This is a genomic window from Mixta sp. Marseille-Q2659 (genome assembly GCF_940807255.1).
Classification (GTDB): Bacteria; Pseudomonadota; Gammaproteobacteria; order Enterobacterales; family Enterobacteriaceae; genus Mixta.
Window position 1 is genome coordinate 173,015 of the sequence record NZ_CALNWY010000003.1, and the last position, 42,219, is coordinate 215,233.

The window sequence follows — 42,219 nt, forward strand, 5'->3', positions numbered from 1 at the left end:
ACGCTGAAGTTAACATCAAATGAGGTTCAGTCGTTGCGCGATGCGGTAACGGCTCTGCCGGTTGCCGGCGAGCGCTATACCACCGAAGGCATGAAAGGCATTGATGCGTGAGCATGCAAAACAGAGATAATTGCAGGGATGCAGAGTAGCTGTAAAACTGAATTTTAATATGCGGTGGGGAGAAAACAGAGGGACCAGGCGAAAAAGCGCGGGCCGGATAACCGGCCCGCAGATGAGGATCAACCTTCGTTGTGCATTTCGAGGCTTTCCACCTCGTTTTGGCGCGCCAACGCTTTGGCATCGTCATTGCGCAGCGACTGCAAATACTCCAGGTATTCCAGATCGACATCTTTCGTGACGTAGACGCCGTTAAATACCGAGCATTCAAACTGGGCAATATCCGGGTTCTCTTCGCGTACCGCCTCAATCAGATCGTCGAGATCCTGGAAGATTAACGCATCTGCTTTAATCAGCTGGCGAATCTCTTCTACTTCACGTCCGTGCGCAATCAGTTCGGTCGCACTCGGCATATCAATGCCGTAGACGTTAGGGAAGCGAATTTCCGGCGCGGCCGAAGCCAGATAGACCTTTTTCGCGCCCGCTTCACGCGCCATTTCGATAATCTGTTCAGACGTGGTGCCGCGCACGATGGAATCATCCACCAGCAGCACATTCTTATCGCGAAACTCGGCACGGTTCGCATTCAGCTTACGGCGTACTGCACTACGGCGCAGCTGCTGGCCCGGCATGATAAAGGTGCGGCCAACGTAGCGGTTTTTCACAAAGCCCTGACGATAGGGCTTATCCAGGATACGGGCGATTTCCAGCGCGATATCAGTGGACGTTTCAGGAATCGGGATCACTACGTCGATATTCAGGTCTTCCCATTCGCGCGCGATTTTCTCGCCCAGCTTGGTGCCCATGCGCACACGGGCGCTGTAGACCGAAATCTTATCGAGGAAAGAGTCCGGGCGCGCGAAATAGACATATTCGAACAGGCACGGATTATTACGCGGGTTCTCAGCGCACTGGCGAGTATAAAGCTGGCCGTTGACGGTGATGTAGACCGCTTCGCCCGGCGCGACATCGCGCAGGAATTCAAAGCCCAGCGTATCCAGCGCCACGCTTTCCGAGGCCACCATATATTCGGTGCGGTCTTCAGCCAGCTCGCGCTTACCCATCACCAGCGGACGGATACCGTTCGGATCGCGGAAGGCAACCATGCCGTGGCCGATAATCATCGCGACGCAGGCGTAAGCGCCGCGTACCTGCTGATGCACCGCGCCGACGGCGGAGAAAATGTCGTCCGCTTCCAGCGGATGATGCGGGCAGCGATCCAGCTCCTGAGCAAAAATATTCAACAGGATTTCTGAATCGGAAGTGGTGTTGACATGACGACGGCCACTCTCAAACAGCTGCTTACGCAGTTCGTGCGCGTTAGTCAGATTACCGTTGTGGGCCAGGGTAATGCCGTAAGGGGAGTTGACGTAGAAAGGCTGCGCTTCAGAGGCGCTGGAGCTACCGGCGGTAGGATAACGCACGTGGCCGATGCCCATATTGCCCTGCAAACGTTGCATATGGCGGGCTTCGAACACATCGTTGACCAGACCGTTCGCCTTGCGCAGACGGAAACAGTTCAGCGCATCGATGGTACAAATGCCTGCGGCATCCTGCCCACGGTGCTGAAGCACCGTTAACGCGTCATAAATCGACTGGTTGACCGGCATAAAACCGGTGATACCGACAATACCGCACATGTTGTCATATCCTCATTGGCCGCACACCCGGCGCAATTACCGGGGTAAAAAACTCGACGTGCTTTGCAGATAGTCAAAAAACCATCTGATGATGTAACTGAACTCAGGAATCAGCTGAGACTGCTGCCAGTCCGGACTTTTGGAAAAGCCGGTAAAGGTATCGAGGAAAAACAGCATCGCTGAAACGATTAGCACGCCGCGCAACGCCCCGAAGCAGACACCCAGTACCCTGTCGGTTCCTGACAAACCCGTTTTTTCGACCAACGAGCCAATCACATAGTTCACTATCGCACCAACAATCAGGGTTGCGATAAAGAGAACGGCGATGGCAATGCCGTTGCGCACCAGCTGATCGTCAAATCCGGTGAACCAGACAGCAAGGAAGGGATAGTAATGACTGGCAACAAAGAATGCGCATCCCCAGGTGATAAGAGATAAAGCTTCCCGAACAAACCCACGGATCAGGCTGACAAGAGCAGAAAAACTAACAATCCCAATGATGACGTAATCTATCCAGACCATGAACTCTTCCAGCGACAGTGCCCCTGCATCCAGTTCGGGGCGCATTCTAACAGAAAAAGAAAACGTTTGCGTAGCGTTTTCCCCGTCCTATAACAATAAAAAATACGCTTAAAAAAAGCGTAGCGCGCGGTTGCCGTTGCGGCTAAGCACGCGGCCTGAACGTCAGGTCTGTGCCAGCCGCAACGAGAACGCTTTAACGCGCGCTGTAAGGTTTAACCACGCCGCTCAGGCCGGAAATGCCTTTTAATTCACCGACCGCCGCCTGCATTTTGGCTTTCGAGGCATCAGGGCCGACATAGATACGGGTAATCTGACCCTGTATCGGCGTCGAGGGCACGGTATAAGCGCGATAGCCGGAAAGACGCAGCTGCGCCACAATCTCATTCACCTTGGCCGCGTTTTTCAGCGCGCCCAGCTGAACCACATAGGCCTGCCCTGACGGCGCCGTTTGCTCGGTGGTTTTCGGCTGCTCTACCGGCTTCGGCTGTTCAACCGGTTTGGGCTGTTCAACCGGCTTAGGTTTCGGCTTCGGTTGCTCCACCGGTTTCGGTTTCGGCTGCTCCGCTTTTGGCTTCGGTTGCTGCGGCTGCGACTGCACAACCGGCGGCGGCGCCACGACCGACGGCGCGCTGTTATGTTGCGGAACCGCAGCGCCGTTATCCGCCGACTGCGGCGGCCGGTTTTGCCCGCCCTCAATTGCCGCGCCTGCACCTTCCGGCGGCTGTGAAGGCAGCGACTGCGTTACCGGCGGCACCATATCGCTGTCCTGCTGATCGTCCGGCTTCGGCACCAGCGGAATCGCCGCGAACTCCTCTTTATAATGCTTTTTTTTCCCGTCCAGCAGGCCCGGCAATACGATGACGCCAACCGCCACCAGAATTACTGTGCCGACTAAACGGTTCTGAAACTTACTTGCCACTGCCCTTCTCCGTTTCCATCGCTTCCATGACCTGCGCTACGGTGTGGAATGATCCACAAACCAGCACAATATCCTGCTCAGCGGCCTGCTGCATAGCGGCCCGCCAGGCTTCGGTAACAGAACTAAAAGCCAGCGCCCGATCCGTCGCCAGCGCCGCCATTAGCTCGTCGGCGCTGGCGCCGCGCGGGCCCTCCAGCGGCGCCAAATACCACTGGTCTACCTGCGGTGCCAGGCAGGCCAGGGTTCCGGCAATATCTTTATCGTGCAGCATACCGACCACCGCGCGCACTTTGCCCTGTTTCGGCAGCTGCGCCAGGCGTCCGGCCAGATAGCCTGCGGCATGAGGATTATGCGCTACGTCCAGAATCACCTGCGGCTGCTGCGCTACGGTCTGAAAACGGCCCGGCAACACTGCTTTATCAAGATGCTGACGAATAATGGCTTCGCTGACGTTGAGGCCGGAGGCACTGAGCGCGGCCAGCGCCGTCGCTGCGTTAGGAAGCGGCACCTGCGGCAGCGGCAGCTCCGTCAGCGTGATACGCTCATCGCTGAAACGCCATCCGCTTTCCAGCTGCTGCCAGCGCCAGTCGCGTCCCAGCTGTAACAGCTGCGCGCCTTTTTCCTGCGCCACCTGCGCGATACTCTGCGGCATATCGGGTTCGCCGACCACCGCCGGTTTCGCCGCCCGGAACACGCCCGCTTTTCACGGCCGATGTTTTCCCGATCCGGCCCCAGCCAGTCGGTATGGTCCAGCGCGATACTGGTGATAACCGCTACGTCCGCATCGACAATATTGGTAGCATCCAGCCGTCCGCCCAGCCCCACTTCCAGAATAACCACGTCCAGCGCCGCCTGTTTAAACAGCTGCAGCGCCGACAGCGTACTGAATTCAAAATAGGTCAACGAGGTGTCGCCGCGTCCCGCTTCAATCGCAGCAAAGCTGGCGGTATGCGCCGCTTCCGGCAGCTCATCGCCCTGAACGCGCACGCGTTCGGTATAGCGCAACAGATGCGGGGAGCTGTAGACGCCGACCCGATAACCAGCGGCCATCAGCAGCGTTTCCAGCGTGCGGCAAGTGGTGCCTTTGCCATTAGTTCCGGCAACGGTGAAAACAAAGGGGGCGGGTTTTAACAGATCGAGCGTGCGAGCGACACGTTCAACGCGCGTCAGGCCCAAATCGATGGCCTGCGTATGCAGACGCTCAAGATAATAAAGCCACGCGGCCAGAGGCGACGTGGCTTGAGGAAGGTGAAGATTTTCCATGGATCCCGTTCACAAAGTTACGGTTCATTGGTGAAAGGCGCCGTGAGCGACGCCTTTCCATCATCTGTCAGGCCTCTTGGCTTTCCGCTTTCGGTTCATCCGGCAGCTCATTGCTGTCCGGCAGCGGCGCAGGCAGATTCTGCATTTTTGCCAGCAGGCTCGCCAGTTTAAAGCGCATTTCCGGGCGACGGACAATCATATCGATCGCGCCCTTTTCAATCAGGAATTCGCTGCGCTGGAAGCCCGGCGGCAGTTTTTCACGTACCGTCTGCTCAATGACGCGCGGGCCGGCGAAGCCAATCAGCGCTTTCGGTTCCGCGACGTTCAGGTCGCCCAGCATGGCGAAACTGGCGGAAACGCCGCCCATGGTCGGGTCGGTCAGCACGGAGATATACGGCAGGCCGCGTTCGCGCATTTTTGCCAGCGCGGCGCTGGTTTTCGCCATCTGCATCAGCGACATTAGCGCTTCCTGCATACGGGCACCGCCGCTGGCGGAGAAACAGATCAGCGGGCAGTTGTCTTCCAGCGCCTGCTCAACGGCACGCACAAAACGGGCGCCAACCACGGAACCCATTGAGCCGCCCATAAAGGCAAATTCAAAAGCGGCGGTCACGACCGGCATGCCGTGTAGCGTGCCTTTCATCACGATCAGCGCATCTTTTTCATCGGTCTCTTTCTGCGCCGCAGCCAGACGATCCTTATACTTTTTGGAATCGCGGAACTTCAGAACGTCTTTCGGTTCCAGTTCGCTGCCCAACTCAACCAGCGTGCCTTGATCTAACAGGCTGTGCAGGCGCTCGCGCGCGTGCATACGCATGTGATGGTCGCATTTCGGACAAACTTCCAGATTGCGCTCCAGCTCGGCACGGTAAAGCACCTGCCCGCAGCTGTCGCATTTTGTCCAGACCCCTTCAGGAATGTTTGCTCTGCGCGACGGGGTAATTGTGCTCTTATTGAGAATTCGTTCAATCCAGCTCATTGATGACCTTTCTGTTTGAACCTGGTGAGACCAGTTTTTCTTGTTGCTGCTGAAGCCGTCTTCAGCAGACCATAAATGTCGCTCATTAAACCATAACCATTACGCGCTGTGGATAAAAATCTGGTCTTACCGGTGCGCGCCGTTGGCCTATGGCTGTTTTTGCTGGCGCGCCGCGCGACGATGACGCCACACTTCCACTACGCCCGGCAATATCGATACCACGATAATCGCCACAATCAGCAGCTTCAGGTTGTCCTGCACCATTGGCAGGGCGCCGAAGAAATAGCCCGCATAAGAGAACAGCAGCACCCACAGCAGCGCGCCGGCGACGTTAAACAGCGCGAAATGGCGATAGGACATATGTCCCATGCCCGCGACGAACGGCGCAAAGGTGCGGACGATCGGCACGAAGCGCGCCAGAATAATGGTTTTTCCGCCGTGACGCTCGTAAAAAGCGTGGGTTTTATCCAGATAGCTGCGACGGAAAATACGCGAGTTTGGATTGCTGAACAACCTTTCGCCAAACAGCCGTCCTATCGTGTAGTTAACCGCATCGCCCAAGACCGCCGCGATCACCAGCAACGTCACCATCATATGCACGTTGAGATCGTTATCCGGCAGCGCCGCCAGCGCGCCGGCAACGAACAGCAGCGAATCGCCAGGCAGAAAGGGCGTCACTACCAGCCCGGTTTCACAGAACAGAATCAGAAACAGAATGGCATACACCCAGATGCCATACTGCGCCACCAGCTCGGCCATATGAACATCGATATGCAGGATAAAATCGACAACAAAACGGATTAGATCCATAACTCTTCCTTAGTGAGCGGCAGCGCCTGAAAGTTAATCTTCGAGAAACAACGGCCCCATCGGAGGCCGGGGCAAAGCAAAATGTTCCGGGTAATCAACGGCGACCAGATACAGTCCTTCCGCCTTTGCCGTCGCCGCGGCCAGCGTGCGATCTTTGGCCGCCAGCAACTCCGCCATCCAGCCTTCGGGCTGATTGCCGCAGCCGATTTCCAGCAGGCTGCCGACAATATTGCGCACCATATGATGCACAAAGGCGTTGGCCTTAATATCCACCACCACATACGCGCCGTGGCGGCTGACATTCAAATGCATCACGTTACGCCACGGCGTACGCGACTGGCACTGCACCGCGCGAAACGAGGTAAAGTCGTTTTCACCCAGCAGGCATTGCCCGGCGCGCTGCATCTTTTCAACGTCCAGCGGCTGATGAAAATGGGTGACGCCACCGTGCAAAATCGCCGGACGCAGCCGGTGATTATAAATCACGTAGCGATAACGTCGTGCCGTGGCGCTAAAACGCGCATGGAAATCCTCCGGCACCGCCTTGACCCAGCGCACGGCAATATCGTCCGGCAGGTTGGCATTAACGCCCAGCGTCCAGGCGGCATCCTTACGCACCGAGGTGGTTTCAAAATGCACCACCTGACCGGTGCCATGAACGCCTGCATCGGTGCGTCCGGCGCAAAATACCGTCACGTCATGGTTAGCCACCTGCGACAGCGCCTGCTCCAGCCGCGCCTGCACGCTGCGGACTTCCTGCTGCCGCTGCCAGCCATAATAGCGGCTGCCATCATATTCAATCCCCAACGCCAGTTTCTGTACGTTCGGGTTAACCACCTGCGTCATCAGTACAGATACTCCTGTACCAGCCGCTCGGCGGTTTTCAGCGCCATTAGCGCGCCGCCAAAACGCACGTTATCGGCCACCGACCAGAACTGCAGCAGCTCCGGGATGCCGTAATCGTTACGCAGACAGCCGACGTTCAGGTCGGCGTTGTCAGACGCATCGGTCACCTGCGTCGGATAGTCGTTCTCTTCTGACAACAGGATATCGTCGCAGCGCGACAGCTCATCGCGCGCCTCTTCCGCCGAGAGCGGACGCAGGCTTTCCAGATGCACAATCTGCGCATTGCCATAGAACACCGGCGCCTGCACGCTGCTGACCGCAATCGGCAGCCCTTCGTCCTGAAGCACTTTACGCACCTGATCGACCAGGCGGCGTTCACTGGCGACGCTACCCTCACTATCCGGCAGCTGCGGCAGCACGTTAAATGCCAGCTGGCGGCCAAAGTGATGATCTTCGGCAGGCAGCCCGTTCAGCAGGCGCGCGCTTTCGCCCGCCAGCGAATCCACCGCCGCCTTGCCGTGCGCCGAGACCGACAGCAGATTGGTCACCTGCAGGCGACCGATACCCGCCTGATCGATCAGCGGCTTAATGGCGCTCAGCAGCTGGCTGGTCAGGCTGTCCGCTACGCTGATAATGTTGCGGTTGCGGTAGTCAGCCAGCACCTGCGGATTCACATCCGGCACCACCAGCGGCACATCCGGCTCCAGCGCAAACAGATCGCTGCTGTCGATCAGCAGACAACCGGCGCTGGCCGCTTCATCGGCGTAACGCGCCGAGGCCTCGCGACCGGCGACGAAAAAGGCCAGCTGCGCCTGCGCCCAGTCGAATTCACTGGCATCCTGCACGCGCAGCGACTGACCGGCAAAACGTACGCTTTCGCCGGCGCTGCGCTCGCTGGCCAGCAAATACATTTCACCAACCGGGAACTGGCGTTCGGCCAGCAACTCCAGTAAAGCGTTCCCTACTGCGCCTGTCGCGCCTAAAAGCGCAATATTCCAGCCGTCAGACATGTTGGTTTACTCCAGACAATGACATAAAAACAGAAGGCGGTGATATTCACCGCCCGTTGATTCAGATTATTCCCCGCCGAAAGCCGCCGGAAAAATCATAAGGGTTATGCTGGCTGATGGACCGCGTTAAAGCCCAGCTTTTGCAGCAGCACCGCCGCATCGGCGTCATCGCACGCGACCCGCAGCGATGACCATTCGCGGCGCTCCATATACTGCTTGCGCAGGCGGTCAAATTCGCCGGGCTGACCTGCGACTTTTCGTAGCGGCGCATCATCGCGGCGCACATCATACACCAGATGAGCCAGACGTTTTAGCGTTGGCTGATCGAGCGGCCCGTGCAGACTAATGCGGCCAAACTCCGGCGCGGGTAGCAACGTCTCCAGCGCAACCTGCTGCGGCTGGCCGAGAAAGCGCGTCCAGGCTTCAAAGACCTGCGTCGTACCGCGCGCCTTACCTTCCAGCGTATAGCCCGCAATGTGCGCGGTGCCGATATCCACGCGCGCCAGCAGTTCCACGTTCAGATCCGGCTCCGGCTCCCAGACATCCAGCACGACACGCAAATCCTGACGCTGCTGTAATACGCGCAGCAGCGCCTGATTATCCACCACCGGCCCGCGGCAGGCATTAATCAGAATCGTGCCAGGCTTCAGCGCCTGCAACAGCGCTTCATCAGCCAGATGCAGCGTTTGATAAAGCCCGTCTTTATAGAGCGGCGTATGGAACGTCAGTATGTCCGCTTCCGCCACCAGCTTTTCCAGCGGCTGAAAATCTTCACGATCGCCACGATCGGCGCGCGGCGGATCGCACAGCAGCGTTTTAATGCCGAGCGCCTCCAGTCGTTTTTGCAGACGACCGCCGACATTGCCGACGCCGACAATCCCCACGGTGCGATCGGTCAGCTGAAAGCCGTCACGCTCCGCCAGCATCAGCAGCGCGGAGAAAACATATTCAACCACGGCGATGGCGTTACAGCCCGGCGCGGCGGAAAAGCCGATGCCGGCACGCGCCAGAAAATCCTCATCAACGTGATCGGTGCCGGCAGTGGCGGTACCGACAAACTTTATTGGCTTGTCGCTTAACAGCGCCTCATTCACTTTGGTGACCGAGCGCACCATCAGCGCATCGGCATCCGCCAGTTCCGCGGTCGGAACCGGACGTCCGGGCACCGCGACCACCTCGCCGGTGCGGCTAAACAGCTCGCGGGCGTAAGGCATATTTTCATCTACCAGAATTTTCACTACGGCTTTCCTGCATCAGCTGAAAAATTGTCGGCTATGTTGCCATATTCAAGAGCGGAATTCATGCCGGCGGGTGCCGCGCCCGATAACGCTCCGGCGTGGTGCCTGCCTGTTGTTGAAACATCACGATTAGCGCGGAAGCGGAGCTGTAACCCAGCTCCAGTGCAATATCCTGTACCGACTTCCCCTGCTCCAACAGGGAAATAGCATGAAGAAAACGCAGGCGCTGACGCCATTCACTAAACGACATGCCAAGCTCGGCCTGGCAGCGTCGCGCCAGCGTACGTTCGGTGGTATAAACCTGCTGCGCCCACTGCGCTACGGTGCGGTTATCGCCAGGATTGCTTTCCAGCGCCTGCAATACCGGAGCCAGATATTTGTCATCGGACCGCGGCAAATAGCTCTCCTGAAACGGGGCGATTAACAGCTGGTCCAGCACCGCTTCACACAGACGCAAATCGGCCTCCGTCTGCGGCAGATAAAGTTGACGTACAGCGAAGTCGGCCATAATCGCTTTCACGATAGGCCCGGCCTGAATCAGGCAGGCGTGCTGCGGCATACCGCTACAGTATTCCGCGGCGACATTAAAGGTGAGCAGCCGGATATGCTTATGATTGTAGCTGGCATGCTGATGTTCAGGCGGGATCCAGACCGGAAACGCGGCAGGCGTTAGCAGGCGTTTGCCCTCTACCTCCATTTGCAGCACATTACCTTCGACAAAAATCAGCTGTCCCCAGCGATGACGATGCGGCAAATATTCCGTGCGGGCATTCGTTTCTTCATAACGCAGGAAAAAACGAAAATCGCTGGCGTGAACCGGTTCCTGATAAGCAAGCTGAACCACAATATCTCCGGTTTGCGTGAGTGATAATCTGTCCGGTTGGGAATTAATTTTGTCTGATTTTAACTATCTGTCTTAAAACGGACAAGCGTACACTTCCCGCTTTCTCTGTAACATTAACGAAACCGTCATGAGCTTTTTATTTCCCCTGTTTGCCGTGCTGATTTGGTCGGTTAACGCCATCGTCAGCAAACTTTCCGCTGGCGCGATCGATCCGGCGGCAATCTCCTTTTACCGCTGGCTGCTGGCGCTGCTGGCGCTAACGCCGTTTGTGCTGCCCGCCGTCTGGCGCAACCGGCGTAAAGTGCTGAAGGTCTGGTGGAAGCTGCTGGTGCTGGGCCTGCTGGGCATGGTGCTGTATCAATGCCTGACCTATTACGCAGCGCACAGTGTCACCGCGCTATTTATGGGCATCCTGAACGCGCTGATTCCGCTGCTGACCGTCCTGCTGAGCGTCTTTATCCTGCGCGTCGCGCCGACGCTGGGCATTTTGCTGGGTACCCTGCTCTCTCTTAGCGGGCTGGTATGGCTGGTCAGCCAGGGCAATCCGGCTCAGCTACTGACGCACGGCCTGGGAACAGGTGAACTGATGATGTTTGCTGCTTCAACGTCATATGCGCTGTACGGCGTCCTGACCAAACGCTGGGCCATTAGCCTGCCGGGTTGGCAGAGCCTTTACGTGCAGATCTTCTTTGGCGTGCTGCTGCTAACGCCGAACTTTCTCCATGCTCCCGACGTCACGCTTAATGCGAATAATCTGCCGCTGGTGCTGTTCGCCGGTATTCCCGCCTCCATTATCGCGCCATTCCTGTGGATTCAGGGCGTGCTGCGGATGGGCGCCAGTACCACCAGCATTTTTATGAATCTGGTGCCGATCTTTACCGCTATTATCGCCGTACTGTTTCTGCATGAAACGCTGCACAGCTACCACTTTATCGGCGGCGGCATTACGCTGTTCGGCGTGATTGTGGCCCAGCGCCTGCGTATTCCGCTGGAAAGTTCACGACGAACGGCCAAAGATCCCACCGTCTGAAACGCGGCTTTTTTACCGACGTTTGGCGCGCTGTCGCCGGGCGTCGGCCCTGACCGCCGCAATGATGAATTTATCCTTCCTGAATGCGGCTTCGCCCCTACATTTTCCTCGCCGGGATTGCTATCATAGCGCCCTTCTCTGGTTTTCCGGCGCGCCCCGGATATTGACCCGCCGTTTTAAGGATTCCACCATGCAGCCTCTTACTGGCCCCGGCGCGCCCCAGGGCGATCGCACAACTGTACCCGGCCAGCCACCTCGCGGCGGCACACCTGGCGAACAACCGCTCTCTCCGGCACAGCGCACCACGCTGGAACGGCTGATTGTGCGCATTATGTCGCTCAGTACCTTAAAAGCGCCTGAACTGTGGGCCGGACTGCGACGCGAAGTGGGCGTAAGGAATGATGCAGAGCTGCAGTCGCGCCATTTTCCCGCTGCCGAAAGCTTTCTTAATGGCAGGCTGACGCAGGTACAAAATAATCACTCCACTCGTCAACTGCTACAGCAGCTAACCGACCTGCTGCCGCAGGGCAATAATCGTCAGGCGGTGAGCGATTTTATTCGTCAGCAGTTTGGCCATACGGTTCTCAGCTCGTTGTCGCCGGATCAGCTGCGTCAGGTGCTGACGATGTTGCAGAACGGTCAGATGACCATTCCGCAGCCGCAGTTTACGCGCAACAGCGATCGCTCTCTGCTGCCGGCAGAGCATCAAACGTTGAATCAGCAGGTGGTTAAGCTGGCTGCGGCGACCGGTGAGCAATCCTCAGCGGTCTGGTCATCGGCGCTGAAGCTGGTCGGTCTGAAAAGCGGCGATCCTATCCCGTTACGCCACTTTCCGCTGCTGTCACAATATTTGCAGGTGCGCCAGACACTGAGCCAGCAACATGCGCCCACGCTGCATATGCTGGAGACGGCGCTGAAACACCCGCTGGATCGCGTTGAGCAGCAGATGCTGGAAGAGTACAGTCAGCAAAATTTCCAGGCGACGCCGCAGACGATCCTGACCGCCGCGCAGGCGCAGGATCTGCTTAACCTGTTGTTTACGCGCCGCGCTGAACGCAGCGGCGAAAGCGAGACGCTGCGCTCCGCCAGCGACCTGAACCCGCAGCCGATTTATAATCCGCTGGTTCCCTGGCTGCCCGCGCCGCTGCAGCCGCTGGCCAACCGACCGGCGCTGGCCGCACTGATTGTGCTGCTGGCGATTGGCCTGCTCTGGCTACTGTTCTGATTAACAGCCGCAGTCAGCGACGTTTTTCTGCTGCGGCCATTCGCCCGGCGCATCGCCCGTTACGACCGGATGACGATCGCGCCGCCAAAAATCGAGCCCGCCAATCAATTCCTTAACGCGTAGCCCGGCGCACGCCAGTTTCCATGCCGCTTTGGTCGAACCGTTGCAGCCAATACCATCGCAATAGGTAATATAAACCTTGCTGCGATCGAGGCGTGCCAGGCTTTCCGGCGTCATCTCCCGATGCGGAAAGCTGATCGCGCCGCAGATATGCCCCGCTTGCCAGGCCTGCACCGAACGCGCGTCGATCACCACGATTTCCGTGACGCCATTGGCTAAATCTTCAGCCACATCCCAGGCATCGGCGTAATAAGAGAGCTTGTGCGCCAGCCACTCGGCACTGGAGGCGGCATCGGGCGGGGGAAAAGCAAGAACGCTGGACATTATGGACATCATCTTTCTCCGGTGGTTTTTCTGTCATCATACCGGCACTTCGGTATGATGGCTGATACCGATTTTATCTTGCTGATAAGACCCATTATGGCATCCCTTAGCGCCCGCATTTTAATGCTCTACGCCGGGCAAACCGGCGCTACCCGCCGCGATCGTCTTTGCAGCGCCCTGCGTCAGACGATCGGCGAGGGCAGCCTGCCGCAGGGCAGCCGTCTGCCCTCTTCGCGCCTGCTGGCGGCGGAGCTGAAGCTGTCGCGCGTAACGGCAGAGGCGGCCTACAGCCAGCTGGAGAGCGAAGGCTATTTGCAGCGCCAAACCGGTAAAGGAACTTTCGTCGCGATAGCCCTGCGCCCTTCTCCCACCGGTAACGAGTGCGCATCGCTGCCCTTTATACCGTCGGCGCGCGCGGCAGCCGTGGTGGCCAGCGGCGCCTGTCAGGATCCACCGTTTCCTTATGCCTTTGCAGCAGGTTCACCGGAGTTGCGCGCTTTTCCGCACGATCTGTGGCGCAGGCTAACGGCGCGGCAGCAAAAGCTGCACGGCAGCGCGCTGATGCGTTACGGCGATCCGCAAGGCTGGCTACCGCTGCGCCAGGCCTTAAGCCTTTACCTGGCCCAGGCGCGCGGCGTGCGCTGTACGCCGGATCGGATCATCGTACTGACCAGTTCACAGCAGGCGTTACAGATGCTGTCGCTGTTATTGCTCGACAGTGGCGAGGAGGTCTGGATGGAAAATCCCGGCTATCCGGGCGCGCGACATGCGTTTCTCAGCGCCGGGGCACGCATTACCGGCGTGGCGGTTGATGAACAGGGCGCGATACCCAGGGAAGGCGCGCCGCGGTTGATCTACCTGACGCCTTCACATCATTATCCTGGCGGATCGGCGCTAAGTCTGGAGCGGCGGCTGGCCTGGCTGGCACTGGCGGAAAAGCAGCAGAGCTGGATTATTGAAGACGACTACGACAGCGAGTTCTGGTATGACGCACAGCCGATGCCAGCAATGCAGGGCCTGGCGCCGCAGCGCACGCTCTATCTTGGCACCTTTTCCAAATCGCTGTTTCCTTCGTTGCGTCTCGCCTGGATGGTGGTACCGGAGCCGCTGGTTGAACCGCTGATCCGCTTACGCAGCGTGATGGACGGGCACAGCGCGCAGCTGCCGCAGGCGGTGACCGCGGCATTTATCGAACAGGGACATTACGCGGCGCATCTGCGCTTGATGCGCCAGCTTTATCACAGCCGACGCGATTTACTGCTGGAGCGCCTTACATCACAGTTGATCGATCGGCTGCAGGTGCTGCCCTGCCGCGGCGGCCTGCAAATGACGGTTTTATTACGCGAGGGAAATGAAGCGGAGCTGACCGTGCGGGCGGCGCGCCAGCAGCTGTTGTTGCCGCGGCTGTCGCCCTGCTGGCTGGACGATAAGCCTGAACAACAGGGCTGGCTGCTCGGCTTTTCCGCGCTGGAACGCGCGGAAATAATTCACGGTGTCAATAAGCTGACGGCGCTTTTTCAGGATCGATAAACGCCGTGCGGCCTTTGCTGGGTTGGCGCGCTATCAGCAACGACAACATTCAAGCCTGGCGCGCCATCAACAGCGACAGCAGCATACCGAGCGCGGCGCAGATCGCGGCGGCAAGATAGACCGAACCGTAGCCCAGCGAGGTCGCCAGCAGACCGGTCAATGGTCCGGTAATGCCGTAAGCAATATCCTGAAAGGCGGCAAATCCGCCCAGCGCCGTACCGCGCACCTGCGGCGCCACGCGTTTCACCACCTCAACGCCGAGCGCCGGAAACACCAGCGAGCAACCGCAGCCGGTAAGCGCCGCGCCCGCCAGCGCCATCCAGCTGCTGGTGGCGAATCCCAATACCACTAAACCGGCGGCTTCAATAATCAGCGATACTACTGCGACGCGAATGCCGCCAAGGCGATCGGGCAGGCTGCCGAAAAAGATGCGCATCAGCACAAACGCGCCGCCGAAGGCGCTCAGGGTAAAGCCCGCGTTACCCCAGTGGCGCTCGGCAAACCACAGCGAGGTAAAGGTGCCGATAGTCGCAAAACCAACGCCCTGTAACGCCAGCGCGCTGCCCGGCGATAAAATTTGCCCCACTACGCGCCACAGCGAAGGACGTTCACCGTGATGCGCCGGCACTGCCCGAATCCACAGATTCAACGCCAGCGACAGCAGCGGTAAAATAAGCGCGACGATGCCCAGCCCGCTAAAGCCCCAGCGCGCATGGATCCACAATCCCAGCGGCGCACCGGCCGCCAGCGCGCCATAAATTGCCATCCCGTTCCAGGACATCACCAGGCCGGATCGCTTCGGCCCAACCAGCCCCAATCCCCAGGTCAGGTTCCCTGTAAGCAGCAGGCTTTCGCCAAACCCCAGCAGCAGGCGTCCCACCACCAGCAGCGCAAATTTTCCCGCTGTCGGCAGCGTCAGCTGCGCTGCCAGCAAATAGGCAACGCCCACCAGCGCGATCGCCAGCATGCCCTGCTGTGTAGTGATTTTCGCCCCGTGCCGATCGGCCCGTTTTCCGGCCAGCCCGCGCGTTAACAGCGTCGCTAAAAACTGGATCCCTACCGCCACGCCGACCATCACGTTGCTGTAGCCCAGCTCATGATGCACAAACAGCGGAATTACCGGCAGCGCCAGCCCAGCGGTGAGATAGGTTAAAAAGACAGCGAAAGAGGTGCAGGCAATCAGCGCCGTACCTTTGGAAGAAGAATTGATTGTCGTCTCGGACATTCGTCACGGTTCTCCTGAATATTACGGGCGCATCCACCAAACGCGCCCACGGAGCCAGCGCAGCGCGCTGGAAGGGGGCGTTGGTTAACGTAAACGCTTACGCAATATCATGACGATATTGTTAACTGATGATAAACGAGCCAGTCGCCGGTACAGCCCGACGACGGTGGGCAGTGTAATAGAGATATTCGTACTGCACCAATGGTCTGGGCGGATTTTTTGCCGCGACGGTCAGGAATGCGCACCGCCTCGCAAAAGAATCGAAAAACGGCGCTTTCAGATACAAAAAAGCCCGGCAAAAGCCGGGCTGATAATGTTAATGCGCTTACTGATATTTACGCATGGTCAGGGTGGCGTTGGTGCCACCAAAACCGAAGCTGTTGGACATCACGGTGGTCAGCTTGCGCTCGGTCGGTTCGGTAATGATATTCAATCCTTCCGCCGCCGGATCGCGCTCTTCAACATTGATGCTCGGTGCGATAAAGCCATGCTCCAGCATCAGCAGGCTGTAGATCGCTTCCTGTACGCCTGCAGCGCCCAGTGAGTGGCCGGTCATCGCTTTGGTCGCGGAAATAGCTGGCTGATCGTTACCAAACACTTCGCGAATCGCGCCCAGTTCTTTCACGTCGCCAACCGGCGTTGAGGTACCGTGCGTGTTGATGTAGTCGATCGGTGTATCCACGCCCTGCATGGCCATCTTCATGCAACGCACCGCGCCTTCGCCAGACGGAGCAACCATGTCCGCACCGTCAGAAGTCGCGCCATAGCCGACGATCTCAGCGTAGATATGCGCGCCGCGCGCCAGTGCATGCTCCAGCTCTTCCACAACCACCATGCCACCGCCGCCAGCGATAACAAAACCGTCGCGATTGGCATCATAGGTACGGGAGGCTTTTTCCGGCGTATCGTTATAGCGGGTTGACAGCGCGCCCATTGCATCGAATTCGCAAGCCATTTCCCAGCACAGCTCTTCGCCGCCACCAGCAAAAACGATGTCCTGTTTGCCCAGCTGGATCTGCTCTACCGCGTTACCGATACAGTGTGCGGAAGTGGCGCAGGCGGAGCTGATAGAGTAGTTAACGCCGTGAATCTTAAACGGCGTTGCCAGGCAGGCGGACACGCCGGAAGCCATCGCTTTGGTGACCACATACGGGCCTACCGCTTTCAGGCCGCGCGGGCTACGCATCGCGTCAGCGCCAAACACCTGGTAACGCGGAGAGCCGCCGCCAGAGCCGGCAATCAGGCCCACACGCGGATTATTCTGGTAAGTCTCGTCGCTCAGGCCCGCGTCTTTGATCGCTTCAGCCATTGAAAGGTAGGCATAAATGGACGCGTCACTCATAAAGCGCACGATTTTGCGATCGATGAGGCCGGTAGTATCGAGTTTAACGTTACCCCAGACGTGACTACGCATGCCGGAATCTTTCATCTCCTGAGAGAAGGTGATGCCGGAGCGACCTTCACGCAGAGATGCCAGGACTTCTTCCTGGTTGTTGCCAATGCTGGAAACGATCCCCAGGCCAGTAATCACTGCACGTTTCATCAAAAATACCTCTTCCATCTCATAATTAGGATTTGACACGCACTCTAGCTTACACTTGTACGCCGAACAAGTCCGATCAGCAAAATTCCTGTGTAAATTTGCGTGATGTGACCGCTCTCGCTAAAATCGCGGCACTGCCTGATAAGTGAGCCATTCCCGTTGAAAAACATCCCGATAGAACACGCAAAACTAGACTGGAACGATCAGGGTACACCTGTATCCCGAGAATTTGACGACGTCTATTTTTCTAATCAGAACGGCCTGGAAGAGACGCAATACGTCTTTTTGGGCGGCAATAATCTGCCTGCCCGCTTCGCCACGCATCCACGTCCGCTATTCGTTGCCGCCGAAACCGGCTTTGGCACTGGCCTTAATTTTCTTACGCTGTGGCGCGCTTTTGATTGCTTTCGCCAGCAGCAGCCGCAGGCAACGCTACAGCGTCTGCACTTCATCAGCATGGAGAAATTTCCCCTGACGCGGGAAGATCTTGCCGCCGCCCACGCGCGCTGGCCGGAACTGGAACCTTACGCCGCCCAGCTGCGTGCGCAGTGGCCGCTGGCGTTGCCCGGCTGTCAGCGTTTGCTGCTGGACGGCGGGCGCGTCACGCTGGATCTCTGGTTTGGCGATGTTAATACGCTTATTCATCATTTTGATGACAGTCTGGCGCGCAGCGTGGACGCCTGGTTTCTGGATGGTTTTGCGCCGTCGAAAAATCCTGAGATGTGGACGCCGGAATTGTTTAGCGCGATGGCGCGCCTGGCGCAGGCTGACGGCAGCTTTGCCACCTTTACCGCGGCGGGTTTTGTGCGGCGTGGACTCGAGCAGGCCGGTTTTGCGGTAACCAAACGCAAAGGCTTCGGCCACAAGCGCGAAATGTTGTGCGGCACGCTGGCTGAAGCACCTGCGCTACCCCACTCCGCGCCCTGGTACGCGCGCACCTCCGCCGCTGGCGATGATATTGCGCTGATCGGCGGCGGCATTGCCAGCGCATTGATGGCGCTGGCGCTGCTGCGCCGCGGTAAAACGGTCACGCTTTACTGCGCCGATGAACTGCCTGCGCAAAACGCCTCCGGCAACCGTCAGGGCGCGCTCTATCCTTTGCTCAATCAGCACGATCCGGCGCTGGCGCAGTTCTTTCCCGCCGCCTTCACCTTTGCCCGCCGACTTTATGACCAGCTGCCGGTCGATTTTGCCCATGACTGGTGCGGCGTAACGCAGCTGGCATGGGATCAAAAGAGCCACGATAAAATTCAGCAGATGTTGGCAATGGCGCTGCCGGAAGCGCTGGCACTCGGCGTTGACGTTGAGCAGGCCGAACGGCTGGCTGGCGTTGCCACCGGCTGCGGCGGTATTCACTACCCTGACGGCGGCTGGCTGGCCCCGGCGGAACTGACCGCCGCGCTGTTTGAGCTGGCGCAGCAGCAGGGTTTGCAAGTTCACTGGCAGCATCGTTTAGTCCAGCTCGAACAGGCCGCAGACGGCTGGCAGTTGCAATTTGGCGACGCCTCGACGGCGCAGCATCAGAACGTCGTGCTGGCAAACGGCCACGCTATTACCGCGCTGGTGCAGAGCGAAAAGCTGCCGGTTTATCCGGTAAGCGGACAGGTCAGCCATATTCCTTCACGCGCTGGGTTAGCCGATCTGAAACAGGTTCTCTGTTATGAAGGCTATCTGACGCCGGTCAGCCCGCAGTTTGGCACGCATTGCATCGGCGCCAGCTATCATCGCGGCGATACCTCTACCCACTATCGTGAAGAGGATCAGCAGGAAAACCGTCAGCGCCTGCTGCACTGCCTGCCCGATTGCGCATGGACGGCGGCGGTAGACGTCAGCGCTGGCGAAGCGCGTAACGGCGTGCGCTGCGCAACGCGCGATCATTTGCCGATGGCGGGCAACCTGCCGAATTACGCGGCCACGTTAGCCGAGTATGCCGACCTGCCCGCTCAGCGCAAACGCCAGGCCAACATCGCCTCCGCGCCGACCTGGCCGGGGCTGTTTGTGCTGGGCGCGTTGGGTTCGCGCGGCTTATGCAGCGGCCCGCTGGCAGCCGAAGTGCTGGCAGCTCAGCTGTGCGATGAGCCAGTGCCGTTGGATCGCGAGACGCTGGCAGCATTAAGCCCCAACCGTTACTGGGTACGTAAGTTGCTAAAGGGTAAACCGGTAGGTTAAGGCGAGAACTAACAGACGACACCTGAAACTGAGGCGGCGATCCAACAGGCGACACCTGAAGCTAAAGCGAGGGAGGCCCCGGCAAGGAGTAAAGCGTCCCGCGCCAGGGATGGCGCGGGACGAGCCTGTCATGGATGACGGATGTTGCGTCTTTACGGAAGGCCGGGGCCTCCCTCGCAGACACGCTATCCCTACAGACACGCTCTCTCTCGCAAACACATAACCTGCAGCCTCAAACAGTCCGCAGATCGCCTTTGATAACTTTTACGCGGCTGGCACGTCTGAAAATTTAGCGCGCCTGACCAAACACTCACATAAAAGTCTTTACGCCGGCTGACGCGCCTGCAAAAACAGATTGTCCCACATGCCGATAACCAACGCCTGATCGCGCGGCGAAAGTTCACCGGCGGCAATGGCATTTTGCAGGCTGTTCTGCACCTGAATCTGTAACGCTTCGGCGGTATGTTCGCCGCTCTGCTCAAGTTCCGCTACCGCCAGAGTGAGGTGACCGCGCAGGTAGCCACTGGCAAACAGCTCATCATCACTGGCATGCTCGACCATATCATCAATCAGGGCCAGAATACGCGCTTCAAATTCTGCGATCATCTCAATTCCTCATTAAGTCGCGCCTCCGTTCAGCGCAGATCTTCCGGCCAGGGAAACTGCGCCGCCGTCAGCGGGGGCGTGTGATAAAAACGCTGGAGTTCAGCGATAAAACGGGCCGGGCGGGCCGGAATGCCGTTTTCAAGATAGTGCATAACCTGAGCATGAACTTTACGCTGAAACGCAATGCGGTCCGGCTCATGATCGCCATTGAGATTGTCACAACTCACGTTGAAGGGGAAGCCCGCCGCCACGCTGAACATCCACTCCAGCGCCTGCGGTTTAATCTCAACGGATTCAAACTGGTTCTGCGTATCGGCGTCGCGTCCGTCAGGACAGTACCAGTAGCCAAAATCTACCAGCTTGCGACGTTCGGCACCGGCAATGCACCAGTGAGAAATTTCGCGCACTGGCGTAATAGCCGTGCGCAAACACCACGCGATGCCAGGGTGACGCGTCATCCGCCGGAAGATAAATCGGTTCATCATCGCCTTTAATTAGACGGGTCTGAAAATCATCCTGGAAACAGCGATCGAAAACGCTAATCAGGTCCTGGTATTGATGCGTTGTGTTCATATATTTTTGTATCAGCTGAAAAAAACGCGCAAATTGTCGCATTAAGCGCGCGCAATGACGAGCATTATCCCGCCAGATGGCTTAGCCAGTGACCGATAGCCGCGCCGTAATCCTCATACAGTAGCTTGCTGCTCATCACCACCGAAACAATCACCACCATCGGACGAATCAGTTTTTGCCCGCGTGACAGCACCATGCGCGCGCCAAGCCGTGCGCCGCAAATAGACCCCACCAGCATCACCAGTCCGACGCTCCAGACCACTTTGCCGCCGACGATAAAAAACAGCAGACTGGCAAAGTTCGAGGTGAAATTCAGCACTTTGGCATGGGCGGTTGACTTCGCCAGATTAAAACCGGCCAGCGTCACGAACGCGAGCGCATAAAACGAACCGGCGCCGGGGCCGAAAAAACCGTCGTAAAACCCGACCGTGCCGCCCGCGACCAGCGCAAACGGCAAACCATGCAGCCGCCGCTGGCGGTCTTCTTCGCCCAGGCGCGGCATCAGCAGAAAATAGAGGCCGATGCCGATAATCAGCAACGGCAATACCTGGCGCAGAAAATCGGAGCGCACATGCTGCACCAGCAACGTGCCGCACACCGCGCCGATAAAGGTCATGGCGATATTCAGCCGCTGCTCACGCAGCAATACCGCGCCGCGCCGGACAAAATAGAGGCTGGCGGAAAAAGATCCGCCAACCGCCTGCAACTTGTTGGTCGCCAAAACCTGAGCAGGTGAAAGCCCGGCGGAAAGCAGCGCGGGCACGGGAAGCAGTCCGCCGCCGCCAGCGATCGAATCGATAAACGAAGCCAGCATGGCGACAAAGAACAGCACCGCTATCATCTGCGGCGTAACGGCCAACCAGTCCATGACATTTCCTAAAGTAGATGTTTATCCAGCAGCGCCTGACAGGATGGCGGCAGCGGCGGCGGCTCACGCTTCACCGGCGATCCGCTGCCCGGTTTCTTCGGCAGGAACCAGCTTTCCAGCTCGTCGCCACAGCCGTCGCCCGGCGGCGGCGCGGCCTGATCCTGACATTCAAGGCTATCAGGCGGACAACGCAGGCGTACATGCATATGGGCGCGATGACCAAACCATGGGCGCACTTTGCGCAGCCAGTCGCGATCGCCGCCCGCATCAGCACAGAGCTGCTTTTTAATCGCGGGATTGACGAAAATGCGCGTAACCTGCTCATCTTTCGCCGCCAGCTTAATCAGACTGTCGATCTCCGACTGCCAGTGGCGCGCCACCACGCGCTTGCCGTCAGGGCTGACCAGGTCAAGCGGCTGCGGCTTCAGCAACATTTGCGGCGTCCAGCGTTTTTTCGGCAACTGCAGCCAGATATCAACGTCCAGCCCGCTCTGATGGCTGGCGTGCCCGCTGCTAAAACGTCCGCCCGCCGCCATGCCCATATCGCCAATCAGCACCTGCCCCAGCCCAAGGTTATGCACCTGAGTGGTCAGACGTTGAATAAACAGCAGCAAATCGGGATGACCAAAATAGCGGCGCTGATCCTGACGCATCACCTGATAAGCGGGATTATTCAGCGGCAGCGCCTGCGCGCCGACAATACAGCCGTTGGCGAAAGCGCCGATAGCCTGCGGCGCGCCGGGGATCGGATGGGTAATTTTCTGCCAGGGCGTCGCCGCCAGCGCCGAAGCGCTCAGCAGCAACGCGCCCAGTATGGATAGCGTTCTTTTCATGCGTTACCAGCGGGGAATGGTGGTGGAAACGTCCGCACACTGCGCGCGATGACGCAGCAGATGATCCATCAGCACGATCGCCATCATCGCTTCAGCGATCGGCACCGCGCGGATCCCAACGCAGGGATCGTGACGCCCTTTGGTGATCATCTCCACCTCTTCGCCGTGGCGGGTAATGGTTTTGCCCGGCACGGTAATGCTGGAGGTCGGCTTCATCGCCAGGTGAGCGATGACCGTCTGGCCGCTGCTGATACCACCGAGAATGCCGCCTGCGTGATTGCTCTGAAAGCCATTGGCGCGGATCTCGTCACGATGCTGGCTGCCGCGCTGATTCACTACCGCGAAGCCGTCGCCGATTTCGATACCTTTTACCGCGTTAATACTCATCAGCGCATGGGCCAGATCGGCATCCAGGCGATCAAAGACCGGCTCGCCGAGGCCGACCGGCACGTTTTCCGCCATGACCGTTACCTTCGCGCCGATGGAATCGCCCTCTTTTTTTAGCGCACGCATCAGCTCATCAAGCGCCTCTAATTTTTCGGGATCGGGGCAAAAAAACGGGTTCTGCTCTACCTGGCTCCAATCCTTCAGTTCGCAGGCAACGTCGCCGATCTGTGCCAGGTAACCGCGCACCTGCACGCCGAATTTCATCTGCAGATATTTTTTAGCGATGGCACCGGCCGCCACGCGCATTGCCGTTTCACGGGCGGAAGAGCGCCCGCCGCCGCGATAGTCGCGCAGACCATATTTTTGCTCGTAGGTGTAATCCGCATGGCCGGGACGAAACAGATCCTTGATCGCACCATAATCCTGCGAGCGCTGATCGGTATTCTCAATCAGCAACCCGATGCTGGTGCCGGTCGTGACGCCTTCAAACACGCCGGACAGAATACGCACCTGATCCGGTTCGCGGCGCTGCGTGGTATAGCGCGACGTTCCCGGACGCCGCCGGTCAAGATCGTGCTGCAAATCCGCTTCGGTTAGCGGAATGCCTGGCGGTACGCCGTCAACAATACAGCCCAGCGCGATACCATGCGACTCACCAAAGGTGGTGACGCGAAAAATCTCTCCAATCGTGTTGCCTGCCATCTCGGCTCCGTTATTGTGCGATTAATCTTTGAAGAATTTGAAATGATGCTGCGCATCGATAATCTGCTGACGGGTCAGCATAAATACGCCGTCGCCGCCGTTATCGAACTCCAGCCAGGTGAAAGGCACATCGGGATACTGCTCCATCATATGCACCATGCTGTTACCCACTTCGCAAATCAGCACGCCATCTTCCTGCAGATAGTCCGGCGCGCAGGCGAGAATGCGGCGCACCAGCTTCAGACCGTCGCTGCCCGCCGCCAGCCCCAGCTCCGGCTCATGGCGATATTCATTCGGCAGATCGTCCATATCATCCGCATCCACATAAGGCGGATTGGTGACGATCAGATCGTACTGAAGCTTAGGCAGATCGCGGAACAGATCGGAACGGATCGGCGTAACCTGATGAATCATGCCATGCTCTTCGATATTCTGCTCGGCAACCGCCAGCGCATCGAGAGAGAGATCCACCGCGTCCACTTCCGCTTCGGGGAAAGCGTAGGCGCAGGCGATAGCGATACAGGCGCTGCCGGTACACATATCGAGAATATGCTGCGGCGAGCGGTTAATTAATCCGGCGAAGCGGCTGTTAATCAGCTCGCCAATTGGTGAACGCGGCACCAGCACGCGCTCATCGACATAAAATTCGTGACCGCAGAACCAGGCTTTATTGGTGAGATAAGCGACCGGAATGCGCTCGTTCACGCGGCGGATCACACGCTCAACGATGCGATGGCGCTCGCTGGAGGTCAGACGCGCGTTACGCATCTTTTCAGGAATATCCAGCGGCAGGTAAAGGGTTGGCAACACCAGCTGAACAGCTTCGTCCCAGGGATTATCCGTGCCGTGGCCATACCAGATATTGGCGGCAGCAAAACGGCTCACCGCCCAGCGCAGCATATCCTGAATGGTATGCAGCTCATTCACTGCTTCATCGACGAAAATTTTGTCCACGTTGCCCTCCACAGGCCGTTCCGTAATTACGGCGGGTAGTTTGCCATGAAGCGAACGAGAATTCAGCGCGACGAGGTGAAAAAGCTGACTTTTGTTTACAATGCGGGTTATCGTAGCCGGCAGGCCGTGCAGCCGACCACTTTTAACCCTCAGAAATCAGGCACTATGAAGAAAAAAGAGCAGCTCAGCGACGATGATAAAGCCCTGTTTCGTCAGCTGATGACCGGCACCCGTAAGCTGAAACAGGACACGCTGGTTCATAAACCCGCGCGTAAAAAAACGGAAGTTTCCCTGAAGCGGCAGCTGTCGGAGCAGGCGGATAACAGCCACTATTTTTCCGATGAGTTTCAGCCGCTGCTGGCGGAGGAAGGACCGGTGCGCTATGTGCGCAGCGACGTCAGCCACTATGAGTTAAAAAAGCTGCGGCGCGGCGACTATTCCCCGGAAATTTTTCTCGATCTGCACGGGTTGACGCAGCAGCAGGCCAAGCAGGAGCTGGGCGCCCTGATCGCCGCCTGTCGGCGCGAACATATCTTCTGTGCCAGCGTGATGCACGGCCACGGCAAACATATTCTGAAGCAGCAGACGCCGCTCTGGCTGGCGCAGCACCCTTATGTAATGGCATTTCATCAGGCACCCAAAGCCTTCGGTGGCGATGCGGCTTTACTGGTGCTGATAGAGGTAGAGGAGTGGCAACCGCCAGAGTTACCCTGACGGCAGAGAGGCTTAGATCGCTTTTGCCAGCTTAGAGGGGCTGACCTGCCATTTTAAGACACCTTCGCTCTTGTCGGCATCAAAGTCGATGCAGGCGATAGCCGAGGTGGCAAACATCGGCGGCGGCTCCTGCGGGCAGAGTTCGGAAACCAGATAGCCCACCAGAGGAAGATGCGAAATCACCAGAACCGATTTCACCCCTTCCTTCGCCAGCGCCTGTAAATAGCAGGCCACCAGCGCCGGATCGCCGCCCGGCGTCAGCTCAGGCAAAACCTCTTGTTGCTGCGGCAGGCGCAGAGCTTCACGTACCGTTGCTAACGTCTGTTCAGCCCGCAGGTAAGGGCTTACCAGCACACGTTCAATATCCAGAGTCTGGCTGTTCAGCCAGCTCGCCATCTGGCGAGATTCGTCACAGCCGCAATGGGTCAGAGGCCGGGCCGAATCACAGGCTGCCTCGAGTGCAGCGTCGCCGTGACGCATGATAAAAACTTGCATAAAGCACCGCTGTTGTTTAACAAAATCGTCGGATCATCAGGCTGACCGACGCTTCATTCTGCGAATGAACGCTGTGTTGTAACCTAATGACTTGAGTATAGTCAACCGATTGTTTATTAAACGAGCTATTGTCGGAATCCACCGCCTGATGCAACAAAACAGCGGCCTGGCTAAGCCGCTGAATCATTATGGGTATTCGTTTCAGTCAATGAATTGTAAAAGTTTTCTCCGCGCTCGGCGCGCTGACGCAGCGCCTCGCAAGGGGCAAAACGATCGCCGTATTGATGCATCAAGTTAGCTAATGTGTTTACCACGTTGGCGGCCCCAAGACGATCCATGTAACGGTAAGGCCCGCCGAGGAAAGGCGGAAAACCGATGCCGAACACGGCACCGATATCGCCATCGCGCGGGCTACGTACGATTCCCTCATCCAGACAGCGCGCCGCCTCATTGAGCATCATCATCATGCAACGCTGCGCAATTAGCGCGCCATCCAGCCGGTGCTGCGGCTGAATATGCAGCAGCGAATAGAGGGATTTATCGGGCTGCCGTTTCTTGCTGCCGCCGTCATAGCGATAGAAACCGCGCCCGTTTTTGCGCCCTTTACGATCGTCTTTCAGCACCGCGGCGAACGCTGCGGGCGCAGCAAACCGCTCGCCATACTCCTGCTCCAGAATCGGCAGGATTTTAGTGCCGACATCAATGCCTACCTCATCCAGCAGCTGTACCGGCCCAACCGGAAAACCGAACCGCACCAGCGCATCATCGATCGTTTCAATCGGCTCGCCTTCCAGCAGGCAGCGCATTGCTTCATTTATATAGGGCGCCAGGATGCGGTTGACATAAAAGCCAGGGCGATCGGCCACCACAATCGCCGTTTTACCCTGCCGCTTCGCCAGCGCAACCGTAGTAGCGATGGTGCTGGCAGAAGTGCCCTGGTGAGGAATCACTTCCACCAGTGGCATTTTATCGACCGGACTGAAGTAGTGCAGGCCAATAATATTTTCCGGGCGCTGAGCGCGCGCGGCGATCTGCGCAATCGGCAGAGAGGAGGTATTCGAGGCGAAAATAGTATGCGGCGCGCAGTGCTGCTCGACTTCCGCCACCATCTGCTGCTTTAAAGAAAGATCTTCGAAAACCGCTTCGATAACCAGCTCGCGTTGAGCAAAGCCGCGATAGTCGGTGCTGCCGGTGATCAGCGCCATCTGCCGCTGACGTCCGGCGGCGGTCAGCTGCCGACGTTTAACCTTTTTACTCAGCAGATCCCAGCTATATTTCATTGCATGATTGATGCCTTCGACGCGAATGTCTTTTATGCGCACCGGCAGCCCTGCTTTGGCAGCGGTCACGGCAGCAATGCCGCCGCCCATTAGCCCGCCACCCAGCACGCCGATGCGCTGTAGCGGCGCTGACTCCGCCTCATACTCTTTTTTCAGCGCGGTGCTGGCAAAAAACAGCTGGCGCAGCGCCGCCGACTGCGGCGTCATAGTCAGTTCGCCAAAGGCGAGCGCCTCCGCCTCGTGACCGGCGCGTATGCCCTGCTCCAGTCCGGTTCTGACCGCTTCCAGAATGCGCCGCGTAGCCGGATAGTTGCCGTGGGTTTTCGCTTCGCTTTGACGCGCCGCCAGCCGGAACAGCACGGCGCGTCCCGCCGGGCCATTTAACAGGCGCTCACGCAGCGGCAGCGGGCGACGCTCTCTTTTCCCTTTCAGCGCCAGCTTCACCGCCACGTCCAGTAAAATAGCGTGCGGCACCGCCTCATCGACAAGCCCCATTTTCAGCGCCTGCTTCGCGCGCAGCGCTTTGCCGGTGAGGATTAAATTCAGCGCCTGCGACGCGCCAATCAGCCGCGGCAGTCGCTGTGTGCCGCCGCTGCCGGGCAACAGGCCCAGCTGCACCTCCGGCAGGCCCAGCCGGGTTTTCTCATCCAGCGTGCAGACGCGGCGATCGCAGGCCAGCGCCAGCTCCAGTCCACCGCCCAGACAGGGGCCGTGGATCGCCGCGACGACCGGCACCGGCAGCGCGGCGATTTCCGCCATAATGTGTTGTCCCTGCTCGGCCAGCTTGCGCGCGTCGTCCGCGCTGCGGCAGGCATCGATCATGCTAATGTCGGCACCGGCAATAAATGAATCGGGCTTGCCGGAGATAAAGACTAAACCGGCCAGCGTCGGATGCTGGCGCGCCTGGTTGATGACCTCGCGAATTTGCGGAATGAAAGCCGCTTTAAGGGTATTCATTTTCTCGTTGGGCACATCGATCACGATGACGCCGATATTGTCGCTACGCACGCTCAGATAAAATGCGGATTGCTGTTCCATAACCTTATTCAACCTCCAGTACCATTGCCGCACCCAGCCCGCCCGCTGCGCAGGCCGTCACCAAACCAAGGCCGCCGCCGCGTCGACGCAGCTCATTCAGCGTTTGGGTAATCATGCGCGCGCCGGTGGCGGCAAAAGGATGTCCGTAAGCGATGGAGCCGCCGAGAACGTTAAATTTTTCCTCATCGACCTCACCCAGCGCCTGAGGACGGTTAAGTACCTCGCGGGCAAAGCGCGCATCCTGAAACAGCTTCAGGTTAGCCAGCGTCTGGGCGGCAAAGGCTTCGTGCATATCGATCAGGGTCAGATCGGTGAGGCTTACGCCAGCGCGATCCAGCGCCAGTGGCGAGGCGTAGGTGGGGCCCAGCAGCATATCCTGCCAGACGTCGGTAGCGGTAAAGGCGTAGCTACGCAGATAGCCGAGCGGCGTGATGCCCAGCTCGCGTGCCCGCGATTCGGTCATCAAAACTACCGCGGCGGCACCATCGGTGAGCGGCGTGCTGTTGGCCGCCGTCACGCTGCCATGTTTACGATCGAAGGCAGGCCGCAGCCGGGCATAATCATCTACGGCGCTCTTTTCGCGCACGTTATTATCCTGCTGGAAAGCGGCGCGCCACGGTGGCACGTACGCGGTCATTACCTCATCGGCAAGCTTGCCTTCGCGCCAGGCCTGCGCCGCGCGCTGATGAGAGCGGTGCGCCAGCGCATCCTGCTGTTCGCGGCTGATCGCGTGGCTTTTCGCCATCTGCTCGGCCGTGTCGCCCATGCGCAAACCGGTGGAATATTCGGCAACCGCTGGCGGCACCGGCAGCAGATCGCGCGGACGCAGCTGGCTAAACAACTTGAGCCTTTTGCTTAGCGTGCGCGCTTTATTCAGATCGACCAGCGTTCGGCCCAGCTTTTTGCTGACGCCGATGGGCAATACCGATGAGGAATCAGCGCCGCCAGCGATACCGGCGCTGACGGTGCCCGCCAGCAGGCTTTCCGCCAGGTTCGCCACCGCCTGAAAGCTGGTAGCGCAGGCGCGGCTGACGCTATAAGCGTCGGTCTGCACATTCAGCCCGCTGCTCAATACGATTTCGCGCGCAATATTCGGCGCCTCAGGCATCTGGATAACCTGCCCGAACACCAGTTGTTCAATGACATCTGCCGGGATTTCACTGCGGGCCATCAGCTCGCTGACCACCATCCGACCCAGCTCCACCGCCGGAATGCCGTGCAGTGCCGTCGCCTGACGCGCAAAAGGGGTGCGAAGCCCGTGGGTTATGGCGATGCGATCGCCCTGACGCGTCAGCAAAGGAAGCGCTCTGCTCATTATTCTCACCTGTTAACCGCGACCGCAGCATCATTGCCAAAGAGGTCAGACCTGAGCAGTGTAATCAGTTTGTTATGGGGTGCCAGCGGCGCGGATAGAAAATGAGAGCAGCGGCACAGTTGCCGGTAAAAGAAAATAAGCGCGCGGCGACGGCGCTCAGCAAGGAAACATCAGGAAGGCGGCAAGAAAAGGAGAAAAAAACGGCGCCGTGTTTTCACCGCGCCGACTACCAGAGCTTAACGCAGGCCGAGCTGGAAGATCAGGGTTTCCGCCTGGCAGCTAAAGGTGAAATCCACATCCAGACGTACACCGTCAGGCTGTTCGGTAAAACGGGGGGTAATTTCGCACGGTTCAGATTCAACGCTGCGCGCTTTTTCGGTCAACGTAGCCAGCATCTCTTCCGCCTGCTGACGGTTTTCAAACAGCCGTGACCAGGAAGCGGTGCAGTCGCTGTTATCCATTACGGTGCCGACATCAACACAGCAGCAGGCCGCCGTTTCGTTAGCGCTACATTTATTTAAAGCATCACTCATCGTCTTCTCCCACTATTCCGTTTCAAACGGCTTCTGTTAACTGGCCGATATTTTACGCCGCCTTTCGCACAGCGCTAAATAGTGTGAACGCAATCACTAACATTATTGATCTGGCGCAGGATTAGCGCGCAATTGTGTCGGGAAAGCGTACGATTTTGTTAAGCGGATCTTATTTCTCCGATCATATTTGACATATTTAAAAAACAATATTGCAACATCTACACAGGTCAGACCTATACTGTGCGCACTGGTCTGATTTGTCCGTTGTATATCAGCCTCTAGAATCCCCGGTCCCTTGTTACGTGTAGTAACAGAAATTAATAATAATCCCATAATGAGGTTGTGGTCATGAACCATAAAAACCTGTTTGCAAAGTCATCATTGGCAGCGGCAGTGGCAATAGCTTCCTCGAACCTTTACGCAGCGGGCTTCCAGCTCAATGAATTCTCCGGCATTGGCCTTGGCCGCGCTTATTCAGGCGAAGGCGCAATGGGCGATACGGCCGCATCCGCCAGCCGTAACCCGGCAACCATGGCATTAATGGATCGCCCGATGTTTTCCATTGGCGCGGTATTTATCGATCCCGACGTTAATATTGACGGTGATAGTGGCGCCGGAAATAGTTTGAAAGCGGATAATATTGCCCCGACAGAATGGGTGCCAAATATTCATTATGTGCAGCCGATTAACGATCAATGGTGGATTGGCGCTTCCGCTACCACTAATTACGGGCTGGCCACTGAATTTAATAATGACTACGCAGCGGGTTCCTACGGCGGTAAAACCGATCTGTTGACCACCAACCTTAATCTCAGCACCGCCTGGCGCATGAATGAGCATTTCAGTTTCGGCGTCGGTTTTGATGCAGTTTATGCGCGCGCTAAAATTGAACGTTATTTGGGCGAATATGGCGGCGTGCTGCCTGCTTACGGTCTGCCTGCAGCGGCGGCGGATACACAGGTCGCGCACTTGAAAGGCGACGAATGGGGCTACGGCTGGAATGCCGGAATTCTGTATGAAGTGGATGAAAACAACCGCTTCGGCCTGACCTACCGTTCGGAAGTGAAAATTGATTTCGACGGTGATTATAAAAGCTCAATTCCTTCACAGCTAAATCCGATTACCGGTGCGATTGGCCTGCCTTACGGCACCAGCGGCAGCACGATTCCAGGTTCACTGACCCTGAATCTGCCGGAAATGTGGGAGATCTCCGGCTACCATAAAGTCGCGCCGCAGTGGGCGGTTCACTATAGTCTGGCTTATACCAGCTGGAGCCAGTTTCAGGAGCTGAAAGCCACCGGCAGCAGCGGCCAGGAGCTGTTTTATAAAGATGAAAGCTATCGCGATGCCTACCGCATTGCACTCGGTACGACCTACTTCTATGACCAGAACTGGACGTTCCGTGCCGGTATCGCCTTTGATGACAGCCCGGTTCCGGCCGATAACCGTTCTATCTCCATTCCCGATCAGGATCGTCTGTGGCTGAGCGCCGGCGCCTCTTACGCCTTTAATGAGAACGCTTCGGTAGACGTGGGCATCTCTTATATGCACGGTCAGAAAGTGACCGTACGTGAAGGTGTCGATCCGGTGGCCACCGCGCGTAACGGCGCTGTTACACCTTATGAGTTTGATTCAGAAGGGAAAGCCTGGCTGTACGGCGCCAGCTTTAACTATCGTTTCTGATAGTCTGGTTAAAGAGGCGGGGAATCGCCTCTTTAGCACTGCTGGTGCATGCGCAGGGCGTCCGGGCCGATCGTAAAGACGCAAAAAACGTCATCCCTGACCGCTCGGCCCGCGCCTTCCCTGGTGCGGGACGCTTTACTCTTCTGCCCGGACGCCCTGCACCTTGAGTTCAGTGTTGTAAAAAGGCGGGAATGCTCCCGCCTTTTTATTTACCTGCTGCTGACTTACTCCGCCGCGTCGATCTCGTCGAGATCGCCCTGAATCGCCTGCGCGTTAGGGTTCTCCTGCGGCTTCAGCTTGCCGCCGTTGGCAAGGAAATCGTGACGCTGGAAATAGGCGTTACGTACAAAGGCGTAAGGATCGCTGGTATTACGCAAAATCGCATCGGAATCAAGCAGCTGGGCGCGGGTTTCCACGCCTTCCAGTACCACTTGCCCGCCGTCATCGGCCAGCTTAGCCAGCCCAGCACCGGATAGAGCGTATCCACATAGTCACCGCCATCTTCACGTGGCGTCGCGCTGCCGTAACCGGGCAGCACCACATAAGGACCGTAGCCAACGGCCAGGTACCCAGCGTGCCGCCAAAGCGCGGCGGCTCTTCGCGCGCCAGCTTATCGTTAGCCATGCCGGCAACATCGATAAAGCCGCCGAGACCCAGCACGGTATTCAGGAAGAAACGGTTGAAGTGAACCATACCGCGATAGGGATCGCCGCGCAGGAAGGAGTTCACCATCGCCGCCGGCTCGTTCAGGTTGCCCAGGAAGTTGCTGATGCCGGTACGCGCCGGAACCGGCACGTAGTCGCGCCATGCCACCGCAGCCGGGCGCACGACATAAGGATCCAGCACGTTGTAGTTGAAATTGAACATCGTGCGGTTAAACCCTTCCAGTGGATCGGAACGCCCCTGCGGTTCATCATTCTTCGGCGAGCTGGCGCAACCTGCCAGTAATAGGCTTGCCAGCGCCAGCCCCGTCAGGCGGTAGTTCATAATCTTCTCCCTGTTTAATTGAGTGCTTACCGCTTCAGGGCAGCTGCTGATTAATTTCAACAGCAAGATGCTGATGACCGTCAAAAGGTGCCAGCGCACTTTCGCCAAACCAGTCGCCAGACCGGGGCGTTGCGCTGCCGTCGCGCGCAATACGCACGCGAACTTTAACCTGATGCAGCGCCGAAAGCAGACGTTCCGGCATCATGGCATTACTGTCATCCAGCGTCAGCGATAGCGGAAAATGACTCAGCGGCAGCTTCTTCACTGCCACCGGAACCGGTGAAACACCGTCGGAAACAGAAATATACATGACTCCGTCCGGCGGTAACATTTTTTCTGCGGCAGACGACAGCGTGACGCCTAATGCCAGCTGACTGGTTTGCAGACCAGCGGCGGTTTTTGCCTGCTGAATGCTGCGTTGAACCTGCGCGATGCGCGCATCGTCGGCGGGCAGCTGCGTCAGCATGCGCTGCCAGGCATCAATCGCCCGATCGTACTGCTGCTGTTGAAACGCGTTGAATGCTACCAGGCTTAGCAGCCGTACGTTAGCAGGATCGTGCTTTAGCATTTCATCCAGCATCCCCTGCGCTTCCCGGTTATCCTGCGGATCGCTGGAGCGGGTCAGCACTTCAGCATAGCTGAGTTTCACCTCTTCGTTATTTGGCGCCAACTGTAGCGCGCGCTGAAAAGCCTCAACGGCGGTATCGCGATTATTCAGCACCATGCCGATACGTCCGAGGATCAGCCAGTCATGCAGCTGGCCGCCATGCTGTTGCAGCGACGTACGCAGCCCTAACCCCAGCCGTGCCAGCTCTTCCAGCGATAGCGGCTTTGCCTGCGGATCGAGCAGACGGGCGCGCAGCGCTGGATAACCATCCTGCACCTGCTGCCAGGCGATCAGGCCCGGCAGGCTACCGGTTTTCAGATAACAGCCCAGGCTAATGATCACCAACAAAAAAGCGCCAGGCAGCAGCACCCAGCGGCCAAGCGGACGCGCGGGCTGCGACGAGGAGGAAGGAATATCGGTCAGCAGCGTTTGCTGCAGCTCCTGCACCATCGGCTGTCGGGCGGCAATAACGCCCTGCGCTTCATCCTGCTCCAGCTCATGCAGCCGCTGTTGATAGAAAGTTTTATTCAACGTATCGCGATCGACAGGCACCTGCCGCGCGCTGCGCCAGCCCGCCACCAGCAATAACAGCAGCGCGGCTGCCAACAGGCCGATCAGCACTATCCAGAAAAGAGTCATGGCGATTTCCTGTCATCTAACAACGCTTTAAGACGCTGCTGCTCAGCCTCGTCCAGCGTCTCATCTGCCAAAGGCTGACGGCGGCTGCGTAAGAAAATCACCAGTCCGCCCGCGATAATAAACAGCAGCGGGCCGGCCCACAGAATCAATGTGGAAGGTGTGACCGGCGGCTGGTAGGTCACGAAATGGCCGTAGCGATCGATCATATATTGCGTGATCTGCGCTTCGCTCTGGCCCTGCTTCAGCAGTTGGTAAACCTTCAGACGCATATCCGCCGCGATCATCGCGTTGGAATCGGCAATGCTGTTATTTTGGCATTTCGGGCAGCGCAGCGAAGCGGTTAGCTCGCGGTACTGCTGTTCCTGTTCGGCAGAATCAAACTGCCAGGTATCAATCGCCGCCAGCGCGCTCAGGCTGAACAACAGCCCCGCCAGCAACATTATCAGCTGCCTCATCTTGCCGCCTCCCTGCTATATTTTTGCCACAGCGGCGCCACTTCCCGCTGCCAGATCTGCGCATTGAGATCGCCCGCATGGCGATAGCGCACGATCCCCTGCCCGTCGATCAAAAAGGTTTCCGGCGCACCGTACACGCCGAGATCCAGGCCGAGCATCCCGCTGCCGTCATACAGGCTCAGCGCATAGGGATTTCCCAGCGTATTTAACCAGTTCACTGCCTTTGCGCGGTCATCTTTATAGTTCAGTCCCACCACGCGCACGCCCTGCTCCGCCAGCGTGTTCAGATACTGATGCTCGGCACGGCAGGTAGGACACCAGGTGGCCCAGACGTTCAGCAACAGCGGCTTGCCGTCTGCCAGCGCCGCCTGATCGTAAACGGTACCGGGATTGTCGAGGGATTCCAGCTTAAACAGCGGCACCGGCTTGCCAATTAACGCCGATTCCAGCCGCGTGGGATCGTCGCCGTCAGCGTTGCGCGTCAGCTGCCACATCAGCGCCAGCGCCAGCAGCAGAAACAGGATCAGCGGAATATAAAGTATCTTCTTGTTCATACCAGCTCCCGTTGCGCTTTTTTACGGCTGCGATAACGCGGATCGAGCAGACAAAGCAGACCGCCGAAGGCCATAAACAGGCCGCCGTACCATATCCAGCGCACAAAAGGTTTGTAATAAATTCGGACCGCCCAGGAGCCGTCGTCCAGCTCCTCGCCGAGCGCGGCGTAGAGATCGCGCGTCAGGCCGCCATCGATGGCCGCTTCGGTCATCATGCTACGCGCCACGCTGTAGTAACGCTTTTCCGCCCGCAGCGTCGCTTCCATTTTGCCATCGCGCGTCACGTCGATAATCGCCGCGCCGCCGCTGTAGTTCGGCCCGTTCAGCTCATGCACATCGCGGAATACAAAGTGGTAACGATGAATATCAACGCTGTCACCCGCCTTCATGCGCACGTCGCGTTCCACGCTGTAGTTCTGGCTAAAGGCGATGCCGATCACCGTCACCGCGACACCCAGATGGCCCAGCACCATGCCCCAGTGACTGCGCGACAGCTGCCGGAGGCCGCGCAGCAGGCTGTGACGATGGGTGGCGCGTTCGTGCAGCTCCATCAGTGTCAGAATAATGACCCACAACGCCATCATCAGACCGACCACCGTCATCGCTTCAATCCGATCCTGCATCAGCCACGGCAGCAATATCGACAGCAACAGCGTTGTCAGCAGCGCCAACGCCAGCCGTTTCCACAGCTTTTGCGGCTCGTCGCGTCGCCAGCGCACCAGCGGCCCGATGCCCAGCATCAGCGCGAACGGCGCCATCAGCCAGGTAAACATGGTATTGAAGAACGGTTCGCCGATAGAGATGGTGCCCAGCCCCAGCTGTTTATGCACCAGCGGCAGCAGCGTGCCCAGCAGTACTACCAGCATGCCAGCGATCAGCAGCACGTTGTTGCCCAGCAGAAAGGATTCCCTTGACCAGAAATCGTTCTGCACCCGGCTGCGTACGCGTCCGCCTTTTACTGCATACAGCAGCAGCGAGCTGCCGATAACGATCACTAAAAACGCGAGAATAAACATGCCGCGTGCCGGATCGGAGGCAAAAGCGTGTACCGAAACCAGTACGCCGGAGCGCACCAGGAAGGTGCCCAGCAGACTCAGGGAAAAGGCGGTGATCGCCAGCAGCACCGTCCAGGCTTTAAAAGTGCCGCGCTTTTCGGTAACCGCCAGCGAGTGAATCAGCGCGGTGCCAGCCAGCCAGGGCATAAAGGAGGCGTTTTCCACCGGATCCCAGAACCACCAGCCGCCCCAGCCCAGCTCGTAATAGGCCCAGGCCGAGCCCAGCACAATACCGATCGTCAGGAACAGCCAGGCCGCAATGGTCCACGGACGCGACCAGCGCGCCCAGGCGGTATCAAGCCGTCCGGCCATCAACGAGGCGATAGCGAAAGCAAAGGCGACGGAGAAGCCGACGTAGCCCATATAGAGCAGCGGCGGATGGAAAATCAGCCCGATGTCCTGCAACATTGGATTGAGATCGTGACCGTCAATCGGATAATCGGGCAGCGTGCGGGTAAAAGGGTTGGAGGTAAAAATAATAAACAGCAAAAAGCCGAAGTTAATCATGCCCATCACCGCCAGCACGCGCGCGATGGCATCCTGCGGCATGCCCCGACTAAATGCGGCAACCGCCAGCGTCCAGCCGCTGAGCATCAGTACCCACAGCAGCAGAGAACCTTCATGGGCGCCCCAAGTGGCGGCAATGCGGTAATAAAGCGGCAGCTGACTGTTGGAGTTACTGACGACGTAGGCTACGGTAAAGTCGTTGACAATAAAGGCGTGGACCAGCAGCAAGAAGCTGCCCGCGACGCAGAAAAACAGGCCAACGGCCAGCGGTCGCGCCAGGCCCATCAGGCGGCTATCCTGACGCGCCGCGCCCCATAACGGATAAACGCTCAGCAATAATGACAGCGCCAGGCCAAGGCAAAGCAGAAAATGGCCAATCTCCGGCATCATAAGCGATCACCCTGCGACAGCGTCGCAGCCGCCGTTCCTTTGTGGTTTTTCTGCATCGCATCGGCAATTTCCGGCGGCGTATATTTTTCATCGTGCTTCGCCAGCACTTCCTTCGCATTAATCAGGTTGCCCGCCTGCAGTTCGCCTTGCGCCACCACGCCCTGCCCTTCCCGGAACAGATCGGGCAGGATGCCTTCATAGCTGACGCTGACCACACCGTTGGCGTCATACAGCTTAAACGAAACGCGCAGCGTCTTTTCATCACGCTTCACGCTGCCGGGCATGACCATGCCGCCGACACGCAGGCGCTGACCCGGCTCTGGACGGGTATGCGCCTCGCCTTTGCCATAGAGAATTTCGCTGGGAGTATAAAAGAGATCGATATTGGAACGTAGCGCGTACATTACTAACGCGGTCGCCACGCCCAGGCCGACCAGAATCGCCACGACCATATAGAGGCGGTTTTTACGACGGGTATTCACATCACTCTCCTGCCGCTTCGCTGACGGCCTGTTTCATTTTGGCCGCCCGGATGCGGCGTTCACGCGCCTGATACTGCCGGACGCTTTTTAACAGCTGACGGCGCTGCCATAAGGTGTGCGTGACCAGCACGATTAGCGACAGCAGCGTAAAGCCTGTGGCCAGCCAGACATAAAAGCCGTAGCCGCCCATGGCAAAGAAGTCGTGCCAGGAAGAAAATGCAGGCGTCATGCGGAACGTCCTCCTTTGTTCACCAGCGCGGCGACCCAGGGACGATGGCGCTCGGTCAGTAAGATCAGATTGCGCAGCCGCATCAGCGTCAGGGTAATAAACAGCAGCAGATAGCCGATAATTGACCAGCGCAGCGGCGTGCGCATCGCCGGCGCAATCGCCTGCTGCAACATGCCGGACGACCCCTGATGCAACGTGTTCCACCACTGCACGGAGAAATGGATAATGGGAATATTGACCACGCCTACCAGAATGAGAATGCTGGCGGCGCGCCCGGCCAGACGCCGATCGTCAAACGCGTTATAGAGCGCGAGGACGCCCATATAGAGGAACAGTAGCACCAGTTCCGAGGTCAGGCGCGCATCCCAAATCCACCAGGTACCCCACATCGGTTTGCCCCAGGCGGAGCCGGTAATCAGCGCGATAAAAGTAAAGGTCGCTCCTATCGGCGCCATCGCAGCGGCGGCTAAATCCGCCATTTTCATCTGCCAGACCAGGCCGATAAAAGCGGCTATCGCCATTGAACTGTAGATACCCATCGACCAGATAGCGGCGGGCACATGGAGGTAGATGATGCGATAGCTTTCTCCCTGCTGATAGTCGGCGGGCGCAAAACCAAATCCCCAGGCCCAGCCCGTTAGCAGCGCGCCGATCGTCAGCAGCGCAAACCAGGGTACCAGTCGGCCGCTAAACTGATAAAGCCGCTCCGGCTTAGCCAGCTGATGTAACCATTTCCACATTGTTATTGCTCACAGTAAAAATATAAATCGATAGCCGCGCGACTAATGCAGGCTAATGCGTAACGCCGCCGCCGTAGCAAAGGGCGCCAGAGAGGCGCTGGCGGCCAGCATTGCGCCCAGGATCGCCAGATAGCCGCTTATCGGCAGGCCGGTTCCGGCGGCATCAATGGCCGCGCTGGCAAAAATCAGTACCGGCACTGCCAGCGGCAGAACCAGCAGACTAAGCAGTACGCCGCCGCGCCGCAGCCCGACGGTTAAGGCCACGCCGATGGCACCCAGCAGGCTGAGCGTCGGCGTGCCCAGCAGTAAGGTCAGCGCCAGCGCACGCCAGCTGGCAAAATCCAGCGACAGCAGCAGTGCCGCCAGCGGCGACAGCAGCAGCAGCGGCAGACCGGTGATCAGCCAGTGGGCGATAACTTTTCCCAGTACCGTTACCGGCAACGGCGTCGGCAACAGCAGCAGCTGCTCCAGCGAACCGTCGGTAAAATCGTCGCGAAACAGCCGTTCCAGCGCCAGCAGCGAAGAAAGCAAGGCGGCAACCCAAACCACGCCCGGCGCGATACGCGCCAGCAGCTGCGGTGCCGGACCAATCCCTAACGGGAACAGCGTGATAACAATCAGAAAGAACCACAGCGGGTTGATGATTTCCGCGCCGCTGCGGAAGGCGATGCGCAGTTCGCGGCCGATAATACGCCATAACATCAGGCCAGTTCTCCTGCCGTCAGGCTGATTTTGCGCAGCGGCCAGTCAGCGGCGGGCAGCGGCTGATGCGTTGTTAAAATAACCATGCCGCCCTGCTGTGCATGACGCACGAACAGCGCCATCAGCGTTGCCACGCCGTGAACATCAATGGCGGTTAAAGGCTCATCAAGGATCCAGACTGGCGCCTGGCTCAGCCATAAGCGCGCCAGCGCGACGCGGCGCTGCTGTCCGGCAGAGAGCTGAGCGGCGGCTATTTCTTCAAAGCCCACCAGGTCCACCGCTTCGAGCGCGGCGAAGCGCTGATCATCGTCACATTCAGCATGATAAAAGGTGAGATTTTCCAGCGGAGAGAGAACGCTTTTTACGCCGGGATGATGTCCCAGAAACAACAGATTGCGGTGCCAGGTTTCGCGCTGCTGCCGGAGCCGCTCGCCCTGCCACAGCACCTCGCCCTGCTCGGCGCTGCTTAGTCCGGCCAGCAGCCGTAAAAGAGAGGTTTTACCCGCGCCGTTCGGCCCTTCAATCTGCACAATATCACCGCGATTGACGGTAATGTTGAGGTTATTGAACAGCACACGTTCATCGCGTATGCAGGTCAGATTGACGGCTTGCAGCATGGGAAGAAAATATCGCGCTATTGAATCGGGCCGCGATAATACCATAAGTCACCAGGGTGCCGAAGTGCGCTCGCCCATTCAGAAGTCGCTGATATGATTAATTAACGTGCAAAAGATCACGTTTTTGTTGATAAATACATCGACATTAAAGCCTTGTTACTTTTTCTCTAAAATTAAGTCACATTTTGCTTACTTAAAAACTGGCTACGCTTAATACAGCATTCAATATCATTGGGGTAAGTATGACGTCACAACAACAGCAACATGACGAGCCGGAAGTAGAAAGCGAAGAAAAAGATCAGGGCGAAGAGATTGAGGTGGATGAGGAGCAGCTTCCTTCACGGGCGGCGGCCATCCATGAGCAGATCCGTCAGGACGGTGAGAAGGAGCTGGAGCGCGACAGCATGGCGCTGTTGTGGTCTGCCATTGCCGCCGGACTGTCAATGGGCGCTTCGCTGATGGCGAAAGGTATTTTTCAGGTACATCTGGCCGGGATTCCGGGCGCGTTTTTACTGGAGAATCTGGGTTATACCTTCGGCTTTATTATTGTGATTATGGCGCGCCAACAGCTGTTTACCGAGAACACTGTTACCGCCGTGCTGCCAATCATGCACACGCCGACCGGCAGCAATTTTCTGTTGCTGCTGCGCCTGTGGGGCATGGTGCTGTTGGGTAACTTAATCGGTACCGCTCTTGCCGCGCTGGCCTTTGCGCATATGCCGGTTTTTGATGAGGCGACGCGTCTCGCCTTTACCCATATCAGCGAGAAGGTGATGGAAAATCCACCCGCCGAGATGTTCGCCAACGCTATTATTGCCGGCTGGATTATCGCCACGATGGTGTGGATGTTTCCTTCCGCCGGCTCAGCCAGGCTGCTGGTGATCGTGATGATGACCTGGCTGGTGGCGCTGGGCGATCTGTCGCATATTGTGGTGGGCTCGGTAGAGGTATGGTATCTGGTGTTTACCGGCGCGCTGCCGTGGCAGGATTTTATCTGGCCTTTCGCGCTACCGACGCTGGCAGGGAATATTATCGGCGGCACCTTTATTTTTGCGCTAATCAGTCATGCGCAGATTCGCAATGATATGAGTAACAAGCAAAAAGCGCAGGCGGCAGCGGAGCAGAAAAAGCAGGAGCGGGAGCGCAAGGAGCAGGCGCAACAGCGTGAAAAATCGTAATACAGAAAGGAGCAAGGGGCGGAAAAGCGGCCAGGGTCTGGCCGTTTTACTGGTTGGACAATCGGGCTGCCAGCCCTGAAATAAACAGCGGTGAGCGCCGGAATTTCTTACTACCCGTTTTGAAATATACGGCTGCGTCCGCTGAAACGACTTGCTGCCCGTTTTGACATAAGCAGTTGCGTCCGCTGGAACAACTTGCTGTTCGCTTTGAAATAAGCAGCTGCGTCCGCCGGAATGCCGCTATAAAAGTGCTGAAATAAGCCAGCGGGATACTTCAAAACGTAGCAGATAAAGGTGTGAAAAACGCAGCTGCGATAGCCAGCAAAATGGCGTAAACGATTAAATTGCTGACAGAATAAGCAGTCAGGCGGGTAAGTGGTTAATCTGCGAAACAAATTGCGCTATACTGCCCGCCGCTGTCCCCTTAGTTAAATGGATATAACGAGCCCCTCCTAAGGGCTAGTTGTAGGTTCGATTCCTACAGGGGACGCCAGATTCACATTACCCGACATTTCCTCAAAGCACCAAACTCCCTTTAAACAAAGCCATAACGCATATTCGACGTTACCCAACGTTACCCCGCATCCGTTGACTACACCAACCCTTTGTGGGCTTATGGCGGGCATAGTTAAAAATACTCACCGATTTATGCCCGCATGCTTACCGTCAAACAAATTGAGGCAGCAAAGCCCAAAGAGAAACCTTATCGCCTGGCTGATGCTGGCGGTCTGTTCCTGTTCGTTCCGCCTTCAGGTAAGAAGGTTTGGCGCCTGCGTTACCGCTTTGAGGGGAAAGAGAAGACGCTGGTCATTGGCCCCTACCCTGAGATTTCATTGACGGAAGCCAGAGCGAAGCAATCTGATGCAAAGATGAAGCTGCTTAATGGTGTGGACCTAGCTGAGCAGAAGCAGGCGATAAAGAAGAAAGAAAAAGAAGCTGTCGCTGATTCATTCTCGGACATTTTCAACGAATGGCACGCGCATAAGTCCAATGTCTGGTCTCACGGTTATGCTGATGAGATGCACCGGATGTTCGATGATGACATTCTGCCAATCATCGGGCATATGAAAATGGAAGAAGTAGAGCCAATGGTTTTGCTGAAGGTTATACGCCATTTTGAAGATCGGGGCGCAATGGAACGAGCGGATAAAGCGCGGCGGCGGTGCGGAGAGGCTTTCCGGTATGCGATTATTACCGGCCGGGCTAAATATAACCCAGCGCCAGATTTAGTTGATGCTCTTAAAGGATACAGAAAAGAGAACTTCCCTTTCCTGCCCATGAATCGTATTCACGAGTTTCAGCGGGCGTTGACCGGTTACGGCGGCAGCGTTATAGCCAAGATAGCAACTCAGGTTCTTCACTATACTGTGCTGCGCACTAAGGAACTCCGGTCGATGGTATAGAAAAACGTCGACTTTGAGAACAGGTTAATAACCATTGACGCTTCTGTAATGAAGGGACGCCGCATCCATGTTGTCCCGATGTCTGACCAGGTTATTGAGCTGCTGACTGAATCGCCACGGATAATCCAGACACTTCCGAGTCGTTGATAATACTGGTTTTCGTATTCAGAAGGTGGCATCTGATTACTCGAACCATGCCGACGCCTGCTGTTATAAAACATTTCGATGTAATCAAAAATATCGCTGCTGGCTTCTTCCCGCGTTCCGTAGATCTTTTTCTTTATCCGCTCGCGTTTCAGTAGCTGGAAAAAGCTTTCTGCAACCGCGTTATCGTGGCAG

38 protein-coding genes, 1 tRNA gene and 5 pseudogenes (1 of these 44 running past the window's edge) are annotated in these 42,219 nt (G+C 57.7%); 10 read left to right on the top strand and 34 right to left on the bottom strand.

Features of this window, described 5'->3' with window-relative positions; translation table 11 throughout:
* Positions 1 to 111, top strand: the 3' portion of a protein-coding gene (locus P3C52_RS03975; protein WP_275553912.1) for an aldo/keto reductase. Its footprint begins 873 nt before the window's first position; only the last 111 of its 984 coding nucleotides appear in the window; its start codon lies off the left edge, out of view; its stop codon occupies positions 109 to 111.
* A 128-nt stretch (positions 112 to 239) separates the two neighbouring features.
* Here P3C52_RS03975 and purF read toward each other — a convergent pair whose 3' ends face one another.
* The 10 genes and pseudogenes from purF to P3C52_RS04025 all read right to left on the bottom strand — a co-directional run bounded on the left by purF (position 240) and on the right by P3C52_RS04025 (position 10,191).
* The gene (gene purF, locus P3C52_RS03980; protein ID WP_275553913.1) at positions 240 to 1,757 is read right to left on the bottom strand and encodes an amidophosphoribosyltransferase; all 1,518 of its coding nucleotides are present in this window, start codon (positions 1,755 to 1,757) and stop codon (positions 240 to 242) included.
* A gap of 36 nt (positions 1,758 to 1,793) precedes the next feature.
* Complete coding sequence (gene cvpA / locus P3C52_RS03985) at positions 1,794 to 2,279, bottom strand: colicin V production protein (protein WP_275553914.1); 486 nt, start codon at positions 2,277 to 2,279, stop codon at positions 1,794 to 1,796.
* A gap of 193 nt (positions 2,280 to 2,472) precedes the next feature.
* On the bottom strand, positions 2,473 to 3,198 hold the full coding sequence (dedD, locus tag P3C52_RS03990; protein WP_275553915.1) for a cell division protein DedD: 726 nt from the start codon (positions 3,196 to 3,198) through the stop codon (positions 2,473 to 2,475).
* Positions 3,188 to 4,461: pseudogene (folC, locus tag P3C52_RS03995) on the bottom strand (bifunctional tetrahydrofolate synthase/dihydrofolate synthase). Before folC ends, dedD begins: the two are co-directional and overlap by 11 nt.
* Before the next feature lie 67 nt (positions 4,462 to 4,528).
* A complete protein-coding gene (gene accD / locus P3C52_RS04000; RefSeq protein WP_275553916.1) occupies positions 4,529 to 5,440 on the bottom strand; it encodes an acetyl-CoA carboxylase, carboxyltransferase subunit beta in 912 nt (303 codons plus the stop codon).
* Positions 5,441 to 5,587: 147 nt separating this feature from the next.
* A complete protein-coding gene (locus P3C52_RS04005; RefSeq protein WP_275553917.1) occupies positions 5,588 to 6,250 on the bottom strand; it encodes a DedA family protein in 663 nt (220 codons plus the stop codon).
* 33 nt (positions 6,251 to 6,283) lie between these two features.
* Entirely contained in the window at positions 6,284 to 7,096 is an 813-nt protein-coding gene (truA, locus tag P3C52_RS04010) for a tRNA pseudouridine(38-40) synthase TruA (protein WP_275553918.1), read from the bottom strand.
* Positions 7,096 to 8,106 carry an aspartate-semialdehyde dehydrogenase gene (locus P3C52_RS04015; RefSeq protein ID WP_275553919.1) on the bottom strand — a complete coding sequence of 337 codons (1,011 nt, stop codon included), beginning with the start codon at positions 8,104 to 8,106 and terminating at the stop codon, positions 7,096 to 7,098. The genes truA and P3C52_RS04015 overlap by 1 nt, the downstream gene beginning before the upstream one ends.
* Positions 8,107 to 8,210: 104 nt before the next feature.
* A complete protein-coding gene (pdxB, locus tag P3C52_RS04020; protein WP_275553920.1) occupies positions 8,211 to 9,344 on the bottom strand; it encodes a 4-phosphoerythronate dehydrogenase PdxB in 1,134 nt (377 codons plus the stop codon).
* Between the two features lie 61 nt (positions 9,345 to 9,405).
* A complete protein-coding gene (locus P3C52_RS04025; protein WP_275553949.1) occupies positions 9,406 to 10,191 on the bottom strand; it encodes a helix-turn-helix transcriptional regulator in 786 nt (261 codons plus the stop codon).
* A gap of 124 nt (positions 10,192 to 10,315) precedes the next feature.
* On the opposite strand from P3C52_RS04025, the gene P3C52_RS04030 reads away from it, so the two are divergent.
* Positions 10,316 to 11,218 (top strand): DMT family transporter, encoded by a 903-nt coding sequence (locus tag P3C52_RS04030; protein ID WP_275553921.1) that lies wholly within the window; start codon positions 10,316 to 10,318, stop codon positions 11,216 to 11,218.
* A gap of 190 nt (positions 11,219 to 11,408) precedes the next feature.
* Entirely contained in the window at positions 11,409 to 12,443 is a 1,035-nt protein-coding gene (gene flk / locus P3C52_RS04035) for a flagella biosynthesis regulator Flk (RefSeq protein WP_275553922.1), read from the top strand.
* Here flk and P3C52_RS04040 read toward each other — a convergent pair whose 3' ends face one another.
* Positions 12,444 to 12,896, bottom strand: a complete 453-nt coding sequence (locus P3C52_RS04040; RefSeq protein WP_275553950.1) for a rhodanese-like domain-containing protein — start codon at positions 12,894 to 12,896, stop codon at positions 12,444 to 12,446.
* An 87-nt stretch (positions 12,897 to 12,983) separates the two neighbouring features.
* Between P3C52_RS04040 and P3C52_RS04045 the strand changes: the two genes are divergently transcribed.
* Positions 12,984 to 14,417: a PLP-dependent aminotransferase family protein gene (locus tag P3C52_RS04045; protein ID WP_275553951.1), complete on the top strand. Its 1,434-nt coding sequence runs from the start codon at positions 12,984 to 12,986 to the stop codon at positions 14,415 to 14,417.
* A gap of 49 nt (positions 14,418 to 14,466) precedes the next feature.
* Here P3C52_RS04045 and P3C52_RS04050 read toward each other — a convergent pair whose 3' ends face one another.
* Positions 14,467 to 15,642, bottom strand: a complete 1,176-nt coding sequence (locus tag P3C52_RS04050; protein ID WP_275553923.1) for an MFS transporter — start codon at positions 15,640 to 15,642, stop codon at positions 14,467 to 14,469.
* A gap of 325 nt (positions 15,643 to 15,967) precedes the next feature.
* Entirely contained in the window at positions 15,968 to 17,185 is a 1,218-nt protein-coding gene (gene fabB / locus P3C52_RS04055) for a beta-ketoacyl-ACP synthase I (RefSeq protein ID WP_275553952.1), read from the bottom strand.
* A 159-nt stretch (positions 17,186 to 17,344) separates the two neighbouring features.
* Between fabB and mnmC the strand changes: the two genes are divergently transcribed.
* The gene (mnmC, locus tag P3C52_RS04060) at positions 17,345 to 19,354 is read left to right on the top strand and encodes a bifunctional tRNA (5-methylaminomethyl-2-thiouridine)(34)-methyltransferase MnmD/FAD-dependent 5-carboxymethylaminomethyl-2-thiouridine(34) oxidoreductase MnmC (protein ID WP_275553924.1); all 2,010 of its coding nucleotides are present in this window, start codon (positions 17,345 to 17,347) and stop codon (positions 19,352 to 19,354) included.
* A gap of 324 nt (positions 19,355 to 19,678) precedes the next feature.
* On the opposite strand, the gene P3C52_RS04065 is transcribed toward mnmC, so the two are convergent.
* From P3C52_RS04065 to prmB, 6 genes and pseudogenes are all read right to left on the bottom strand, one after another.
* The gene (locus P3C52_RS04065) at positions 19,679 to 19,960 is read right to left on the bottom strand and encodes a YfcL family protein (protein WP_275553925.1); all 282 of its coding nucleotides are present in this window, start codon (positions 19,958 to 19,960) and stop codon (positions 19,679 to 19,681) included.
* Between the two features lie 29 nt (positions 19,961 to 19,989).
* Positions 19,990 to 20,533: pseudogene (locus P3C52_RS04070) on the bottom strand (elongation factor P hydroxylase).
* A gap of 64 nt (positions 20,534 to 20,597) precedes the next feature.
* Entirely contained in the window at positions 20,598 to 21,401 is an 804-nt protein-coding gene (locus tag P3C52_RS04075; RefSeq protein ID WP_275553926.1) for a sulfite exporter TauE/SafE family protein, read from the bottom strand.
* An 8-nt stretch (positions 21,402 to 21,409) separates the two neighbouring features.
* Positions 21,410 to 22,234 (bottom strand): penicillin-insensitive murein endopeptidase, encoded by an 825-nt coding sequence (mepA, locus tag P3C52_RS04080; protein WP_275553927.1) that lies wholly within the window; start codon positions 22,232 to 22,234, stop codon positions 21,410 to 21,412.
* A 3-nt stretch (positions 22,235 to 22,237) separates the two neighbouring features.
* Positions 22,238 to 23,323, bottom strand: coding sequence for a chorismate synthase (gene aroC / locus P3C52_RS04085; RefSeq protein WP_275553928.1), 1,086 nt, complete (start codon positions 23,321 to 23,323; stop codon positions 22,238 to 22,240).
* Between the two features lie 21 nt (positions 23,324 to 23,344).
* Complete coding sequence (gene prmB / locus P3C52_RS04090; RefSeq protein WP_275553929.1) at positions 23,345 to 24,277, bottom strand: 50S ribosomal protein L3 N(5)-glutamine methyltransferase; 933 nt, start codon at positions 24,275 to 24,277, stop codon at positions 23,345 to 23,347.
* A 165-nt stretch (positions 24,278 to 24,442) separates the two neighbouring features.
* Between prmB and smrB the strand changes: the two genes are divergently transcribed.
* Positions 24,443 to 24,991 (top strand): endonuclease SmrB, encoded by a 549-nt coding sequence (gene smrB / locus P3C52_RS04095; protein WP_275553953.1) that lies wholly within the window; start codon positions 24,443 to 24,445, stop codon positions 24,989 to 24,991.
* Between the two features lie 12 nt (positions 24,992 to 25,003).
* On the opposite strand, the gene sixA is transcribed toward smrB, so the two are convergent.
* From sixA to P3C52_RS04115, 4 genes are all read right to left on the bottom strand, one after another.
* On the bottom strand, positions 25,004 to 25,486 hold the full coding sequence (gene sixA, locus P3C52_RS04100) for a phosphohistidine phosphatase SixA (RefSeq protein ID WP_275553930.1): 483 nt from the start codon (positions 25,484 to 25,486) through the stop codon (positions 25,004 to 25,006).
* A gap of 170 nt (positions 25,487 to 25,656) precedes the next feature.
* Positions 25,657 to 27,804 (bottom strand): fatty acid oxidation complex subunit alpha FadJ, encoded by a 2,148-nt coding sequence (gene fadJ, locus P3C52_RS04105; protein WP_275553931.1) that lies wholly within the window; start codon positions 27,802 to 27,804, stop codon positions 25,657 to 25,659.
* A 4-nt stretch (positions 27,805 to 27,808) separates the two neighbouring features.
* Positions 27,809 to 29,119, bottom strand: a complete 1,311-nt coding sequence (gene fadI, locus P3C52_RS04110; protein ID WP_275553932.1) for an acetyl-CoA C-acyltransferase FadI — start codon at positions 29,117 to 29,119, stop codon at positions 27,809 to 27,811.
* 236 nt (positions 29,120 to 29,355) lie between these two features.
* Positions 29,356 to 29,652, bottom strand: coding sequence for a YfcZ/YiiS family protein (locus P3C52_RS04115; RefSeq protein ID WP_275553933.1), 297 nt, complete (start codon positions 29,650 to 29,652; stop codon positions 29,356 to 29,358).
* A 348-nt stretch (positions 29,653 to 30,000) separates the two neighbouring features.
* On the opposite strand from P3C52_RS04115, the gene fadL reads away from it, so the two are divergent.
* Complete coding sequence (gene fadL, locus P3C52_RS04120; RefSeq protein ID WP_275553934.1) at positions 30,001 to 31,335, top strand: long-chain fatty acid transporter FadL; 1,335 nt, start codon at positions 30,001 to 30,003, stop codon at positions 31,333 to 31,335.
* A 224-nt stretch (positions 31,336 to 31,559) separates the two neighbouring features.
* On the opposite strand, the pseudogene mlaA reads toward fadL, so the two are convergent.
* The 10 genes and pseudogenes from mlaA to ccmA form a co-directional block, all read right to left on the bottom strand.
* Positions 31,560 to 32,322, bottom strand: a pseudogene (gene mlaA, locus P3C52_RS04125) (phospholipid-binding lipoprotein MlaA).
* Between the two features lie 34 nt (positions 32,323 to 32,356).
* Positions 32,357 to 33,568, bottom strand: coding sequence for a c-type cytochrome biogenesis protein CcmI (gene ccmI, locus P3C52_RS04130; protein WP_275553935.1), 1,212 nt, complete (start codon positions 33,566 to 33,568; stop codon positions 32,357 to 32,359).
* Complete coding sequence (locus tag P3C52_RS04135) at positions 33,565 to 34,023, bottom strand: cytochrome c-type biogenesis protein (RefSeq protein WP_275553936.1); 459 nt, start codon at positions 34,021 to 34,023, stop codon at positions 33,565 to 33,567. The genes ccmI and P3C52_RS04135 overlap by 4 nt, the downstream gene beginning before the upstream one ends.
* The gene (locus tag P3C52_RS04140; protein WP_275553937.1) at positions 34,020 to 34,577 is read right to left on the bottom strand and encodes a DsbE family thiol:disulfide interchange protein; all 558 of its coding nucleotides are present in this window, start codon (positions 34,575 to 34,577) and stop codon (positions 34,020 to 34,022) included. The genes P3C52_RS04135 and P3C52_RS04140 overlap by 4 nt, the downstream gene beginning before the upstream one ends.
* Positions 34,574 to 36,529, bottom strand: coding sequence for a heme lyase CcmF/NrfE family subunit (locus P3C52_RS04145; RefSeq protein ID WP_275553938.1), 1,956 nt, complete (start codon positions 36,527 to 36,529; stop codon positions 34,574 to 34,576). Before P3C52_RS04145 ends, P3C52_RS04140 begins: the two co-directional genes overlap by 4 nt.
* Complete coding sequence (ccmE, locus tag P3C52_RS04150) at positions 36,526 to 37,011, bottom strand: cytochrome c maturation protein CcmE (protein WP_275553939.1); 486 nt, start codon at positions 37,009 to 37,011, stop codon at positions 36,526 to 36,528. The genes P3C52_RS04145 and ccmE overlap by 4 nt, the downstream gene beginning before the upstream one ends.
* A gap of 1 nt (position 37,012) precedes the next feature.
* A complete protein-coding gene (gene ccmD, locus P3C52_RS04155; RefSeq protein WP_275553940.1) occupies positions 37,013 to 37,240 on the bottom strand; it encodes a heme exporter protein CcmD in 228 nt (75 codons plus the stop codon).
* Positions 37,237 to 37,980: a heme ABC transporter permease gene (locus P3C52_RS04160; RefSeq protein WP_275553941.1), complete on the bottom strand. Its 744-nt coding sequence runs from the start codon at positions 37,978 to 37,980 to the stop codon at positions 37,237 to 37,239. Before P3C52_RS04160 ends, ccmD begins: the two co-directional genes overlap by 4 nt.
* Positions 37,981 to 38,022: 42 nt before the next feature.
* On the bottom strand, positions 38,023 to 38,682 hold the full coding sequence (ccmB, locus tag P3C52_RS04165) for a heme exporter protein CcmB (protein WP_275553942.1): 660 nt from the start codon (positions 38,680 to 38,682) through the stop codon (positions 38,023 to 38,025).
* A complete protein-coding gene (gene ccmA / locus P3C52_RS04170) occupies positions 38,682 to 39,299 on the bottom strand; it encodes a cytochrome c biogenesis heme-transporting ATPase CcmA (protein ID WP_275553943.1) in 618 nt (205 codons plus the stop codon). Before ccmA ends, ccmB begins: the two co-directional genes overlap by 1 nt.
* A 242-nt stretch (positions 39,300 to 39,541) precedes the next feature.
* Between ccmA and P3C52_RS04175 the strand changes: the two genes are divergently transcribed.
* The 3 genes and pseudogenes from P3C52_RS04175 to P3C52_RS04185 form a co-directional block, all read left to right on the top strand.
* A complete protein-coding gene (locus tag P3C52_RS04175) occupies positions 39,542 to 40,477 on the top strand; it encodes a formate/nitrite transporter family protein (protein ID WP_275553944.1) in 936 nt (311 codons plus the stop codon).
* A gap of 418 nt (positions 40,478 to 40,895) precedes the next feature.
* A tRNA-Arg gene (locus tag P3C52_RS04180) sits at positions 40,896 to 40,970 on the top strand.
* Positions 40,971 to 41,133: 163 nt separating this feature from the next.
* A pseudogene (locus tag P3C52_RS04185) lies at positions 41,134 to 41,988 on the top strand (integrase arm-type DNA-binding domain-containing protein); the annotation flags it as partial.
* Between the two features lie 20 nt (positions 41,989 to 42,008).
* On the opposite strand, the pseudogene P3C52_RS04190 reads toward P3C52_RS04185, so the two are convergent.
* A pseudogene (locus P3C52_RS04190) lies at positions 42,009 to 42,219 on the bottom strand (IS3 family transposase); the annotation flags it as partial.

Coding starts and splice junctions, on each gene's coding strand:
- flk (WP_275553922.1), top strand. CDS start 11,409: ATGCAGCCTCTTACTGGCCCCGGCGCGCCCCAGGGCGATCGCACAACT.
- mepA (WP_275553927.1), bottom strand. CDS start 22,234: ATGAAAAGAACGCTATCCATACTGGGCGCGTTGCTGCTGAGCGCTTCG.
- accD (WP_275553916.1), bottom strand. CDS start 5,440: ATGAGCTGGATTGAACGAATTCTCAATAAGAGCACAATTACCCCGTCG.
- purF (WP_275553913.1), bottom strand. CDS start 1,757: ATGTGCGGTATTGTCGGTATCACCGGTTTTATGCCGGTCAACCAGTCG.
- P3C52_RS04135 (WP_275553936.1), bottom strand. CDS start 34,023: ATGAGGCAGCTGATAATGTTGCTGGCGGGGCTGTTGTTCAGCCTGAGC.
- ccmB (WP_275553942.1), bottom strand. CDS start 38,682: ATGTTATGGCGTATTATCGGCCGCGAACTGCGCATCGCCTTCCGCAGC.
- fadL (WP_275553934.1), top strand. CDS start 30,001: ATGAACCATAAAAACCTGTTTGCAAAGTCATCATTGGCAGCGGCAGTG.
- P3C52_RS04160 (WP_275553941.1), bottom strand. CDS start 37,980: ATGTGGAAATGGTTACATCAGCTGGCTAAGCCGGAGCGGCTTTATCAG.
- P3C52_RS04065 (WP_275553925.1), bottom strand. CDS start 19,960: ATGATCGCAGAATTTGAAGCGCGTATTCTGGCCCTGATTGATGATATG.
- P3C52_RS04045 (WP_275553951.1), top strand. CDS start 12,984: ATGGCATCCCTTAGCGCCCGCATTTTAATGCTCTACGCCGGGCAAACC.
- P3C52_RS04005 (WP_275553917.1), bottom strand. CDS start 6,250: ATGGATCTAATCCGTTTTGTTGTCGATTTTATCCTGCATATCGATGTT.
- cvpA (WP_275553914.1), bottom strand. CDS start 2,279: ATGGTCTGGATAGATTACGTCATCATTGGGATTGTTAGTTTTTCTGCT.
- aroC (WP_275553928.1), bottom strand. CDS start 23,323: ATGGCAGGCAACACGATTGGAGAGATTTTTCGCGTCACCACCTTTGGT.
- fadJ (WP_275553931.1), bottom strand. CDS start 27,804: ATGGAACAGCAATCCGCATTTTATCTGAGCGTGCGTAGCGACAATATC.
- P3C52_RS04175 (WP_275553944.1), top strand. CDS start 39,542: ATGACGTCACAACAACAGCAACATGACGAGCCGGAAGTAGAAAGCGAA.
- smrB (WP_275553953.1), top strand. CDS start 24,443: ATGAAGAAAAAAGAGCAGCTCAGCGACGATGATAAAGCCCTGTTTCGT.
- sixA (WP_275553930.1), bottom strand. CDS start 25,486: ATGCAAGTTTTTATCATGCGTCACGGCGACGCTGCACTCGAGGCAGCC.
- fabB (WP_275553952.1), bottom strand. CDS start 17,185: ATGAAACGTGCAGTGATTACTGGCCTGGGGATCGTTTCCAGCATTGGC.
- P3C52_RS04050 (WP_275553923.1), bottom strand. CDS start 15,642: ATGTCCGAGACGACAATCAATTCTTCTTCCAAAGGTACGGCGCTGATT.
- P3C52_RS04015 (WP_275553919.1), bottom strand. CDS start 8,106: ATGTCTGACGGCTGGAATATTGCGCTTTTAGGCGCGACAGGCGCAGTA.
- P3C52_RS04075 (WP_275553926.1), bottom strand. CDS start 21,401: ATGGACTGGTTGGCCGTTACGCCGCAGATGATAGCGGTGCTGTTCTTT.
- ccmD (WP_275553940.1), bottom strand. CDS start 37,240: ATGACGCCTGCATTTTCTTCCTGGCACGACTTCTTTGCCATGGGCGGC.
- P3C52_RS04030 (WP_275553921.1), top strand. CDS start 10,316: ATGAGCTTTTTATTTCCCCTGTTTGCCGTGCTGATTTGGTCGGTTAAC.
- fadI (WP_275553932.1), bottom strand. CDS start 29,119: ATGAGCAGAGCGCTTCCTTTGCTGACGCGTCAGGGCGATCGCATCGCC.
- truA (WP_275553918.1), bottom strand. CDS start 7,096: ATGACGCAGGTGGTTAACCCGAACGTACAGAAACTGGCGTTGGGGATT.
- P3C52_RS04145 (WP_275553938.1), bottom strand. CDS start 36,529: ATGATGCCGGAGATTGGCCATTTTCTGCTTTGCCTTGGCCTGGCGCTG.
- P3C52_RS04140 (WP_275553937.1), bottom strand. CDS start 34,577: ATGAACAAGAAGATACTTTATATTCCGCTGATCCTGTTTCTGCTGCTG.
- P3C52_RS04115 (WP_275553933.1), bottom strand. CDS start 29,652: ATGAGTGATGCTTTAAATAAATGTAGCGCTAACGAAACGGCGGCCTGC.
- P3C52_RS04040 (WP_275553950.1), bottom strand. CDS start 12,896: ATGTCCATAATGTCCAGCGTTCTTGCTTTTCCCCCGCCCGATGCCGCC.
- ccmI (WP_275553935.1), bottom strand. CDS start 33,568: ATGACTCTTTTCTGGATAGTGCTGATCGGCCTGTTGGCAGCCGCGCTG.
- ccmA (WP_275553943.1), bottom strand. CDS start 39,299: ATGCTGCAAGCCGTCAATCTGACCTGCATACGCGATGAACGTGTGCTG.